Below are 57,671 nucleotides of genomic sequence, written 5' to 3' on the forward strand. Positions count from 1 at the left end.
AGTACTTCCGCGGCCGCAGGTCTCCAATGGCAACCCTACTGCGATTATGCCGGGTCTGTGATTATGCCGAACACGAACCCGCGGGAGTGGGTTCATACTGGTCGGAGGGAGATATTGTCAAGACCTGTGGATGAGGGTGTTTCAGGCGACCTCCGTTTCGCTTGATTCGTCGGGCTCAGCGGGTGAGATGTCGATGGGTCGTTCGAGCAGCTTGCCTTTGTGGAACACCGCGCCGGCACGGACCAGCGCGACCAGATGGGGGGCGTTGACCGCCCGCCAGCGGGCTTGTGCGGCGTCGATCAGCTTGTAGGCCATGGCAATCCCCGCTGCGCGTGACCCAGGGCCCTTGGTGACCTTGGTTCGCAACCGCACGGTCGCAAACGTCGATTCGATCGGATTCGTAGTGCGCAAGTGGATCCAGTGCTCGGCCGGGTACCGGTAGAACTCCAGGAGCACGTCGGCGTCGTCGACGATCTTGGCGACCGCCTTGGGGTACTTCGCGCCGTAATCTACCTCGAAGGCCTTGATCGCGACCTGGGCCTTGTCGATGTCCTCGGCGTTGTAGATTTCCCGCATCGCCGCGGTCGCACCTGGATGAGCCGACTTGGGCAGCGCAGCAAGCACATTGGCCTGCTTGTGAAACCAGCAGCGCTGTTCACGGGTATCCGGAAACACCTCCCGCAGTGCCTTCCAGAACCCCAGCGCCCCATCACCGACGGCCAGCACCGGGGCGGTCATCCCGCGGCGTCGGCATGAGCGCAGCAGATCAGCCCACGACTCTGTGGACTCCCGGAACCCATCGGTGAGCGCGACGAGCTCCTTGCGGCCGTCGGCGCGGACGCCGATCATCACGAGCAAGCACAGCTTCTCCTGCTCCAGGCGGACCTTGAGATGGATGCCGTCGACCCATAGGTACACGAAATCGGTGCCCGAGAGATCCCGGTCGGCGAAGGCCTTCGCCTCGTCCTGCCATTGCGCGGTCAGCCGGGTGATCGTCGAGGCCGACAGCCCGGCACCAGTGCCGAGGAACTGCTCCAACGCCGCACCGAAGTCGCCGCTGGACAGCCCGTGCAGGTACAGCAGCGGCAACACCTCGGTCATCTGCGGGGACTTGCGTGACCACGCCGGCAGGATCGCCGAGGAAAACCGTTGCCGTTCACCGGTCTCGGCGTCGACACGGCGGTCGTTGACCCGCGGTGCGGTCACCGTCACCGCCCCCGCCGCGGTGAGCACGTCACGCTCGTGGTGATAGCCGTTGCGGACCACCAGCCGCCGGCCGTGCTCATCGAGATGCTCGGCGAACTGCTCGATGTATGCGGCGACTTCGGCGGCCAACGCCGCCGCGAGCATCTGCCGGGCACCGTCGCGAACGATCTCGTCAAGCAACGACCGACCAACACCGCTGTCGTCGTTGGAGGATTGCTGATCCTGAACTACCGTGAGCATGGGCGTACCTTCCCGAACCAGCGCGCCAACGCCGGTCCTGATCAGAGCTGATGGAATTTCAGATCATTCCCGGGAAGGTGCGCCCACTCACGCCGCCTCGCCGAGAACCATCCACAGGTTCTGATCATTGCTCGGTCGGAGGACTGCCGCAGCCTGAACCGTTTGGCATAATCACGTAGCCGATTGATGCTTACTCTGTACAGATTTTTCGTTCAGAGGAGGCAGAGATGAAGAAGCGACGGTTGGTACGAGACTGGTCCACTTTCGTTGTACACAAAGGGGTTTGGGAAGAATCTCGAAAGAAGGGGCTATGCGCCGGACTCGGTCCAATCATGCTGTATCGCCACTCTTTCGTGCACGGCGCAATGCCACACACGGTTTCAGCGGTCAAGCAGACGAACCATCGGCATACCTTTTAGCGCAGCACGATGGCAACCTTCCTGATGAGTTGGTCCATCTGCCGTTTCTCTACCATCTCGAATTTCTCTGCACTTTGGACAACACTCGAACAAAGATCCAGAAACAGTGCCGACGCATCAATCAGCCTTAATCGTGGGGTCACTGATGTCAAGCAGCATTCTCGCCAGCCGGTTCGAAGAGTTCCTGGTCTACCGCAGTACAGCAAAACTGTCTTCGCATACGGTGAAAGCCTTCCGGCAGGATTTCGCGGGGATTGCTGAACGACTTGCGGCGTTGTCGGGGACCTCAATCGACGAACTCGGCTGCGACGTCATCGACAAAGCACAGATGCGTACGGTGTTCGCTGATTTCGCCGGCACCCATTCGGCTGCGTCGTCCGACGCTGTTGGTCGACGCCGGAACACCTTGTGTGACTACCTATTTACGTCGGACATCATCGAAGCTAACCCCATGGCTGCGGTGCTCCGACCGAAGGCTGAGAAGACAGTACCGAGGTCATTCGACGAGGATGCCGTTCAGCGACTGCTGGAGACATTGGCCGAACCCGACGATCAAAACTCCAGGGCCTGGCCCGAACGCGATCTCGCAATCATTTTCACCGCGCTACTCACGGGCTGCCGACTCTCGGAACTTGTCGTGCTGAACATCGGCGACTTACGTGATGTCGACAGCACCGGTCGAACCAAAGCGATCACGGTGCACGGCAAGGGAAACACGGAACGGGTACTCTCCGCGGAAGCTGGACTCGTGGACGTCCTCACCAACTACCTCGAGTCTCGACTGCGGCGATTCCCTGGTAGCGGGAAGGTCCGCTCCTCTCCCACTGATTCGCCGTGGCGGAAACTTCGCGCTGCGGACGCTCTGTTCGTGGGTGCCGACGGTGAGCGCATCACCGGCCCGACAATTCAATACCGTGTCGAACGCACCTACCGCCGCGCAGGAATCAATGGGCATCGCGCGAAAGGTGCTCTGGTGCACCAGCTCCGCCATACGTTCGCGACGTCACTCGCCGATGCTGACGTCAACGTCTACACATTGATGCGGTTACTTGGCCATGAAGCAATGACAACCACCCAGAGATACACCCAAGGCGCCGGAAAGGAGACTCGTGCCGCTTCCGCATTGAATCCGGTGTATCAGATGGTCGAGTCTGTGATCTCTACTCCGTCGTCTTAGCGGCGAGGGCGACTCACTTCGTAGGTGCCCTTGTCATCGACGATGGTAAGTGTCGCGGTGAGGCTGTCGCCCGCGATGGTCACCGCGCATTCAACCTTGTTCCCTGTGACAATCGGTATCTGTGCGGGGCAGTTGACCGATGAAAGATTCTTCACGCCGTAGCTTTCCGTCAAAATCTGGGAGACACCGGACTCCGCTGCATCGGTTTTCAACACCGGTGCAGTCGGGTCCGAACCTGTAGACCCGCCTGACGAATCGCAGTTCAGAATCGCGTCGTCCGCGATTGCACGAGCCTGAGGGAGCGGAACACCCACAGAAGCGGCGTATTCGATGTCGAGCGCCGGATCACCACCGTTGTCACCATCTGACAGATATCGGAGAACTTTTTCTCCGATATCTGCGCACGCTGGATATTGCGCCACCACTAGACCATTTTGCGTGGTCGATTCCTTCGGATCGCCAGCTTGCGGACTTGAACACGCCGCAACGCTCGATACCAGGCATAACGCTATGACAGTGAGACTGATCCGCTGAACCATCACTTCTCCGCCCTTCGCTTCTGAGTGCCTTCATGAATGTGCGATCAGCGCACAGATCCTCGAGAGCCTAAACCTCGGTCCTCGCCCTGCTCCCGTCGATGCTTGCACGCGGCTTCGGGCACGTCGTGAACATTTCATCGATCGGAGTTCAGACGAAGGCGCCGTTGTCCGCTCGAAGTCGTGCATGCGCTCGGTCGAGCTGACCACTGAGCGCCGGATCGAGCGCCCGGCGTTGTTCACCAGGTAGTCGACTTGGCCGTGGTCGTTCAGCAACGTTTACACCAGTACCGTCACCGCTTCGTTGTCGATGATGTCGCACACCGATGCCCGGTATCGGGACCACGATGCTCGGCGCTCCGGCCGCCGACGCCGCGCGGCGTAGATATCGTGCACCGGCTGCGGTTCCGGGTTGACGAGATGAAATGTTTGTCCACTGCGACCGTCGGCGCACGCAAGCGCGACGAGCGTATCGGCGACGTAGCCGACCGGGACGATGTTTGTCGATCCGATGTTCGGGAACGCGACCGGCATCGGAGACGGCAGTTGCGTCAGCCGCGAAATCGCGGCGAAGAAGTGGTACTGACCGTCGATCTTGTCGATCTGCCGGTGCGGGAATCGCCGACGACGACCGAGGGCCGGTACACCCGCCAGCGCAGACCGGAACTCTCGCGTACGAGCTTCTCTGCGGCGAAGGTGGTGCGTTGATAGGGCGAGGAAAAGCGTTGCCCGAGATCGAAATCTTCCTCGCCGTAATCGCCGCGATGATCGACTGCGACTGCGACTGCGACTGACGAGACGTGATGCAGCGCAGAGCCGCGTCGCGAGTTCGATCATGCGGGCGGCGCCCTCGACGTTGGTCGAGTAGACAGAGCTCTCGTCAGCCCCGATGTCGTCCTGGGTGCCGAGGTGGATGATGTCGCGAGCCGCGGGTGGTTCGCCGTCGATACCGAGATCGTCCGCCGTCAGATCGCCGATCAACGGGATGATGCGTTCGACGCCAATTCATTTCGCGACCATTGTCGCCAGCTTCCGACGTGATTGCTCACGAACGAGAACGTGCACGATAGCCTCGAGGTCCCGTTCCACCAAAGTGCGCAATACATTCCGGCCGATGAATCCGGTTCCGCCCGTAACGATATAGTTCTTCATCGATTCCCCTGCGTTCCTTGACCTCGATAACGTTCACCATGTGACGTGCGATATATCGGATATGATCGGAAACCTGCCTGACCTCGGCTACGGGATTGACGTGACGTGGACCAGCATCAATCTGTGGAACCTGTTCGTTGACTGGTGGAATCAGTTCTGATGCAGGCAAGCAGCTGGACAGCCGCACTCGTTGCGTGTCTGGTCGCTCACCAGCCTGAGGCTGCGTCGATATCACCAGACTAGGACGACCTAGGATTTCCAGATCATTAGGAGTAATCATGGGATTGATACGTAAGGTTATAAGCGCCAACACACTTGGTCTGGTTCACTGGCAGTCCAACGGTGACAAGCTGGTGAAGCAAGGAAAGCGCGAAGCCCGAGCGTCGAAGTCGGGAGTGAAGCAGAACCGGAATTTCGAGGAGAGGTTGCTGGCCGAACAGAAGCGCGCCAACGACTTGAAGGAGCTGGAGCTGATGCGTAGCGCAATGTCTGAGCCGGTAGAGCGACCACCCAGCCCGACACAGAATCCTGAAGGGGGTGGCTGGTGGGGATACTCCGATCCGAGTAAGAGGAAGCGCCGTGGATAACGTGCGTACTTGCTGGGGCGCTGCGACTGGTGCAGATCGAGTTCTAGGGTCGTCACTTTTTGTCTTGTCCTTCACGAGTGGTGTCAACCAAACCAGACAGTGTTATCCGAGGGTGCATGGCTTCCCGAACGGATCGGATGTGTACTCGCCTGCGCACGACACGAGATTCAGTGCGCGTGAGGGCGAGGCCGGTTATCGCAACGAGAGTCGGCTTGGCATCAGTTTCCGCCGGTGACGTTTCGGTTGATGACGCTAATCATGATGCAGTCAGATACGGCTGAGCCGTATTGATCGCCTGCGCTGATGTCGAGCAGTTGCCGTCCATCTGGGAAGGCGGTGCGTCGTCGAGCATCACTTGAGAGAGAGAAGATCATGCCGTCGCTCTGCGCCCAGACATCGGCGCTTGATACCCGGCCGCCGGCCGAGTCCATGATGTTCGCTCCGATGTACGCGACATCTTTGCGTCCGTAGACCATGAACACGTCTTCGAGGTGCTGATCGGCCTCGATGAATGATGCGTCGATCTGATCGATTACTGATTGTGCCGGCACCTTGCACGTGCTCGGAAGTGGTTTCGATGTCTGAGCGGCGACAGGCAAAGTGGTCGACGTCGTGATCGTCGTAGTTGGCGCAACGGTTGTGGTGACAGGTGCTACCTTCGATTCGGTGATCTGAGCGGTGAAAATGATGCCGGATCGTTTTGCGGTGCAAGTGAATTCGTACCGGACTTTGTCCGAACCTGATGACGTATCGATCGCTCCGGTCACTGTGACGTTGTCGCCAGACTGTAAAGACTGAAACGCGAATACGGATGGATCGATCGAAGGGTTCCACTTGTCAATGATGGCTTGGTCGCACGCTGCGCGGGCCGCCTTCTTGTCAGCGACAAAATCTGTTGGGGCAGTTGTTTGTGCCGCTTGTGATGTGGTGGTCTTGGCAGCCGCCGTTTCTTTGTCGTCACCACTGTTGCCGACGAAGGCATAGCCGAGGAATCCGACGATCACGGCGCCTGCGATTCCGGCTGCGATGAGGTTGGTTCGCTTCCGCTTCTGTGCAGCTTCGGGCGTCTCAGGTGATGGTGGCTCGGATTGTGGTGCAGCTTCGGGCATCGGCTGCGTCGCGGATGTCCACTGCTGTCCGTCCCAGTAGCGGAGTTGATTGTTGCCTGCGGGGTCCGGATGCCAGCCAGCAGGATTCGTCATGGGAAGCCTTTCAGTTGGTCCACGGCGAGCGTCGCCGCAGTTCTGTGTCAATGTTTAGCGGCGCGTGCTGCTTTGGGGTCGGTCTGTTGTGGTCCACGTTGTGAGTGCGGCCCGCTCGTCGACGGACAGGCGTCGCAGCGTGCCGGCTTCGGGATCGGCGAACGCGAGTTGGGTGGTGGCGGTGATCGCAGGCTTCGAGTCCGGGGAGGCGTGTGCGGAGCGCACCTCGTAGCGGAGGGTGACATCGACGACGCGGAGCTTCTCGATCCACATCGTGACCGCGATGTCGGACTACCGGACGACGACATTCGAGGTGTAGGTGCGGGCGGTGGTGGTCATCGGTGGAATCTCCTCGGCTGGTGGTGAGGTCGTCATTGTCGCAAGGCGAATCGACTTCTGGTGGGGTTGAAGCCCACTAGGTTGTGCCCTTCTAGCTGGCGGAGTCGGGGACGGCTTCGGTGTCGTCGATTCCGGTGGCGGGTTGGTTGTCGGAGTCTTCGTTGTCTGCGCTTCGGACCCTTCGTGGGGTTCGAAGACCTATGACGTCGGTGATGTCTTTGGCGCCGCTCACATCTACCGGGACCCCGAAGCCTCGCACTCCTGTGAAGTCTGTCCTGACCAGGGTGGCTTCGAGGAAGGTGACGCGTTGGTCGATGGTTGCGCCTTTCAGATTGGCGTCAGTGAGATCCGCGCCGTCAAATGTGGTGCCGATTAGTTTCGCGCCTGGCAATTGCGCTTTCTGCATCTTCGCGTCGTCTAGGCGGGTGCCCTGCATATCCGCGCCTGGCAGCATTGTGCCACGGAGGTCAGCGTTTTCCAGTCGGGCATAGGACAGGTCAGCGTGAAGTAGGTTCGCTCCGCTCAGATTCGCGCCCATGAGTCTGGTTCCATATAGATCGGCGTTTTCCATCGGTAGATGTACAAGACGGCTGAAGCGCATGTCCATCTTGCGGAGAGAGATTCCACGGAGGTCAATAGTGACCACGTTTAGGGGATTCAGGTCCGGGTGACCTGGCCAGGGGTAGTTTGCGGTGGCAACTCGGCTGAGCCATTCGAGCGCGGCTTTGCGGACATCGCGGTCTTTTTTCAGGAAGACGTCGTCGGCGTCCCAGCCCACCAGTTCCTGCGTACTGCTCTCGAACTCTTCGTTGATTCGGGGGACGCTACGAAGATAGGAGCACAAGAGGTCAACGCAGACCTGGCGCTGTTTGTAGATCCCAATGCTTGTCCAGTCGTCACCGAGCGCGGCGATGGCATGGACTCCACCCAGACGGATCGTAGGTTCTTCATTCGCCAGTTGTTCGACAGCTTTGGTGTAGCGGTCGTGCATGTCCGCAACTCGTTCTGCATCTTGTTTGGCGCGTTCGAGCTCGAGGTTCGTTTCGGTCGTGGCAACGAGGTGCTGATGCGTGGTCTCGGTCGATTTTTGGCGGCGGTAGCCGAGAACGATCGCCACGACGGCGCCGAGCGCACCGACAGCGAAGGCTGATGACCTGGATATCTGGAAGAGCTGTTCGCCGCCCACTGAAGTCACTGCTTCGCCCGGTGCCGTGAGCATTTCGGCTTGGGCGTAGTCAAGTGCAAACCAGATAAGACCAGCCGCGGCTATCGAAAGGAGGATCCCCCAGAAAAACCCGGAATTCTTCTCGCTAGTTGTGCAGGTGGTTCCGTGTGCAGTTTGTCCTGAGTTTTGGGTGGTCATGCGTGTCCTTCGGGTATCGGTGGGAAGGCAACCGTACAGAACAGACCTTTTGGTCGGATGGTCCGGCCCGCAGCAACCGGGCCGGACCTTTCCAGTTTGCGTGGCCCCTTTCGGGTTCTGTGGTCGACGATGTGCGCGAGGGGCGGGTGGTGTTCGACGGCGGGGCGTCGGTGTTCGCTGTCGTCGGGTGGGTGTTGATGGGTGCGGCGTTTTATTCGAGGAGGCGGCAACCGCCGTCTGAGCCCGAGTGGTCGATGCCGGTTGATCGGGGATAGTGGTGTGTTTTCGTCGGGTGCGAGGACGGTTGTGCTTGTTCGCCGATAGATTCGGACCATGACACTGACCGATGCATGGCAGGCTTATGTGGACGTTCTTCGCGACTGCGCACCGGTCACGGCCGCGGCGGTGCGTGCGCCTCGGGTTGTGGCGGAGCGGGAGGCCGCCGAAGGCGCGACCGCTTCGTGGACTGCGGAGCTGCGTGAGTTCTTCGCTCTGCACGATGGCCAGGCTTTCCGTTCGGAAGACGATCAGTTCGTCGGTGAAGTTCTGCCGGGGGTCGAACTGTTGTCGCTGGAACAGGTGGTCGCCACGCACAAGCTTGGTAGTGAAATTCTGCATCCGATCGATGATCTGGGGCCGGATTGGCCTGCCACGGTTCGGGCGCAGCATGCAGGGGAAACGGCTGAGATGTTTGTCCCTGAATACATTCCGTTCGCCCAGGACGGTGCGGGTGATTTTCTCTATGTCGACACCCGCGAGGGCGAACAGCATGGGTGCATCCGCTATTTCGCGGCGGAGGCAGCGGACGAGGGCGGCCCCCTGTTCGGCTCCCTGACCGAGTACGTGGATTCGGTTCGCCGAAGTGTCGAGTCCAGGTCCGAGCATTCGTACCTGGTCCCGTCGGTGACCGAGGGGGCGTTGGCGTGGGATGTCGACTTTTCCGATCAACCTCCGCTGCCGCAGCAGCCGGATCCGACGCCGCTGCATCTTCCGTTCCCACTCAATGACTTTCAGCCTTCACTTGTCACCGCCGATGACGACCTCGTCGACCTCGATGTGTCCGCGCGGTTGTCCTCGACACCGCGCGGTCGCGTCATCCTGGTGCGCAGGTGCAGGGCGGGGAAGTGGTTTTCCGGCGGGTCCCCCGCCAACGTGGGGTGACGATGAATTCGGTCGTCGAGATAGACGGTGAGCCCAAGTTTTATCTGACGATTGTCACCGGTGTCGGCAACGAGGTCCTCGTGCATGAGTTGCCGCCGGGTGGCTTTACATTCATCGTTGACCACTAATGTCACGCGGCCTGTCTTCTCACTCGGGAGGGTTGCGCGGGAGGTGGATCTCCGGCGTCAGCGGCGGAGGTCTTGTGTCTGCGGATTCGGCGCATCGGACATATCCACTGCAGATTTTGAATTGTATTGGTGCAGAATCGCATTCAAAGCTGCCGGCGCTCGTATCGGTCAGTAGAAGCAGCAGAAGAGCTGGAGATGAGCCGCCAGAGCATCCTGAAATCTATCAAAACGGCCAAGCTCCCCGCTATCCGCGTGGGCGACACCTGGGCCGTTCGGAAGTCGGTCGTACAGGTGCACGCACGCGGCAACGCCGAAAACGCATAGCGACCGACGAACGACCCGCTAAACGCAATTTCGTAGCCGTCTCATCGTCGCAGTGTCCGGGCTTGACGTCGAGGAAGCAGCCGTACTATGCGCGGCATGGAACTGATCTCGCTTGTCACCGTGGGTGTCGCGGTGGGTACGTTCATTGTCGGAGTGCCCGCCGCGTGGCAATACTGGACGTGGGAACGCCGCGCCCTATGGAGGGCCGAGCGTAACCAAAAAGGGTTGCAGTACGTCCCAACAGATTCCGACGCTGCATTGCTCCTAAACAAAGACAGCCACGCACTGACTTTGAGGATCGCGGCGACCAGGAGATTTCCGACGACAATGAGAGCCGTGGCCAGCTACCTGAGCGGTCGGATCGGAGCGGTCGGCGCTACCTCCGCAGCCACGCTGGGACTCATTTGGCCGCCAGCTCGTGCCGGATTCGCACCCGTCGATTGGGTCTTGCTGATCGGCGCTCCGATCATGGCGGCCTCGTACATGTTCGTTGAAGACGAGATGAAACGGATCTGGAGGGAGAGACGTGAATGGGTTCAGGCCCAACCCTCGTTCGACGCGGGAACACCCCTGCCTAGCCCGATCCCTCCACAACCTTGACGTTTTGAACCCTCCGGCGCCAGACAGAAGCCGTAAGCGTCTGCGCGCGGCCTACGGGCTGGCCTAGGCAATTCCTCAATCCGATAGCGCGACGCTTATCCCTTGCCGGGTAGGCACCGCTCGCGGTTGCACATGATGTAGCCGGGATGCAGAGTGTGACCACCCTACGAGAGGAACCCGAATGAGCGACGCTGAAGCTACGGTGCAACTGAGCGAGCTTGCCCGACAGGCTGCCTGGGGTCTGGTGAAGGGCGGCCACCTAGACGCGTTGGAGGATGGCAAAGCAACCTTGCTTCTCCGGTTGGACATCCTCGAGGCTGCTGCCAGTGCCGGCATCACCATCGGCCTTGAACATGAGGGGATTGGCGTGATCTACACACGCGATGAGCTGACGGGACTCGACTGATCTGGTCGGTGACCTGTATCTTTTGGCGGAGGCGCTGGGCGTGATGTGGCGCAGCGTGCTCGATCGTGCCGAGGATTGTCGAGGTGAGGAACGGTGCGGGGTGTAGTCCCGGACCGAAACAACGGCCCACACTCGCTGGCGTGTACCCGCGGGTGAGGGCCGTTGTGGTGTGTGTGATCGGGGTGGGGTGGCTGCGAGGCCGGGTTGTAGCTGTTTTGAATGTTGTTGTATTTCAGTGTGTTCAGGTCTTCGCTAGCGCGTCGTCGATGAGCTTTTGGAGAGCTTCCATAGCTGCGACCTTTGGCGTGTGTGCGAGGACCGCTGAAACGAAATCTCCGGAACTGTTGAGAACGGTGTGTTTGGAGACGAAGTCGGCGATGATGTACTTACCTCTCACCATTGTCCATGGATCGGGGAGTGCTTCGTTCCAGGCTATTTCCGCGGCAGCGATCGCGTTCTCGATCGCTGTTTCATCTATAGCGGTCCGCGATGGTGTCGCGATGCTTCGAAGCCGAGAGAGTGCGTCGTCGCCGCGGGGCGATGGCCAGGCGATGGACGACTCTTCGCGAAGGAGTCGCTGCGCGTATTCGGCAATTGCGTTTTCTCTATACGAGAGGAGTAGTTGGCGCAGCACTGTTCGGGTGGACACGAGTGACGGGCACGTCTGGGGGCGGAGAAGGTTGCCTTCTATTGCTTTGGTGATGAATGCATCGTCTTGGAGCAGTACGCCTTCGATGTCAGCGGCAGGCCAGACGTGAACGCGATCCTTTATCTCTCTGCTTGGGGCGGGCGCTCGTACGTCGGCATCGACGATGCCTATGATGGGTAGCTCGTATTTCGAGAGAGACTTCACCTGGTTGAGTACGGCTAGCCGGCCACCCGCGGATTGCATCGAGCTACTTGTAACTGTGGGTAGCAATTGCGGGATTACAGTCGCATCGAAGTCGCCTTCGGTGAGCACGAGGATCTCTGCCTGTGTGAGTGCGCTTGCCCGAAAGCCAGCCTCTCGGTATAGGTCAAGTCGGTCAGACTCATTTTTGACAAGTTGCGGGGGGTTGTCGTGACTGAGCCGCAAGATCGCGGACGGCGAGACGGCGTCGAGGATGGCTGGACTGTGAGTGGCGAGGAGCATGCGGCCGTGTTCTGCGAGGCCGGGCCGTAAGGCTTTCAATAGCCGTGTGCTCAGTGCGGGATGTAGGTAGGCGTCGGGTTCGTCGATCACGACGAAGCTCTGGCCTTCGCCGGCTCTAAAGACACGACTGATGATGATGAGTGCTTGCCGTTCTCCACTGGAAAGATCGTGAACTGGGTGTGTCGTACTGTCCGGCAGCCCTATACGTAGCCCTGTGCTGTGTTCGGCTGTAAGTGGAAGTAGGGTTTTTGGGTGAAGCAGTTCGTCCACCGCAGTTTTGAATGCATCCCATCGGCTCGCTTTAGACTCATCTGACGAAATCGGGTTCTCACGTGGAAGTGAGCCCTGCACGCAGAGAGCGGTAGCGTAACTCTCGAATTCCGCGTCATCGAGACGCCCGAAATTTTGGACAGTGCTCCGAGCTTCGGCGAGCTTAGCGATCGCAGCTTCTTCGCTGAGTTGTTTTAGGTCCACGCCGGCGTAATTCGGGGGTAGTAGGCGTCGTTCGGCAGGAAGAAAAACGAGGTCAAGGCTTGGCTGACGTTTGAGAACTTGGCTGCTTCTGAGCGCGTTCTGTAGCGTGTCGACGCTGGTACTCGGCATCACGGTGTACCCGGCGAGGGGTTGAGCCTTTGCCATATAGATCACCTGATCGGGAACGGGAGCGTCGTATGCCCACCCTGATTGGGTTGCGAATTCATTGAGAATTGCTCGTTCTGCCTCGGTGAAAGCAACAGTTACGTTGACCTCGACGTTGGATTCGGGGTCGCGCGCAGTAGGCATTTGCAGTGTCCACGGAATAAGCATGCACGCGAGCAGCTTCGATTTACCGGTGCCGTTGGCGCCGGCAACTGCGGTGACCTGCGCATCCGGTAGGTCTGTGTGTCCGTCGACGAGGCCTGCGACGTTGGTGGTCTCGATGCGGGTGATTTTCATGGCGAATTTTTGCACACTGCAATGGCGTGTGCGGGTAGGGGCTGGGCGTGTCTGATATTCAGTGTTTCGATTGTCTTGAATGTTGTGGCGTGGGAGTAGGTTTCGGCATCTATTTGGTGCGGAGTGGGCTTCACGGGTTGTGTACGGTGGTGTTTTCGTGAACGTTGAATGCAATTGAAGTAGCGAGCATTTCGGTGCTTTGAGTTTTGCGGTTGTTTTGCGGTTTGCTGGGTGACCCCTTCGGGTAGAAGCAGCTCATTGACACCGGAGGTGTAGACGCACGTCATCGGACCCGCCGGCTCGGCTTGGGTGCACCCGGAGGGGAGTGGATCCGCCGATGCGATACCAGGAACGGTCAACAGAGACGCACTGACAGCGGCTGCGGCTGCGGCCGCCCACGCTCGTGCCGAAGATTTACCGGTCATCGAATTACTCTCGACTTTGAACTGTGTGCGCTGCAGAAGATTGTGATGCTGGGTTGTGTTGCGCCACAGTGTTTGTGACTTCAACGCCGATACAGTCAACGCCTGAACGATCATCTGCTACCGAACAATCCAGCCGGAAGGCACGCAGATCCGGTGCACGTCGGTGGCTGCGGAGTCACAGGTGGTTGGTAGGTGATCGTCACCGACGGCGCAGCATCGGACAACGACAGTGTCGTGCGCGCAGGGGCCAGTGACGACCCACCCGCACCGCCGCTGTACAGGCCGCCGACGCCGCCCGCCGTCCCGGTCCCGGCCTGCGCGCCCAGGGCACACTCGACAACCACGACTTCACTCAGTTGGCCGTCCTGGCGTTGCGCGCTCTGGCCGATCTTCCGGTCACGGTCGTGGTCTCCACCGGCGGCGCCTCGGTGCACTCGATTTCCACTCCGGTCCCGGCGAACGCGGTGGTAGCGGAGGACGTGGACTACGGGTGGTTGTTGCCGCGCACAGCGTTGGTGATTACCAACGGGGGCTTCGGCAGAGTGCAGCAGGCGTTGGCTCATCGCGCGGCAGTGATCGTGGCCCCGGGCGGAGAAGACAAACGTGAGGTCGCTGCCCGTGTGGGGTTCTTCGGAGTCGGGGTGGACATGGGGGAGCGTCGACCCACACCGCACCAGATCCGCGGCGCCGTCGACACCGAGTGCGACTCGCACGCGTACGAGGTCGAGGTTCAGGCCACGGCGGGAGTCGAGTTCAAGGACGACCTCTTCACCGTGAACGTCGCCGCGCCGGAAGGCTTCGACCAGGCCGAACGCCGCGCGATCCGTAGGGCCGTGCAGCGAGCCGCTGAATGGAATGCAGAGAACGCCGGTGCGAACCTGCCGCATCGTCCGGAGAGCAAGAGCGACTACCGGGTTGTGTCGATCGGTTTGGCCGTCTGATCGAAATGGTGCGGCCCGCAGCAACCGGGCGGGACCTTTTCCAGTTTGTGTGGTCCAGAAAGGCTCCTCACCGTCCGGCGGATTCTAGGGATCGCCGCAACACTGTGAGCGTCTGAAGCATCGTAAGCGCCCTGGAGACGTTGCAGCTGTTTGGCTCCGGGAAACGATCAATGTAGCGTGCCGCGCCTTCGCGCCGCCGCGTTGCCGTGCTCGTGACTTCCTGGCGGATGTGCGCTATTCGGCCCAGTCCATGGCGTAGATCACCGGGGCGAGTGCCTCGCTGGCGGCGTTGACGGCTGCGAATTCGACCGGGATGACGTTGTTGTCGGCTGCGTATTGGTCCCACAGGTCGGACAGTCGTCGTACTTGATCGGGTTGTTCGCTGGCCAGGTCGGTGGTCTCGCCGGGGTCTTTACTCAGGTCGTATAGCGCGTATTGTCCGGTGCCGCTGTTGCCTGGTGTTGCAAAGACTAGTTTGAGGTCGCCGTCACGGAAGGCTCGTTCGCCGAATAGCTCCCAGCCGAACTGATCGTCGCCGATGGTGTTGGTCGTCCCGTCGAGCAGTGGTTTGGCGGAGTTGCCTGAAAGTTCATTGGGTTCGTGCAACGATGCGCCTGCATAGTCAGCGAAGGTGGGGTAAAGGTCGCTGATGTGAGCGAAGGTATCGACTATCCGGGGGCTGTCCTGGTCGTTCGCAGCGTTCGGGGTCTTGACTATCAGCGGTACCCGGATGCCGCCCTCGTAGAGGGTGTTTTTGGTGTGAAAATAGGGGCCTGAAGACACTTGAGCGTTGGAAAGGGAGGGCACGGGGAAGGAACCGGCTTTGCCGTACGCGTCGATGTCTCCGATGAGGTGGTAGTGCTCGGTGAGCCATTGGCGGGCGCCGGGCGCGCGGGCATACATCTCGGATGAGAGTCCGGATGCGCCGTTATCGCTGGCCACGACGATCAGAGTGTCATCGAAGTCGCCGGTGGCTTTCAGGTGTTCGACGATACGGCCGAGCTGGGTGTCGACGTGCTCGATCATGGCCGAGTACACAGCCATGCGGTAGGTCAGGTCACGTTGTTGTTCGGAGGTAAGTGTCGTGGCTTCGGGTGTCTGCACCGGCCAACGTGTAGCGATGTCACGGTTGATGAGTCCGTTGTCCGCCATGGCATCAATTCGGTTGGCCCGCAGTTGTTCAACACTTTTGCCGGAGTAGAGCTCGAAGTACTTTTGTATGAGCTCGGTGTCCGGGACATGCAGGGGATCGTGCGGGGCGGTATAGGCGAGGTAGCCGAAGAACGGGCGGCCCTCGTCCTGCCCATTGTCGATCATGGTGAGCATCTCATCGGTATAGGCATTGGTGGAGTAGAAGTCTGCGGGGAGCTGGTCGATGCGTTGGCCGTTGTGTTCGTAGGTGACTTGGTCAGCGGGGGGTTGTTGGCCGGCTACCAGGCGCAGCGCGTCGGCGTAATGTGATGCGCCGCCTTGATACATGGTGTAGTTCTGGTCGAATCCCAGGGCTTGTGGGGTCTGATTTGGCCCGGTTCCGAGGTGCCATTTTCCTGCTTGGTACGTGTTGTATCCGGCGTCGGAGAGTATTTGGGCGATGGAGGTGTAGCGGCCTTCGAGTGAACCTTTGTAACCCGGTGTGTTCAAGGGGATTCCGGGCGCGATGGCGCCCTCCATGGAACCGAGTCCGACGCGGTGTGGATCTTGTCCGGTCATCAGTGCTGCCCGTGAGGGTGCGCACACTGAATAGGCGTGGAAGTCGGTGAACTGGGTCCCTTGCCGTGCCAGTGCGTCGATGACGGGGGTGGAGATTTCGCTGCCGTAGGCGCCGATGTCGCTGTAGCCGAGATCGTCCATGAGGACCATCAGGATATTTGGCGGGTCACTTCGCGGCGTCGGAGATGTCTCATTGGTTGGCGATGCCGGTCCGGAGCAACCGATTGTGGCTGTGAGTAATGCTGATGTGCACAACGCCATCCCTATTGAGGGTTTCATACCTTGTCGGTCGCGCATTTTCCTGAACATGAACTCGTCCTTTCGCTTGAATGAATGACGAAGGAGCTGCGGAGAATTAGTACTGCAGGCTTCACGGCACCAGTTGTCGGCATGTGCAGCAAAATGACTCCCGCCGTACCCCCGTGCCGGCGCAGTATCGGTGTTCCTGAGCTGCCCGACGATGTCGCGGCGCCGAGCAGGACACTGGTGTCCAAAGACCGACACCGTGCCATGCCGGAAAGTCCGGGGACGAAACAATGTTGCGGCCGCGGCTCTCTCCGAGCATCGGCACGGCGTGATCGGTGGGGGTGGCTTTCGAATCCACGGTCGATGGCATGCTCATCGCCGATCTCGACGCCCGTACGGAAACATGCTGGCAGCGAGGTTGGCGGGTGTGTCTTGCGTGTGAACATCTCACCCGAGCGGCGCGGTCCTTACTGCTGTCTTTTACGTCGAGGTCCAGCTTGATTCGCGGCGACGTGACGACCGCCGAGCCGGTTGCGGGACTGTTCGAGCTGAGCAGTGGCTGCTACTACGCTGCTACACGGTCTTTATGAGAGCCGCTCAAGGACCATTGCCATGCCCTGGCCGCCGCCTACGCACATGGTCTCGACGCCGAACTGTTTGTCATGGTGCTGCAAGGAGTTGATGAGGGTACTGGTGATACGCGCCCCCGTCATTCCGAACGGATGCCCGATGGCGATCGCTCCGCCGTTGACATTGAGCTTGTCGATCGGGATGCCGAGCGCCTGCGCCGATCCGAGAGCCTGAACAGCAAACGCCTCGTTTATCTCCCATAGGTCGATGTCGTCGATGCCGAGCTTGGCGTGTCCGAGTGCCTGTTTGACCGCCTCGATCGGCCCGAGACCCATGATCTCCGGGGACAGGCCACTCACGCCGGTAGCAACGATGCGCGCGAGTGGTGTCAGGCCGAGTTGCTTGGCTTTGATGTCGCTCATGATGACCAACGCGGCAGCGCCGTCGTTGAGCGGGCAAGCGTTGGCTGCCGTAACGCTGCCGTCGGGCCGAAAAACAGGTTTGAGTTGCGAAACAGTGTCGTAGGTCACCCCTGCGCGTGGGCCGTCGTCTGCGCTCACGCATGTGCCGTCGGCGAGGGTAACTGGTGTGATGTCCTTGGCCCAGAAGCCGTTACCGATCGCTATCTCCGCCAGGTTATGGCTGCGGACGCTGAACTCGTCCTGTTCCTGACGGCTCATGCCGATGCGCTGCGCGACGTTTTCCGCAGTCTCACCCATGTCGATGTACACGTCTGGGAGCAGACCGTGTTCGCGCGGGTCCGTCCAACTGTCCGCACCACCCTGAGCACGGATGCGGTTGCGCTGAACGGCCTCGGCGAACCTGGGGTTTTGTGCCTTGGGATCGTCAGAGAACCCGTTCATGAACCGGCTGACCGTCTCGACACCGACTGAGAGGAACACGTCCCCCTCATCAGCTTTGATGCCGTGAAACGCCATACGGGTGGTTTGGAGGCTAGACGAGCAGTATCGGTTGACTGTGACGCCAGGCAGGTTGTCCATACCCGCAAGGACTGCCACTGCCCGGGCGAGGTTATTACCGCTCTCCCCAGCTGGTTGAGCAACACCGAGGTGGAGATCAGTGATGTCGGCCCGGTTCAACGCGGGCACCTTGGCCAGTGTGGCCTCAACCATCTGTACTGCTAGGTCATCCGGGCGAATGTTCTTGAGCGAGCCCTTGCGGGCGCGACCTATTGGCGAGCGTGCGACGGACACGATAACGGCTTCGGGCACAGCAGTATTCCTTCGTGACGTTGATGGGTATTGAGAGCGCAGTCAACGGCGCCATCAATATGACGAGACAGCCGGTGCAGTGGACTCAACTGGACCTTCTCGTCGTGTATTGGTCACCCCACCGTCCACGACGAGCGTTTGACCGACAACGTAATCACCGGCCCTAGCTGCGAGGTAGATGGCTGATGCGGCGATATCGGCCGGGGAACCGATTCGACGTGCGGGAATGATTCTCGAATGAGTCTCTTCGTCATCGCGTGCTTCTTTGTTCATCTGCGAGGCGAATGCGCCCGGAGCTATCGAATTCACCACGATCCCCTCGCCGACAAGTCGGGCCGCCATACGGCGTGTGAGATGGATCAGGCCAGCTTTGCTTGCGTGATACGAGTAAGTCTCGTGTTGTCCGAGCGTGAGACCATCGATCGAGGTGATGTTGATGACCTTCGCCGGTTGCTCGTCATCCGAGCGGCGAAGAGCCGGGAACAGTCGCTGAGTGAGGAAGAACGGTGTCTTGAGATTGAGATCGACCACTTTGTCCCAGCCTGATTCGGGGAAGGTCTCGAATGAGTCTCCCCAGGCAGCCCCGGCATTGTTGACGAGCACATCGATTCGAGACTCCATCTCGAGCAACCGCTTCGAAAAGTCGTCGATACCGCTGACGGTCGACAAATCTGCGGCGATAGCTCGACAGTCTCCCCATGAGCGCATTTGCGCGGCGGCCGCTTCACATTCGTTCGCCGAGCGAGCGGTTATTACAACGCGGGCCCCGGCGACGACGAAACCTTCCGCGATCATCCGACCGATCCCTCGGGAACCACCTGTCACCACAGTAACAACGTCTTCTAGTGAGAAGAGGTCGGCTAATGCCGCCCCACCCAAAGGTGTCGGAGTTATGTTTGGTCCTTTGCCGAGGTGACTTGGATTCCTGTTCTCTGTGCTGACAGGCACTGCACTCCTTCAGATGATCGGGGGTTGCATCAAAAATGGGCTCGCATTTATGCGTCGTCGACGCACGAGTTAGTGGGGACAGTTCCTGGTCTAGTCGTTCACAGGCAGTGTTGCGGACCAGGATGTCAAGATCTCCGCGTAACGAGCGGGGTCGAACAGATGCATCATGTGAAGCGCGTCGGGGTGCGACTGATAGTCCACCCGAACGCCCGCAGACCGAATGATGTCCTGCGCATGCTCTGCCTGAAGGTCGGAGAGCGCGCCCAACAGCTCGCCCGTCTCGGGGTCGATCGTCCGCGCGTGATGAGTGATGAGAATTGGTGTCTTGACTTGCGAGAGCATCCTGTCGTGTGGGCAGTGCAGTGCCACAGTCCCTTCGAAGAATGCGCGCCCCCATTCCGGGTCGTATTCCTTGAGATTCTGCGGCGCCTCATCCGGGGTCGGAAATAATTGCATAGCCTTTGCCGGCGACGCTTTGGCTGCCTCAACGAACCCTTTCCAGTCCCCAATCGACCACTGGTCCCCGAGGAAGTCCCGGTACAACTCGAATGCCGGACCCGCCGCCTGCAGAACCGAGTGACCGTATGCGGGGACCAACTCCGACGCAAAGAACGGTGCGTCCTCACACAATGCTGCACGGATCTGGCCTGGCATCGCGTACGCCGAAAGCCAGGCGGCCAGCAGCCCCCCCGAGGAGTTCCCTGCCACGACGACAGGGCGTTTGATGACCAGAGCGATGAAACGCACCAGATCATTGCCGAAGTTGTCCAGGCTGTATCGCCGTGGCGTCCAGGTGCTGCGACCTTGCCCACGAATATCGACGGCAAAGACATGAAAATTCTCTGCCAGAAGACCCATCACCGGCTCGTAACTCCACCACGATCCGGTCTGCTCGGGGAGGAGGAGCAGTGCCGGGTTGTCCGCAGAGCCCGCCTCCGCGAAGTTCATCACCACTTCACCAAGATCGACCTGACTTTCCGGGAATCGGTGCGAGACAAAGATGTTCCGCGAATCTGGTAACTGTCTCGCGTGTGTGGCAGCATTCGCTGCTTCGGACCTAGTTCCTTCTTCGGTCATGTCCTTCTCCATTGCGGTTGGGTTGCTATCAAGTCTGAGCTTCTTCGTCTGCCCAGCGTTGAGCGAGTTCTACGTAGTAAATGATGAGATCGGGCCGGTCGACTGCGCCCACACTCAGTACGTCGTCGACCGAAGCGCCCTGAAGAATTCGTTTGAGAGGCACTTCGAGCTTTTTACCGGTCTTGGTGTGCGGAATTGCCGAGACCACATGGAACTCGTCGGGAACATGTCTGGGCGAGCATTCGACACGGAGCTTGTTCCTGATTTCATCGATTGCCTCGTCGTCGACTGTGTGACCGGCTTTAGGCACGAGGAACATCGGCATCCGATACGATCCGTCGGCTCGCTCCACTCCGAGAACAAGTGCCTCATCTACGCCGCAGGCCCCTTCGACCACTTGATACAGATCTGCTGACCCGAGGCGCACGCCGTTGCGGTTGAGAGTGGCATCAGACCGTCCGTGCAGGATGAAGGAGCCGCGTGACGTGTGGGTCACCCAGTCCCCGTGGCGCCACACACCCGGGAACACGTCAAAATAGGCGTCGCGATATCGCTGGTCACCAGGATCGTGCCAGAAGCCGATTGGCATCGAGGGCATGGGCAGTGTGACGACGAGTTCACCCACAGTATCGCGCACTGCATGCCCGGCGTCGTCGAACGCCGCGATAGCGACTCCCAAAATGGGACCGGAGATCTCCCCGAGGTAGGAAGGCAGACAGGGTGCGCCACCGACGAAAGAACTGACGACGTCGGTACCGCCGCTGGTCGAGATCAACGGTATCTGGGGCGACACTGCATCGGCTGTCCATCGATGGAGCGCCTCCGACACCGGAGCGCCGGTTGCCATGATCTGGACAAGTTCTGAGAGATCGTGGTCGACCCCGGGCCGTAGCCCGGCGGACGATGCGAGCTGCAATAGGCCAGGGCTCGTGCCCATTTGGGTGACATGTTCCTGTTCTACGATCTTCCAGAGGCGGTCGACGCTGGGATGGGTTGGACTCCCCTCGTAGGCAATAGTGGTGACTCCTGCAAGAAGCGCTGAGACGACGACGTTCCACAACATCCAGTTCGTCGTCGTGTACCAGAACAGTGTGTCGCCCTCGGACAGGTCCTGGTGAAGTCCGAGCGTCATCAGGTGTGTCACGACGACACCGGCATGCCCGTGCACAATCCCCTTGGGGACACCTGTCGTTCCCGACGAGAAGAGGACCCACAGGGGGTGGTCGGCCGAGACTTGAGCAGTCTGCAAGGGGAGCTTTACCCCTCCGCCGTCTCCGTTCACTGCAGCGTCCCACGTGATCCACCTGGTCCCGTGCGACTCGATTACGTCGGTGATTTCGATGCCGCCACGTGGAACTGTGACCACAAGTCGAGGGCCCAGTCGATCGACCAGTTCTGCCAAGACATCACGTCGGTCGCGTACCGTTCCCGCAAATTCGTATGCCGTTGCACCCACGAGCACGGTCGGCTCGAGCTGAGCAAGCCGATCCGCAGCTGCTGATGTGCCGTAGTCGGGAGCACAACATGCCCAGACGGCACCGACTGCCGCCGCGCCGAGAAAAGCGATGATCGCTTCATCGGCGTTGGGGAGGTACCCCACCACACGATCGCCAACTTCGACCTGGTTTACGCGGAGTGTGTGGGCGAACCCCGCAACGCGGCGGTGCAGTTCGCGCCAGCTAATCTCGCGACGCGTGCCGTCCTCGAGGATCGCCACCATGGCAGGGGTCTGTAACCGTCCGTCATATCGAAGTATCTGATCGACATAGTTCAGACGCGCGCCCTCGAACCATCTCGCGCCCGGCATACGTCGGCTGTCAAGCACTTGATGATATTGCTGCGACGACACGACGCCGAAGAACTCCCACACTTCGGCCCAGAATGCCTCGGGGTCTGACACTGACCAGGCATGCAGCAGACCGTAATCGGAGATGTCGATGTCGTACTTCCGGCTCACCTTGCCAACGAAGCGCGCGATGATGGAGTCGCCGGTGATGGCCGCTTCGGGTCGGGACAATTGGACGCAATTTGTCTTGATCGTCATTCGGAGTGCGCCCCCGTCATGAGGGCTGCCAAGTCTTCGGGTGCCAGAAAGGAAGGCGGTGGTGGTGGACCCCAGTCGTACAGAGCGCGCGCGCCTTCCCACACTCCCGGCTTCCACAGGGCATCGTCGACGATGCAGTCGATGTCGGAGTAGTACTCGGAGAAGTTTCCTGCTGGGTCTTTCAAATACCAGAAGAAGTTGGAGCCGATGGCATGCCGTCCTAGCCCCCACACGTGTCTGTCCGGATCTGTTTCGAGCATCGCGGTTGCGCCGCGGCCGATCTCGTCTACATCATCGACCTGCCACGACGTGTGGTGAAGGAGCTCGGTGGGTGCGCTCTGGACCAGGATGTTGTGATGATCGGTAGAGCAGCGCATGAACGCGGCCACTCCGTCGACCGTGTCGCTGACTTTGAACCCGATGCCTTCGGTGAAAAAATGTTGCGAGGCTTCTTGATTCGTCGATCCGAGTACGACATGGCCCAGCTTTCGTGGTCGGACCTTCCCTTGCCTCTGCACACTCGATGCGCGTTCGTTCTTCCGAGTGATCACACCTGGCGTGTTGTAATGTGGCGCCGGCGTCGGCTCAGATTCGATTCGTGCCGCAATCTCGACGCGGACACGTACTCGTGTTCCTGGATCGACCGCTTCGACGGATGACGGCGTGCGGGTTATCTCGAGCCCTAGCCCTTGCAGTGAACTTGTCACGCGTGCAAGGTCGTCGGGATCGTCGACACCTACTCCGAGATCGACCAAACGGCGACGCGTCGACCGCGTGATGGAGAGTTGTTCACCGCCGTCAACAGTGCTGAGGTTGAACACGTTTCGGTTTCTTTGATCTACTGCCGGCAGCAATCCGAAGTCGATGTAGTAAGCAGCAGTCGCGATGACGTCGGGGACGCCCATGGTAATGCGAGTAAGGCGATGCAGCGGCATGGATTTTCCCTTCTCATTCTCGGCAAGCTAGTGCGCTGGGTCGCACGTTTGGCGAAGACCGCCGATGCCCTCGATCGTCGTCTCGATCACGTCGCCAGATTTCAAGAACCGAGGTGGCTTTCGGGCCCCACCGACGCCTGCCGGTGTGCCGGTGAAAATGACATCGCCCGGCATCAAGGGCACGACGGACGACAGGGTTTCGATCAAGTTCGGCACGGAAAAGATCAGTCTGTCCGTCGAACTCTTCTGCACAGTCTCGCCGTTGATTTTGCATTCGATTCCGAGATTGTTCGGTTCCGCGACCTCGTCGATGGTGACCAGCCATGGGCCCTGCGGCGCGAATCCTGGGTAGGATTTTCCCAGCGAGAATTGGGGTGCAGGCCCTGTTAGTTGTAGAGCCCGCTCGGAAAAGTCCTGGCCAACGGTCAGTCCGGCCACGTACGACCACGCATCCTGTGCCGCGACCTGACGTGCGTGCCGACCGATCACGACAACGAGTTCAGCTTCCCAATCGACAGTCGCCGCTGGGAGAATCAGGTTTCCCACTGGTCCTGTAAAGCTACCGACCCACTTGGTGAAAGTCGGGGGCGACGTCGGATACTCCAATTTTGCTTCATCTGCATGGTCGCGGTAGTTCAGACCGATCGCGAACACTTGTCGAGGCTCGGGCGACGGCGGCCCGAGTTCCTCATGGATCAAAGGTTCGCCGATCGAGTCGAAGTCGATGGACGCGCTGGCGAACCAGGTCGAGAAGTCGTCCCACGCGTCAAAGACGCGCCGAGGTTCGGGACCGAATTTCCCGTTACTGACTTCGGCCACATCGACGAGCGAGGAGAGGTCGGGGGAGACCAACATCGCTCTCCCTGTTCGTGTTGCGATGCGCACTCGTTCACCTTTCCTTTGGCTGATTTCGTCGCGTTGAACCACCTCGACTAGGAGAGTGGCCTCACTCACACAATCAGCCTAACCTCGAAAAGTCAACATAATTTCGAAATAATGCATATTCGGAGAAACTGCCAATTCAGATCTATTTTCGACACTTCGATACAATGCCGTCATGCCTCGGAGCCGCTCGTCCAGTTCACCCACCAGGTCGGACGTTGTCCTCGACCAGATCAGGTCTGACGTGCTCAACGGTCGTCTGGATCCAGGATCACGCCTCGGGTTCGTCGATCTGGGCGAGCGCTACAAGGTCAGCACCGGCGTTCTACGCGAAGTGCTCCCCCGACTCGTCGAGCAAGGACTGGCAACCTCCGAACCCCAGCTCGGCTTTCGCGTCATCGATGTCTCCCCCATCCGCTTGTCTCGCCTGACCGACGCACGAGTTGCGATCGAAACACTGGTTACGCGCGAAGCCGTCACGCACGGTGACATCGCGTGGGAAGCCGACGTCGTGGGAACACACCACGCCTTGGTTCGAATCGGCGCCTCTCTCCCCGACGGCAACATCCACGAAGAATGGCTGGTCGCGCACGAGGCGTTCCACGGTGCAATTCTTCGAGGATGCGACAATGGCTACCTCGTCGACATAGCTTCACGGTTGCGATCGATCTCGGAGGTATATCGGTGCTGGTCACGTTCTGAACTCGCCAGCACTACACGCGATCTCGCCCACGAACATCGTCAGATCATGGAGGCGGCAATCGCACGTGATGCCGACCGCGCCGTCGAATTGACAGAAACGCACATCCGTCGCACCACTGAATTGTTGCTGCTCTCGGCTGGTGCCGCCAACGATGTATCGGCAGCACAATCGATTTAGATTCCTTGTCGCCCACCCCCGGCAGCCCGTGCGATTGCCAGGCTGGCGGTGCGGAGAGCAATACGATGACCGAGAAGAGCCGTGTTCCGCCCAGGCGAGACGATCGAGATCGCACCCACCACATCGCCACAGATGTCAAAGACTGGTGCAGCGATAGTCGTGATCTCTTCAGGTCCTCCGGGCACAGGGTTCGGGCCCGTCAGCGTGACGACTCCTTGTTTTCGGGCCGATGCAATGAGTTGGCGTAGACGGCGTCGCGACAGCAGGTCACCTGAGTGTGAAGCTGCATCGTCGAGAACGGCTGACCGGATATCGCTGGGGGAATGGGCGAGCAGAGCGATCCCGACGCCAGTCGTATCCAGCGGAAGCCTGCCCCCGATGCGATGCGCGACCGGAGTGGCGGTTCGCGACGACAGCCGCTCGACGAGGACCGCTTCTTTTCCGTCACGCACAGCGAGAAGCACGTGCTGCTCGGTCACCCGATGAAGGTCCTGCATGTACGGCAAGGCCGCAGCACGCAAGCCGTGCCCGCGAGGCGCGAGCGCCGCTATTTCCAACAGTCGGAGACCGACCACGAAATTGCCATTACTCAACCGCTCCAATGCTCCGACATCCACGAGCTGCGCAGTGATCCGGAATGCAGTGCTCTTCGGTAAGCCCGCACGAGTTGAGAGTGCAGCCAGGCTGAGTGCTTGCCCCGAAGACGAAAAGGCGCCAAGTACGCGGAAAGCGCGAGCCAGCATCGCTTCCCCGAGGGGTGGTCGACCGGGACGCCCGGAAACTGGCGTGCCGCTCATCGAAATCCGCATAGTGTGTCTGCAGTCACATGACGAACCATACAACCATGACATTTTTCAACGCTCAGTCGACTCTCCCGCCTGTAATTATCATGGGAGCGGGACCAGCTGGTCTCGCCGCCGCTGCGGAGCTCGCCTTCCACAACGTCCGCTCAGTGATCATCGAGCCGCGGGGCGAGGTGTCGCACGCACGACCCCGAGCAAAAACCACAAGCCCCCGCACCATGGAGCACTTTCGCCGTTGGGGAGTCGCGGACGCCATTCGAGCTCGAGCTCCTCTGTCCCCTCAGTGGAATCGCCGTGTCGTCTTTTGCGACACCCTGAAAGGCTCGGTGATCACCGAATTCGACAATGTATTCGGACTCAGCGCCGAACCACATGAACTGTTCGCGGAATCAGGTCAGCAAGTTCCGCAGCCCGTCGTCGAGGAGGTGCTGCGTGAACACGTAGTTTCCACCGGGTTGGTCGACCTCCGGCTCGGTGAACGAGCTGTCAAAGTTCACGAAGCCGTCGACAACGTGACTGTCACAATCGAGCGCCCAGATGGTTCGTCGTACGACCTTGTCGCCGAGTACGTACTCGGGTGCGACGGCTGTTGGAGCATCGCGCGAGAGAGCATCGGAGCAACTCTTCAAGGATCGTCCGCGCCGACATCAAACCTGAACGTGGTGTTCAAGTCGACAACCTTGCGACCTTCGATGGGAGATGCAGTCCAGTATTGGGTCCTCGGCCCCGAAGTGAAAGGTGCTATTGGTCCGCTCGATCGCGAGGGGACTTGGTGGGCAGGCCTTTCCGGTGCCGGAGATTGGTGCGATGCACGGCAAGCTGTGAGGCTTATCGCAGCCCTTGCCGGCCGTTCGGAAAGCGAAATCGACATCGAGGTGTTGTCTACCGATCGGTGGACCCCACGCATGCTACTCGCCGACCGTTTCGCTTCCGACCGCGTATTTCTGGTGGGAGAGAGTGCTCATCTGAACCCTCCGTTCGGCGGCCATGGTTTCAATACCTGCGTCGGCGATGCGGTCAACATCGGATGGAAGATCGCGGCCGTCCTCGACGGGTGGGGCGATCGTCACCTCCTCGGTACATACGAGAACGAGCGTCGCACAGTGGCGCAAGAGACCATCGAGGCTGCCGCCAAGAACCTTCGCGCATCGGGCCCAGGCATTCCGCGTTCACCGGAACTACTGCAAGCAACCAAAACAGAAGAGTTTCACTCGCTCGGGCTCGTACTCGGATACAGCTACAGAGATTCACCCATCATTGCGTCGACGACCGCCGCCACACCGACCAACGTCCAGACCTACAGGCCATCCACCGAACCTGGGGGACGACTTCCCCATGTTTGGATCAGTCCGGGACACGCACTGTACGACGATCTCGGCAGCGGGTTTACCCTGCTCGCACCAGCGCATGCCGATTCGGTCGTAGTGGCTCGCTTCGTTGATCAAGCCGTCGCACAACGGATTCCACTCAGCGTCGCACCGACACCGCCTGGGGGGCCTTGGACGCCCGACGAATTCCTGCTGATTCGACCGGACCAGCACATCGCGTGGTCTGGCGAACAACTCGACGATGCCGATCTCGAACGTGCCGTTGGTCGGGTACAGACCGGCGACCGTACCCGCGCCTGACTGGACCTATCCGTAGCGGTTCGGCGCCTCCATAATTGCGATAGGCGCCGAACCGATGCACGTGAAGAAACCTCACTCGTGTTGGCGCTGTAAGAACAACGGTGTAACTCTGAAAGGAGATACGCCACTATGACTGACGTGATTGAACGTGAGACAGAGACGAACTCGGCTCAGCCGGGTATCAGCGATGCGCGGCTCAAAGAGCTGGTCGAGCAGGCGCGAGCCGAAGGGCTGCAGTTGACCGGAGATGGTGGATTGCTGTCGAAGCTGACCAAGCTAGTCGTGGAGTCCGCGCTCGAAGGCGAGATGGACGACCACCTCGGATACGGCAAGAGCGACCCGGCAGGGAGGGGCAGCGGCAACTCCCGCAACGGCAGACGAGCCAAGAACGTGTTGACCGAGGCCGGCCCGGTCGAACTCGAGGTGCCCCGTGACCGGGATTCCTCCTTCGAGCCGAAGATCGTGGCCAAGCGGCAGCGTCGGCTGTCGGGCGTGGAGGACATGGTGATCTCATTGTCGGCCAAGGGTTTGACGACCGGTGAGATCGCTGCACACCTGGCCGAGGTGTACGGAGCTGATGTGTCCAAGCAGACGATCTCGACGATCACCGAGCGGGTGATGGAAGGCATGGCCGAGTGGCAGAACCGGCCGTTGGATCCTGTGTACCCGGTGTTGTTCATCGACTGCATCCACGTCAAGATCCGCGAGGGCAACGTCGCTAACCGGCCGATCTACGTCGCGATGGGGGTGACTGTCGACGGCACCCGCGACATCCTCGGATTGTGGGTCGGTGAGCACGGCGACGGGGAGGGAGCGAAGTACTGGCTTCGGGTGTTGTCCGAGCTGAAAAACCGTGGTGTGCAGGATGTTCTGATCGTCGTGTGCGATGGTCTCAAGCATCTACCCGACTCGATCGAGCAAGTGTGGCCACAGACCATCGTGCAGACTTGTGTGGTCCATCTTCTCCGTAACACCTACGCCTATGCCTCCCGCAAGGACTGGTTCGAGATCGCCAAGGACCTCAAACCCGTCTACACGGCTCCGTCGGAGCAGGCCGCGCTCGACCGATTCGCAGAGTTCAGTGACAAATGGGAGAAACGCTATCCCGCGATCATCAGGCTCTGGACTAACGCCTGGGCTGAGTTCGTGCCGTTCCTACAATTCGACAACGCCATCCGGCAGGTCATTTACACGACCAACGCCATCGAGAGTGTCAACGCTCGAATCCGCAGGGCTGTCAAGGCCCGTGGACACTTTCCGACCGAGGCCGCGGCCTTGAAATGCGTGTATCTGGCCATCATGAGCCTCGATCCCAAAAGGCACCGCCCGCCAACGCTGGTCCAACCGATGGAAGGCAGCACTGAATGCCTTCGAAATAACGTTCGACGGACGGCTGTCTGCCGGACGAAAGTAGTTAGAAACCAATCAATTACACCGTTTTCTGGACAGACCCTGCGAATACCCGTGTTGGCTATTTGCTGGATCAGTGTGAGCCGATGCTCCGAGAAGCGGCGGATTGCGTCCTTGTCGCCTGCCGGATACGCTCGCGCCAGCAGGTCCTGACAATTGCGTAGTTGTTCGGTGAGAGTCACGTGACGGTGCTTCCAATTCTGGGTTGGGTACATCCGGTACATCTACGACCCTCTCATCTTCTTCGCGGGTCGGGAAGTCTGGTGCGAAGGGTGTGAACGATGTCATCGGATGACGTTCGGGCGCACTACCGGTCCAGCGGCGTGAATCGGCTGGAGTGGTGCACGCTGGGTGAGCTTTTGACTGGCCTACGGCAGCGTTGTCGAGTGGGGTAGACGGTATGTAGGTCGGCCCGTTGTGGGCCGGGACCTCCCTTGCAAGTTTGCCGTGGGTTGCCGCGTAGGCGAAGCCTGGATCGGTCGTGCCTACATTTGCAGGAGGCCCCGGTGATGTTTCAGCGTACGAGTGTCGGCTTTGACGTGCATGCACTCTCGGTAGTGGCATGCGCGATTGACGGTCAGTCGGGTCAAAAGTTCAAACAACGATTGTGCCCGGGTCACGGCAAAATTCTCGGCTCGTTGCGTTTTCTGCCGGGTCCGGTGAAGGTCGTGTACGAGGCCGGACCGACCGAATTCGGTTTATGCCGATTCCTAAATCGTGCAGGTACGGAGTGCGTGGTGGTCGCGCCGTCAAAAATTGCAGAGATCTGCTGGTAGTTCTGATCGATTTTGAAGACTGGTGTTTCTGAGTCGCAGATTTCGATCGTAGATCCTTGCATCGGAATCTGTTGTCGTGCAGAGTGTTTCGAATGCACTTGCTGAGAATTCTGCGTCGTGATTGTGGTGAACGGATTCGGCGCACTCGGCTGAGCGGCGTTGGCCGGATACTCCTTGTTGTGGGGGATGTGGTGCTCGTGTCGATTCCAGGGAGAATATTGTGCAGGAACGTCTTCGTCTCAGATGTGGAGCCTCACTACGCAACGAGGACCGAAGGCTGATCATCGGGTTTGTCGATGCGGCGCTTTCATGGTTAACGCTTCAGTTTCAGGCGGAGTCACCTCGGGCGTAGTTTCTCAGGGGAGAGCTATCGTCCTTCGGTTCTGCGGCCGATTTCTTCGAGCATTTGACCGATGGTGAAGTGCCGCACTGATGCTGGAATTGTGTCTACGAGGCCGGATTCCTCCTCGGTCATGTAGTCGGCGGCGACGAGGACCTCCTGGATGTGGACGTCGAAGGCTGCGGCCGCGCGGCGTACGACGCCGTGTGATGGTCGTCGAACTATGGACATCCACTGGCGTAGCACCGATGGGTAGACGTCGAGGGCGTGGGCAGCTTCGGTGACGCTGCCGTATCCGCGCAGGTCTATTTGTGCTTGCACCCATGAACCGAATGGACTCATACGGAACATGGTTTCAGGTGATTGACGCTGAACCGAATCGGGTGATCCGATTCGGTTCGGGGCGAACACGGGCGCCTGGTCCTCTGGTTCTTTGCCTTCCACCTTGGTGCTGTCGGGTTCTCCTCTGTTCGGTTGTGATGGCTGCTGTGCGCGAAGACCGTGACATCAGGCAATCGTTGGGGGTTGAGGTCGTCGATCGGGCGCGGGTGCGAGGAAGCGCTGGACGAGCAGGAATGCGGCGGTAGCAGATTCGTCGTCGGTAGCGTGGGTGAGCACCCACCGGTCGATTTCCAGGATGATTGCCACAAGTATGCGTTGTTGGAGGCCGACGGGTGTGTCGCTGTCGATCTGTCCTAGTTCTCGCCCGCGTTCGAGGGCATGTTCGAGCCAGTTCGTTGCCGATCGACGCAGGATATCGATTGCCGAGGAGCGGGGTGTATCGGCGGAGTGGAACAGTCGCCCGATCATCAGGGTGAGTGGCTCGGCCCGAGCAGTTTCCAGGAGTTGGCGCGCGAAGGCGCGCATTTGTGGCCAGAAGGTGTTCTCGTCGAGTAGATCGATGTTCGGCGGTGTCACAGAGATGCGTAGCGTTTCGATCCCGGATTCCACTACGCGGTCGAACAGCCCTGCTTTGTCGCCGAAGAAGTGGTAAAAGGAGCTCTTCGGAAAGCGGGCACGGGTCAAGATCATGTTCAGTGACGCACGTTCGAAGCCGTGAGTAGCGAATGCTGAGCCGGCGGCCTCGAGGAGCGCGCGAGTGCGTGCGGGGTCGGGTGGGTGAGCGGGGCGTGCCATCGAATCCTCCGTTGTCGTCCTCTCGATTATCCGAGGTCCGCTTGTATCGCCGCGCGGCAGTGGTGGGCGGTGGCGGCTTTACGCGACGGCAGTATAGAACTACCATTCTTGTACTAGCTGGTACAAGAATGGAGGATGAGGGGCGAAATGGAGACTGTTCTGGTCGCAGGGGCGACGGGGTATATGGGCCGATATCTGGTCAGTGAACTGCATAGACGCGGTTATCGGGTGAGGGTGCTCGTACGCTCGCGGGAGCGCGCAGAACAATCTGGTGAATTCGGGGCGCCGTCTTTGCGGGGGTTGGTTGACGAGTGGGTCGTTGCGGACGTCGGGGATGCGAGTGAGATTGACGGCGATCTGTGTCACGGAGTCGATCGAGTGGTGTCGGCGTTGGGAGTGACCCGGCAACGGGCGGATCCGTGGGATATCGATTTCCGTGGGAACTTGCGGTTGCTGTCTCTGGCTGAAGAGGGGGCCGTAGCGTCGTTTTTGTATGTCAACGTCATGCATGTTCACGAGGGGACCTCGATGGTGATGCGGTCGAAGGCAGCGTTCGTGGTAGCGCTCAGACGCAGCGCGGTAACGTCACAGATCGTCAATCCGTCCGGTTATTTCTCCGACGCCTCCGAGTTCGTCCACATGGCGCATCGCGGCATTGCATTCGAGTTGGGTGCCGGTGCGCAGCGACTGAACCCGATTCACGGTGCCGATCTTGCGGAATTCTGCATCGATCGCCTTGGCCGCGAGTCCGGTGAATGGAATGTCGGGGGCCCTGATGTGTACACCTTTCACGAGATTGTGGACCTGGCATTTGTTGCGGTGGGCAAACGTCCTCGGGTACTGCGCGTCCCGGTGCGAGTTGTTCGCCCCGTTGTGTGGGCGGCCGATCGATTGGGCCCGCGGGCTTCGTCGTTGACCAGATTTTTCGTCGACGGTCTGCAATGTGACTCGATCGGCGAACGGACTGGGGCGCATCACCTCGACGAACACTTCGACGAAGTGGCTCTATCTCGCCGGAAGGCGTGAATTTTCCACCTTGTCTGAGAACGGACACTCGATGAGGAAATTCTCCTACATCTGCTGGATGTTCTTCTGCTTGATCCGGGGCGTTGGAGCGATAGCGAGGACGTTTGCCATTGGAGTCTTCGGGTACGCGAGTGTTGTCGGCGCCATGCGTCGCGAGCGTCGGCTGCGTCTGAGTGGATCGAGGTCGTCGTGAATCCCTACTACCCGCTGGCGATTGCCTTGTACGTTGTCTCCGTGCTGTGGCTGGGAAATCTCGGAGGCTGGTGATGTGGCATTAGCGGAGGGGTGAGAGTCGATCGGCGTCGCCACGCACCCACACGGCTTCTGCTCACCCGGCTTCTGGCTGGCGGGCCGCCTCCGGTCAGGGAGGTCCGGCGTTTCGCCATGATTACGCTGGCTCGGTCGTTGTGCCTGCGCCCGAGGTTTCGAGAACCTGCTGTGCTGCGTTGATCTCGACGGAGCGTGCTTCGATATCCTGTGGGTTGGCACCCGAGGAGGAATAGGCATCTCGGAGAAGCGTCAGTTGGCGCAGTAGCGCATCGCGAGTGTGTTGATATCGGGCGGCCGTGCCGATCCGCCGAGCCAGATCGATTGTTGCGGTGACAGCGATTGGACTCGGTAGGGCATAGGTCCGCATTGCATCGAACACGGTATCGACTATCGCGGTAGGTGCGGTCCGATAGACGAGGAGTCGCAGGCTTCCTTGCTCGTCGACTCGTCCTTCGGGAATGATGTTCCGCTGGACCAGAGGAACCAGGCCCACGGCCAGTTCTGCTAGCGCGTTCTTTGCCGTATAGGGATCGTTGGTGCTCGGTGACAGTGCGCGCACGGCCATTTCGGTAAGTTGTTGTACGGCAAAATCTATGTCTTGGTGAGGGTTTCGTGCATCGCCGAGGGAAAAGCATTTGCGAACCGCGGCGATCAGTTCAGAGGTAGCGTCTCCTGAGTGGACGCGTGCGAGTTCGTCGCCCGTTAGAACATGTCTACCTCCGGCGGTCGTAATCTCCACTGTGCAACTGTGATGCACAGCGTGCCGGAGGATCGATTGTTCGTCGATCGTGACAATGAACCCGCTGGTGTCGGCGGATATGACGGCATCGCCTGACAAGGCCGGATCACTGCGGTCTACCGCAATGGCATTGTCGGGAGGCGACGCGGGATACATCTCGTCGACGCAAGCGATGAGTTCGGATCGGACTCTCGCTGACAATGTCGATACTTGGATGGAATCGGCGATGTGGTGGATGAAATACACCAACACGGCTACGCAGATCACTGCCAGAATGACGGCAACATTGACTGCGATGTCCGGAACGAACGCCACATTGTCCGAAGACTGAGAACGGATCGAGCGAAGGACCGTCAACGAGTATAGAAAGGTTGCGCTGAAGACCCCGAGGACGACTTGGTTCCCACGATCGGCCATGAAGTTCCGCACGAGGCGGGGCCCGTACGTTGAACTGGCGGTAGCGAGCACTGAAATCGTGATGGAAAACGAGGTTGCCGCGACAGCGAGCATCGATCCGCCGATCGCGCCGAGAATGCTGCGGCTTCCACTGACACCGACCTCGTAGAAGAAGTACCCGAGGGTATGCAATTGTCCTTCTTCGATCCTGTGGTCGAGCGAAATCAATGCCTGCGCCAGCAGGATCGCCAGAACGCCGAGGACTGCCGGGATGAACCAAAAAGATTCGCGGATCTGGAGCATTCTGTTGCGCAACGCAATTGCTCCTTTGTCAATGGTTTTCGGTTGACGATGGCGGTCGGTGGAATGTCTCTGGGTTGGGCTAGGGCTTCATTCGAGTGTGCGGTCTCGAGGGCTGCGGCGAACTGCTCGGGCACTTCCAGCATCGGAAAACGGCCCACTCCGATCATAGGGATCGTGTGTACACCGGACCGCAGGTCGACGAATTTGTCCACCGCACGCTGCGGCACTACACGAACCTCTCTTCCCCGTCATTGTCATCGCTCGCGACGCGCAGGCCTCGTCCCATCGGTCCGACGAAGGTCGGAGGCTGCGCGGGCGGGACGCAGTACACGGTCACTTTGGCGAACCAGGTCGATATGGACGGGTCCGGAACGTATTCGGCGCCTGTTGTCGCATCGAGGTATCGGGCGGTGTCCCTGACATCAGTGCTGCTAGGCCATCGGCGCCGGCGGATGCCGGCGACGGTCACACGTAAGGGCGGAAGGATGCTCTCGGGACTGACGAGAAGCAGATGTTCGATGCGATCGCAAACGGACTCGACGGCGATGGAAGCGCCGAGACCATGACCCATCACGTCGACGGTTTGTGCCGTCAGTTCAGCAGGAGTGCCCGGAGCCAGAGTCCGGACGCTTCGATGTTTCCCCCGACTGGCCGGCCCGGCGAACTGAGGCCGGGTTCCCCGGGGGGGTATCGACGACGAAGACTTCACGTGTTCGAGCAATCGCGGCGACACATGATTCGATCGTCGCGGCAGCGAGTGCACCGCCGAGCATCATCACCACCGGGGCCGTTCGGAGCGAGCGCCGGCGACGAGGACGGTCGTCGTCCCAACACTGTGGGGAAGGTGCGCAGTTCATACCCAAGGCGCCATGTAGAGAGAAGTGCTCGGGCTGCGCTCTGGATGTGCTGTTCGTCGCCGGGACACCGGTAGCCCGACCTGAGCAGGATCGTCGACGTCACTATCGTTTAGCTGACGCTGGCCGGGTACAGGGTCGGCTTCGAATGGGGTGAGGCATCGCATTCTCCTGGGGTGTTCTGGCAGCACTGACCGACGTGCCGACCGGACTTCCCGGTTCATCTCCATGAACCCTAGGCGATCCGCGAGCGCAGTCGAGACTGGGGCTGACACGACGGTCGCTCTGCAATGGCAGAGAAACTCGTTGGTGTCCAAGCGTTTTGAGTACTGGTGAGGAGAAGTGTTATAAACGATGAGGCATTACGTGAATCGATAATCCGGTCGGTGTTCGCGCCGTGGGTATCACCTACAGTGTCGGTGTCCGCCGATGCCGGAGATGGGATTCGAGCAACGCGAGAAGGGGAGTTCGTACTGATGGCTGTCACCACCGACCGGTACCACACGCGGGTGATGGCGTCGCCGATTGCGTATCAACGCCCCGACCCTGTTCTCTGGGATCCGAAGATGCGTACTCGGTACGCAGACTTCGAGGCCAACGGGTTCACACATCTCGACCGAGTGCTCGACGACCGCCAGGTGCGGGGATGTCTGAGCGAGGTCGCGCGTCTCGGTGAAGAACCGGAGTTGCGCGGGGACGAGCGGATCGTTCGCGAAAAGGGTTCGTCAGCAGTGCGGTCCATCTTCGACATCGCGAATCTGAGTTTGGTGGTCTCCGACGCGATCGAGGAGTCCGGGGCCGCCGGCATCGCAGCAGAGATTCTGGGATCGCAGGTGTACGTTCACCAGAGTCGCCTGAACTACAAGCCGGGTTTTCGAGGTGGGGCCTTTTACTGGCACGCCGACTTCGAAACCTGGCATGCCGAGGACGGGATGCCGGCGCCGCGAGCTGTCAGCGCCTCGATCGCCTTGACCGACAACCACCATTTCAACGGGCCCTTGATGGTCATGCCCGGCTCGCACCGCACCTTCCTACAGTGCGTCGGTGCCACCCCGCCACGGTATTTCGAAGAATCCTTGGTCGACGAGATTCCCCGGGTCGGTGTCCCGAACGAGCAGATGATCTCCGAGCAGTACGATCAGCACGGCATCGAGGTCGTCACCGGCGCTGCCGGTTCGATGACACTGTTCGACAGCAATCTCCTCCACGCGTCCGCAGGAAATATTTCGCCCGTACCTCGTGCGAACATCTTCGTCGTCTTCAACAGCGTCGACAATGCGCTCGAGCCGCCCTACTGCGGTGCTGCACCGAGACCGGAGTTTCTCGCCGCCCGCAGGTAGTCGATACTGCCCGGCGATGTCACCTCACATCGGTCGCATCACGGTGCGCGAGGTCCGAACCCGGGCCGGGTGTGTCGACCAACAGGTGAGATCGGCTCTTGCTTGTGCCCGTGTGGATCAGATATCCGTAGCGGATGATCTCGTGGTGGCTCTCACTCAATGCAACCCAGCGGGCGTCGTCTGCGAGGGGGTAGACCTGCCAGCGAGAGCCGACCGAAAACTGGCCGATCGAGCTCGGCGACACGGCATCCGCGATCGAGGCGACCGAGCGGCCGCTGTCGTTGTCCAGTGCGACGTCAATGTGAAACACCTCGACTGCGGCTCCTTGCCTGGCCGCCGGCGGACGTGTCACCACCGCATGCAGCGGCGTGTGCACCAATGTCGGGACTGGGCGTAAGCGCAAAAGAAGATACCGCAAGCTTGCACCCAGCAATACCGTGGCGAGGACTCCCACGATGATCGTTGCCGGCCAGCGCAGCCATGGCTGCGCACCGGTCGTGTCCTGAACGGGTTCGCCGACGTCGAGCGCGAGTACAACAGCCAGACCGGCCATGACGACGCCGGCGATCACGAGGAAACCTGCGATCGTACGGGTCTCTACGTGGTCTGCACGTGCTCGTTGCGCTGGTGTGGCGAGAGCGAGAGACATGGGTGTTTCCTCCTCGAGATCGCCTCGGGGCCCGCAGCGTACGACCTTGCAGGGCAGCCCATTGCAGAATGCGTCACTTCGAGAACTCACTCGTGGTGTGCTCCCCGTCCGGGTGTGTCACTCTTAGGGGTGGTCAATGGCGTGAGATTCTCTATGAATGCGGAAGCCTGCGATCCAGGGCGAGGAAGAGATCAACGGCATGCCGCGGACTATTTTCCCTTCTGCCCCTGACTGATTCAACTCGACGGAAGGGAATCGCACGCATGATCAGCACGTCGTCAATGTCGAATCGTGCGATGAGCGAGTGGATCAACGCGCATCCCGCCGAAACAACAACGGTGATTTTCCTTGTCGTGGTGGCTCTGGTGGTTCTTGCGGTCTGGATGATATCGAGATGACCCGCCCACGACCGGACTCGTAGATTGCGGTTGCGGCATACCGGGCGATCAATGCTTGAGGACCGCTTTGAGGAAAGTGCGCGTCCTGTCCTGAGTGGGGGAGTCGAAAATCTGTTCGGGAGGACCCTCCTCGACGATCTTTCCGGCATCGAAGACCAGTACTCGATCAGCGACATCGCGCGCGAACCCCATTTCGTGGGTGACGATGAGCATAGTGATGTCCGTGGTGGCCGCGATTGTTCGCAGTACGTCGAGGACATCGGAGACCAATTCCGGATCGAGAGCCGAAGTAATTTCGTCGAGCAACAGGATCTCAGGGTCCATGGCCAACGCTCGTGCTATGGCCACGCGCTGTTGTTGACCTCCCGACAGCGTGTTCGGGTGTGCGATTTCCTTGTCCGCGAGCCCGACGAGGGCGAGCAAATCGCGGGCGCGGGCATCTGCTTCGGCCTTGCTTCGGCGCAGAACGTGTATTTGCGCCTCGGTGATGTTCTCCAGCACAGTCATGTTCGGAAACAAGTTGAACTGTTGGAACACCATCCCGATCTTGGACCGAGCGGCGCGTAGGTGTCGTTCACCGGCTGGGACCAACTGCCCATTTTTGATTTCGTGGGAGAACGGTTGTCCGTTGACACGTACGAGTCCGGAATCGATCTTCTCGAGTGTCATCAGGATCCGCAGTATGGTGGTCTTCCCCGATCCACTCGGCCCGATCAACGCGACACGTTCCCCGCGCTCGATCGCGATATCGAGGTGATCGAGCACGGTGTGCGTGCCGAATCGTTTGACCACGTGCTCGAACGAAATCGCCGAGCGGGTGTTCTCGTCAGTAGGCAAGACGTTTCTCCACTTGTCGGATGAGCACGGACGTGGGGTAGCTGGCGAGGAGGAAGATCACTCCTGCCATCGTGATCGGCTCCAGATATTGAAAGGTGCGAGCTCCGTATTGCTGTGCAGCGGTGACCAATTCGACCACCGTGATGGCGAAGAGGAACGGTGTGTCCTTGAACATGGAAATCGCGTAGTTTCCCAGCGCCGGCAGGGTGGCGCGTACAGCCTGCGGAAGAACCACAGCTCGCCACGTTCTCGTCGTCGGAAGAGACAGGGCTCGCGCAGCCTCCCATTGTCCGGCGGGAACCGCTTCGATTCCTGCGCGGTACACCTCGGCCATATACGTCGAATAGTGGACACCCAGAACAGCGATACCGATCTGCAGCGCGGAAAATTGCGGAAGCAAGTAGTACACGAACAGGAGTTGGACGACGAGCGGGGTCAGCCGGATGAACTCGGTGATCCAGCGCAGGGGAACTCGCACGTACGCAGGGCAGGTGCGGCGAGCGATCGCAATCACCAAACCAAGAACCGATGCGATTGCCATTCCGAGCACTGTCGCCAGCAAAGTGATCTTGAAGCCGTCGATCAGGATCGGGAGTGAGTCAGCGGCGCGTTGCCAACTCCATTCGACGCTCATCGCCCCACTCCTACGAGTTCATCGCCTCGATCGGGCTTGATGCTGAGTACTTCTCGCAGCGACGGCCCGAGACCGAGACGGCGTTTGGCACGGATCTCGACCACGTTCATCACCAACGTCAACGCATACGCAATAACGAAGTAGACGATCAGCCCCACGCCGAACGCGAAGATCGTGTCGCCGGTCCCGCGGCGCAGCTGCTCGATCTGATAAGTCAGGTCCTGAAGCAGGATGAAACTGGCCAGGGCGCTTCCTTTGAGGAGCTGTATCAGCAGGTTCGTCAGCGGAGGGACCATCTGTACCCAAGCCTGAGGGAAGAGGACCTTGCGTACCTGCAGCCACGGTGAGAAACCCAGGGCGATGCATGCTTCCTTCTGCGCGATCGGTACAGCCGCCATAGCTCCCCGAACCACCTCGGCGCCGTACGCGCCGTAGTTCAGACCGAGCGCCAGAACTCCGCACAACATCGGTTCGAGTTGATACCCGAACAACGGAAGTACGTAGAAAAGCCAGAACAGTTGCACGAGAAGGGAAGTTCCTCGAAAGAACTCGATCACCACCCGCGCCGGATACCTCATCCAACGGTTGCGCACACCGACCGCATAACCGAGGACGAGCGAGAGTACAAAGGCCAATGCCGCTCCGCCGATTGTCAATTCAGCGGTGACCGCGACACCGCCGGTGATGCGTGGCCACGCCTCGAAGAGAGCATCCATATTCGTACTCACCGGGAGCGACCAGCTACCTCAAGCGGCTCCCGAGCACAACTTGTCAGTGGTCAGTTCCGGGTCCGGCAGTTCCTTTTCCGTAAACCCGAAGGGGCCGACGATCTCGAGATATTTCTGCGGGTCCGAGGTGATTTTCGCAAGTTCCGCGTTGTAGGCCTCACGAAGTTCGGTGTCATCGGTGCGGAAGACCGTCGCACCCGCCCCGACCTGTGGCTTTCCGTTGATCGTGGCGACGAAGGAATCAGTGACGTCGACAGCAGCGCCGGGGTTGTTGTTCTTCATCCAGTTCAGTGAGATGGCGGTCAATGCGAACACGTCAGCGCGACCGGAGGTAACGGCGTCCATCCCGTCTTGCGGTGAAGCCACTTGGACAGCAGGAACGGCCAGTGCATCAGCGTAGTCGGATTCGATCGCACCTGTCATGGTGGCCAGTTTCGCGCCGGAGGCCGCGATGGACTCCATGTCCGTGAGGTTCTGCGGGTTGCCGGCCGGAACCATCAGGGCCGTCGTGTAGTTGAATTCGGGGTCACCGAACGCGGCCTGCTCACATCGCTTGGGGAGGATGGACATACCCGCACTGACGGCGTCGAAGCGGTTCGCCTGCAGTCCAGGGATCAGAGAGCCGAAGTCGGCATTGACCCCTTCGACCGTGTCGATACCCAACCGGGAGAATATTTCGCGGTGCAACGCCACGGTTGCGCCGGTGAGTTGACCGTTCTCCTCGAAGCTGTACGGCGCTTCGCCGGCAAACCCGACCGTGATCGCGCCTTTGTCCTGAAGGGACTGCAGGTGATCGGCGCTGTCGGTGTTGCTCGTCGATGTACACCCCGTGACGGCAGTCAGGAGCATCGCACCACTTGCCAGTGCGATCGACGATCGTCGCAGATAGGTACCGCGAAAGTGCATGCCTGTCATGAATCGAGCCTTCCCGTTGTACCGAGGTCAACTGTGCCCAGGTCGGTGTTTCTCGTGGCGCCGTTACCTCCGATCGAGCGTGTGCGCTGCGCTGCGCTGCGCTCGACCGGGATCGGCGATCTTCGGTTCGAACCTAACACGAGTCGTGATCGAGGTAGCAACACCGCCGTCTTTCACGCGGGTTCTGTCCAAATGTTGTTCCAGACAACGATGTTGAACACGCAGACGCACACAACGGGCACAATGTCACAGTCGGATATCAATTTCGGGCGTGCGGAAACACCGTATACCTGCGCAAACAACAGCCAGGCGTGGCTCAAGACGTGTTTCGTCAGTTCACACCACTCGTCAAACGTGGTTGCATGATCGCCAGTCCGAGGGACGCAGAACCCCCATTCTGCGCCACCCAAGCACCTGCATGAGCGCAAGGAAACGATGAGAGCGAATGCTATCGACATGTCCACACCGCACAGGCGAACCGAACCCGACCCCGTGATCGACTGGGTGTGGGAGGACGGGCAGTTGCACGGTCGAACCGCCGACGGCACCATCAGTGTGAGTGCGAATCTTCAACGTGCTCAATGGTCCTGGGGTGCTTACACCCTCTTTGCCGAACAGCTCGACGATCAGGTGTGGCTGACCTTCGACAAGGTCGTCGACGAAGTGGGGCGTCTCGGCGTTCCCCACACGAGCGCAGTGGAGGTCTTCGGGCCTTGGATGGGCCGAGCAGCGACACCATTGCGAGCGTTGAACTCGGCACTGACCAAGGAAAAGTTGTCGGCTCTGCCGCCTGATGCTCAGGTTCCCTCTGTTGCTTATGCTGTTGTCGCGCAAGCTGTTCGAATCTTCGAGAACCCTCAGGGCGGGGTTCCGGCAGTGCGAGAATAGCCGCGCACTGAGGGGAATTGTGAAACCTCCACCGCTGACCGCTCGTCAACGTCGCCTCGGGGTCGTCAACGCTCAACGTGCCCGCGTATCCCGTGCGCGAATACTCCAGCAAGTCAAGGACAGTGAGATTGAAGTGTGCGGCGTTCTCGACGCGGCAGATCGGGACGAGATCATCGCCCGCATCAAAGTCGTGGACCTGGTGAAATCGCTCCCTGGCGTGGGACCTGTTGGCGCACAACATATACTGGATGGTATCGGAATTGACACTGCACGCCGCCTCGGAGGTCTTCGCGTGCGGCAGCGTCAGCAACTGATCGATGCTACCGCTTACCCGATCCAGTGGCGCAAGAAATTTCGGTCGTGAACCGCTTATTCCGCGATGCCGTTGAGCTAGTCTTCCCCGATACCGTTTGAGCTAGTCGAATTCAATCGGTCGACTGATACACATCGGGGATACCGTCACCGTCGTCGTCTCGGGTCTCGTTCTCGGCGATGATCCGGTACGCGCGGTTACGTAGACGAAGCACGATCGACGCCAACAGAGCAGCCAATACAGAACCGGCGAGAACACCGATCTTGACATGGTCATCACGCAAGGAGCCTGCACCGAAGGCGAGATCGCCGATCAGCAGAGAGACCGTAAAGCCGATTCCCGCTAGGATCGCCACCCCGAAGACGTCGATCCAGGACAAACCTTCATCGAGTACGGCCCGGGTAAATCTGGCGAGAATATAGGTCGTGCCGAAGATTCCGACAGTTTTGCCGACCACCAATCCTGCAATGATGCCCAGCGCAACGGAATCGGTCAGGGCATTCGTCAGTCCTGATATTCCTCCGACGGTGACTCCTGCTGCGAAGAACGCGAACACCGGTACCGCGAAACCCGCTGAGACAGGTCTGATACGGCGTTCGAAATGTTCCGCCAAGCCCGGTCCCGCGTCCGGGCCCCCGGCAGCCCTGCTACGAACGACAGGGACTGCGAACCCGAGGAGTACTCCGGCGACGGTGGCATGGATACCGGATTCGTGTACTAATACCCAGGTCGCGGCAGCGAGCGGTAGGAGAACCCACCACGATCTCACCTTCTTCTGTACCGCCAGAGTGAAAAAGGCCAGCGGAATCACCACTGCCCCCAACATAGCGACATCGAGATCGTCGGTATAGAAGATCGCGATGACCGTGATGGCGAGAAGATCGTCCACCACCGCCAAGGTCAACAGAAATGTTCTCAAGGACGAAGGGAGGTGAGTGCTCACCACTGCCAACACGGCGACGGCGAACGCGATGTCGGTCGCTGTCGGAATTGCCCAGCCGGACAGCGCCCCGTCCCCAGTCCGAAGATTGACCAGAACAAAGATGAGAGCCGGCATGAGCATGCCGCCGACCGCGGCCGCGATGGGAAGCGCCGCGCGGGCGGGATCACGCAGATCGCCCGCAACGAACTCTCGTTTCAGTTCGAGCCCGACCACGAAGAAGAAGATCGCCAGTAGCCCATCCGCTGCCCACGTCTCCAGCGGCAAATTCAACCCCAATGCGCTGGGCCCGATCCGGAATTCGGAGAGCGCATCGTAGGCATTCGACCACGGCGAATTCGCCCAGACGAGCGCAACCACAGTCGCCACCAGCAACAGGCCACCACCGACGGTTTCTCCGCGCAACAGGGCGGCGATGCGCGTCGCTTCGGTCCACGAGCCACGAGCGAAGAGCGCCCGCTTGCCGACAGGAGGATGGGACGGCGGCAGTTCAGCCATGGAGCAGCCTGCTTTCAATGGACACTGGCAAGAACCCTCCTACCGTTCGCGAGCGGAGAGCTAGACTGTGTCGTCGCGGCCGCTCGCTTGGGCGTGCCCCTCTGCTGACTGTGCAAATTCGGGGGTATCGAATGTTTCACCGGCGAGCGGATCATCGAGTATTCCGTCACCGGAGTATGCGATCGCACCGGTCGCCGGATCCACGTCGATGGAGTGCGACGACACCTCGTGCACTGCGAGCACGAGATGCTCGGCGGACTCCTGTTTCGGAAGTTCCCGAGTCGACGGAGCAAGGCCGGCAAAGGTGGCCGAGATGCCACTGGGGTGACGTTTTCCGCGGGCTTTCTCAGTAGGCAGTAATTCCTTTCGGGTTGTAGCGCCCGAACCGTGCGAGGAGACGCGTACGTACCGCGGAGTGGTGGCCACGTCGTAACGGAATGCCTTGAGCATGGACACGCATGCGAGCACCAAGACGACCGAGAAGGGCACCGCGGTCGCTATCGACGCGGTCTGCAGCGCAGTCAACGAGCCACTTCCACCGACGAGGAGGAGCACCGCTGCGGCCACTCCCTCGAGTGCCGACCAATAGACTCGTGTGATCTTCGGTGTCTCCAAATCGCCGCCAGTGGAAAGGATGTCGATGACCAGAGATCCGGAGTCCGAGGAGGTCACGAAGAAGAACACCACCACTGCAATGGCGAGGACACTGGTCACCGTGGACAACGGAAGGCCGTCCAGAAGATGGAACAAGGTCGTGTTGGTGTCGACTGCCCCGTCCGCTGTGAGCATGTCACCGTCGTTGCGCTGACGCAGGATGCCGGAGTCCCCGAAGATCGTGAACCACAGAGAGCCGATGACTGTGGGAGCGAGAAGTACTCCGAAGACGAATTCGCGGATGGTGCGCCCGCGCGAGATACGCGCGATGAACATACCGACGAACGGTGCCCAACTCATCCACCAACCCCAGTAGAAGATCGTCCACGCTCCAGCCCAACCGTCTTCGGCGAACGGAGACGTGCGCAGCATCAGTTCAGGCAGAGCTTGGACGTACCCGCCGAGGTTCTGCACCCAGGACTGCATCAGAAACAGAGTGGGGCCGAGCACGAGGACGAAGATCGCGAGACTCGCTGCGAGAACCATATTGATGTTCGAGAGCCACTTGAGACCCTTGGAAACTCCGGACACGACAGAGAACGTTGCCAGCCCAGTGACACAGGTGATCAGAACGACCGTCAGCCAGTTGCCGGTCTCCACCCAGCCGAGGTAATCCAGGCCCGCCGAAATCTGCTGCACACCGAAACCGAGCGAGGTCGCGACACCGAACAATGTGCCGATGATCGCAATCGCGTCGATGGTATGCCCGACGCCGCCTTCGATGCGAGCGCGTCCGAGGAGTGGTTCGAGTAGCCACCGGATCGAGAGCGGGCGGCCTTTGCGGTACGTCATGTATGCCAGACCCAGACCGACGACGACGTAGATCGCCCAGGCATGCAGGCCCCAGTGGAACAGGGTCAGCTCCATTGCTTGATTGGCCGCCGCATCCGTGGATCCCGCAACCCCGCCCGCGACAGGCGGATTCACGTAATGCGAAAGAGGCTCTGCAACTCCGTAGAACACGAGACCGATGCCCATACCGGCGCTGAAGAGCATCGCGAACCACGAGAGCATCCCGAACTCGGGTTGCTCGTCGTCTCGCCCCAGTCGGATGTTGCCGACACGACTGACACCGCAGTACAGAGCAAAAATCACGAAACCGGTCGCGGTAAGGATGTACCACCAGCCGACGCCGTCGCTGATCGCTGAGTTAAGAGATCCGAACGCATCTTCCGCTGTACCTGCATAGACCACGGAGAACACGATCATGGCTAGGATGACGATCGATGCGGGAACGAAAACCGGTTTTCGGATTCCCTGCCAAGCTTCTTTCAATGCGCTCACGTGTCCTCCTCAGGAAGCCACCACGTCGGACGATCACGGCACGAACACACTTCCCGGGCGTGTGTCGCGCTCGCCCGGCATAGTGACGGATGTCGGCTAGTAGGCGTGCTCGAGCTTGTCCGACCGTAGAGGCCGGTGGGGCGATTGCTCAAATCGCAAGGGTGGATTCGCTGGGGGATAGCCTTCGCTGCGATACGAGAGTTAGATGCCGGGAGAGATATTTCTGATTCCTCATCGTTATCTCGTCTGACGCCCGCAACCGGAATATGTTGCCCGGCACTCTCCTGTCGGGGTAGTGTTCCGGCCCTGACGAGTCAACAACCGACGGCATGCGAATAGCCTCGACACCGCCCCGATCCTGGTGCCGATGGCACCAGCATTGTCGTGCGTTGTCCTGATGGCCATGTTGCTTCTCAACCAGTACCCGAGTCGCTCGCTCCCGCGGTAATTCGCGTGCCCGCTCCGTTCTGATCGTCGATATCTTGATTACCGGACGCGTCGACCGAGTGCATTCCGGGACTCGGCGCGAAATTGTGATGCAACGCAGCCACTTCCATCCCTTTTGACAGGCTAAGACATAGCGGAGGACCGATGATGATCAGAGCGCTCGATCGAATACTCACTCCAGCCCACCACATCACGCGGCGCCGCCTAGCCAGACTGATCAGCGTGCTTCTGATTCCGGCAGCCTGGACGATGTCATGATCGACGAGCGGTGATCCCAACATCGTGGTCAATGGCGCAGGCACCGCTCGGATAATTGGAAGCCGCCCCGCCGTGGTGGCCCCAACACAACCCGCTACCGCTGCACTACATCCGCGAAGCGCTCACCCGTGTGTAAGTCCGCAAACCTACGAAGTCACCCCCGAAGGGTTGACGACCGCAGTCAATGTTCCGCTCGAGATTTCGGAAACAGAACTCGGCCAGAGTTGCATCGATGTCCGACCCACATTGATGACGTTCGGCGGCGATGTCGACGCGGTCCTGGCCATGATCCAGGCAACTGCCGTCAGATCGTGGAAGAACGCCACACCACAGGAACAGGCAGCAATTATCGCGGCTCTGCACGCGGCAGCCGACGGTGAATGCTGAGGGCGGTGTCCCGAGAGTGAGAGTACAATGAGCGGCCAGTAAGCGGCACCTGTTCGGCGGACTGGATCCCGAGGACCGCAGCAGCCCTCCTGATGGCGCGGACACACCTGTCCTCCTCAGCGTTGGGGATGATCCTCTCAGAACGGGTGCGAGGTTGGGTCGGTCCTCCGTCGCCCGTGCTGCTGGGTATCTACATGAATTCTGCAATCTTGAGTCGGCTATCCGCAGATTTTGGTTCATCGGAGGGTGCTTACTCGTCATTTGTGGGGTCTGCAGCACCGACGACACTCGACGAAAACTTGGCCAAATACTAGTCAGCGGGGTTCGACTTCCGGCTTCCGGCTACCCATCTGTGCGGCAAGACAGTCACTTCGAGTTCGGGGCTGCCGCACACGGCCTGCCTACCGCCTCTCGTTCCACGGGGGTGGGCCACTTTCGTGGTGGCCGTTGACTCCCACCGAACTCTCTTACTTGCGCCCTAAACACGCCGTTGCGTGGAAATGAACGAAGCGCCGGCTGATGTACATCGGGCCCGCAACCATGCTCGCGTCAGCCATCGTCCTCATCGCCCGGACGACGACGTCGAGCCATCCATCCGGCGCGCCGATGGGACATGGAAAAGTTCACAGAACGCCGAAATTTCCTGACCAGGAACGATAAAGGAAAAGTCGGAGGAGCGAAGCCACCTAACCTTTGGATTGCCTGTATCCCGGCGGAGATGGCACGTTAGGCTGCCCACGATCCGCGATGAGTGCACCCCCGCAGTTGTGTGCTTGCAGCGGATCACCTCGACTGCACCCGATGCCTGTTCAGCTCGGGTGTGTATCGGCTCGTCGGAGTCTCGTCACCTGTAGGCCCCGGCGAGCCGTTTGAACTGCGCGTCCGTCTCCTCGGACTGCGGCGCGCATCCGTCCACTCGGCGTCCCCGACGGCACGCCGAGTGGACACTCCCAAACGCATGTCGCTATCGGTGTCCGCCGGCCACATGCGCAATCACATGCGCAATCTGCCGGGTGAAGTACATCGCTATCCATTGCCTGTCTTCGGAAGATGGATCGAATCTGCTACGACCCCCTTCGTGCGGAATTCTTCGGAAACGGAATTTCCGAGTGAAGGGGCTGGATGCTAGTTCGGGCGTTCGGGGGTGACGATGGCGAAGTTCTTGTCGCCGGGTTCGAGCACCGCGGCCAAACGTGCGAGAACCGATCCGTCGCCGCTGAGTTCGATGCCGGCCTCCGCGAGACCGTCTGCGGACAGGTCGCCGAGAGCGAGGGCAGGGAGCGCCCGTTTGGTGGTGGTCAGAGTGGCATCGGCGGCGTCCTTCTGGCTGTGGGTGCTGTAGGTGAGGACACCGTTGGCCAGTCGCAGGCGGTAGCGCTCGTCGACGTCGGTGAGGACGATGTCGATCGTCAGGCGTTCGTCCCACGCGCGTGGGCCGTTGACCTGAATGGCGATGGCGTCGAAGAGCATCCCGGGTGTCAGCTGACCGATGACGTCGGGCGCGGTGGTCTCGGTCGGCGTCCCGAACTGACCTTGGCGAAGTTCGGTGGTGCCGGAGAGATACCAGCTGCGCGAGGTGCCGTTCTCGGATCCGTAGCCGAGTTGCTCGTAGGTGTCAGCAAGCAACTCTTTGGCTTCGGTATGGTCCGGCTGAGCGAAGACGACGTGATTGAGCACTTGCGCGACCCACCGGAAGTCTCCCTCGTCGAACGATGCACGAGCCTTGCTGACCACTGCGTCCGCGCCGCCCATGAAGTCGACGTACCGTTTCGACTGATCGACCGGGGTGTGCTCCCAGAGGCTTGCCGGGTTGCCGTCGAACCATCCGAGGTAGCGCTGGTAGATCGCTTTGACGTTATGGCTGACTGATCCGTAGTAGCCGCGTGCGCTCCACGCGTTCTCGAGTGATGGAGGGAGTTTAATCTCTTCGGCGATTTCGGGTCCGGTGAGGCCGTTGTTCATCATGCGCAATGTCTGGTCGTGGACGTAGCCGTACAGGTCGCGTTGGGTGGACAGGAACTCCACGACACGCTTCTTGCCCCACATCGGCCAGTGGTGGGAGGCGAAGACGACCTCGACGTCGTCGCCGAACATGTCGATCGTTTCGGTGAGGTACTGCGACCAGCCGTGGGGATCGCGTACGACGGCGCCGCGCAGTGTCAGCAGATTGTGGAAGGTGTGCGTGGCGTCTTCGGCGGCGCACAGCGCTTTGAAATCGGGGAGGTAGATCAGCATCTCGGAGGGCGCTTCGGTGTCCGGCGCCATTTGGTAGACGAGTCGGACGCCGTCGATGGTCTCCTCGTGTCCGGTGGTGGTGATGATGTCGGTGGGGGCGATGAGGGTGACGGTCCCGGTGGACACCGTCTGTCCCAGTCCGGCGCCGACCTGCCCCTGTGGACTGCGGGCCAAGGCAGCGCCGTACATGTAGCCGGCGCGACGTCCCATGGCGGTTCCCGCGTACACGTTCTCGGAGACGGCGTGTTCGACGAATCCCTCCGGCGCAATGATTTTCACTGACCCGGAGTCCACCTCTTCTTGTGAGACGAAACCTTTGACACCGCCGAAGTGATCAGCATGTGAATGGGTGTAGATGATCGCCTTGATCGGGCGGTCGCCGCGATGCTCGCGATAAAGTTCGAGGGCAGCTTTGCCTGTTTCGGCGGAGAGCAGGGTGTCGATGACGATGACCCCGTCGTCGCCTTCGATGAAGGACGTGTTCGACAGATCCATTCCGCGCACCTGGTAGATGCCGGGGACCACTTCGAACAATCCGTCGATCGCCGCAAGTTGGGATTGGCGCCACAAACTCGGATTGACTGTCTCAGGTGCCTCACCTTGGAGGAAGGAGTAGGTGTCGTTGTCCCACAAAACGGTTCCGTCCTCGGCGGTGACCGCGTTCGGCACCCGGCGGCCGACGAGACCGCGGTTGGCGTCGTCGAAATCCTGGTTGTCGGAGAAAGGCAAACTTTCCAACAGTGTGGTTGGGCCCCCGTTAGCAGTCCAGCACCTATGCGATAGCTAGTTGGTTTTCTTGAGTCCAGTTTTCCCAGTAGCGGTTTGGCGTCATGCCATCGAGGGATCCGTGGGGCCGTTCATGATTGTAGATAGCTTTCCATTCATCGGCCAGATAGGTCGCTTCACCCATGGTGTCCATGATTTCTCCCGAGAGTTGTTCCCTTCTGAACTGGGCGTTGAACGATTCGACGAAACCGTTCTGCCACGGTGAACCCGGGTCGATGAAGGCGGTGCCCACGCCGACGGTGTTGCACCAGTTGATCAGTGCGGCGGCGGTGAATTCGGGACCGTTGTCGCAGCGGACGTAGGTCGGGGCGGTGCCGGTTTCGGCGATGATGTTCTCCAATGCTGCGACTACGTCGGAGGCTGTGAACGACCGGCGCGCGATGATGGCCAGCGCGGTGCTGGTGTATTCGTCGATGACATTGAAGAAGCGGATGTGCCGCCCGCAGGAAGTCACGTCGGATTGGAAGTCGAAACTGACCACGTGCATCGGGCATTCGGCAGCCGCTTCTGCTCCCCGGCGCCGGGACCGGCCCGGCGTTTCTTCCGCGCCTTTGGGTTTACAGACGAGGCCTTCCTCGCGCCAGAGCCGGCGTACGCGCTTGTTGTTGAGCGCCATTCCAGCCCACTCCTGGGCGAGCAGGCACCAGCGGGCTTTCCTCCATCCCCATGTCGGGTGCTTGATCGCGATGGCGCGTAGGGCGCCGCGAAGCCGTGTTTCCTCGAAGCTCGTATCGGGTTTCTTCTTCCGGAAGGCAGACCGGTTTTGGCCGAGGATCTTGCAGGCGAAACGCTCGGAGGCCCCGAAGTTCTCCACCGCCATGCGCACGGCACGGCGGCGGGGTTCGGGGCTCAGAATTTTCCAGTAATAATGAAATCAACCCACCGGCGGGGAGGCCTGACCCGGAATTTTCCTGGCCACCAAGTGTGCCTTTCTAAGGACCCGTCGACCTATCCGTTGGTGGGCTACCAGCACCGAATGTGGAGTACGCGATGTTTGTGACCTCATAGGAGCCTGCCGCCACGCCGGCCCGTTACTGGCCTGTCCGAACCTCGCACGCGCCACTCGAGCGGAAGGCAGCGCACGTGAACACAACGCCGACAAACCCGAACATTTACTGCGGAGTTGATACTCACGCCGACACCCACCACGCGGCAATCGTCACAGAACACGGCGTCTTCATCGAGGACCGCCAATTCCCCACAACTCGAACGGGATACGACGAACTTGCTGAGTGGATGAACAACCTCGGACACGTCATCGCCGTCGGAATCGAAGGCACTAGCTCCTACGGCGCCGGCCTCGCCCGACACCTCCGCAACATTGATACCGCGGTAGTCGAGGTTCCCCGCCCCAACCGCCGCCTGCGGCACGATCACGGCAAAAGCGATCCCATCGACGCCGAAGCTGCAGCCCGCACCGTCCTCGCCCGCCACCAACTTTCCGAACCCAAATACGGCACTGGCGTGATCGAATCCATTCGAGCACTCCGCATCGCACGAAACAGTGCAGTGAAAGCGGCTACCGCCGCGATCAACGCCCTCCGGTCGATGATCGTCACCGCACCCGAACAACTTCGCACCCAACTACGAGGACACTCGCAGGGAAAATTGCTCGACGCATGCGCGGCGCTCACCCCCAACCTCGCCGATCTCGCTGACCCCGCCGAGGCGACGATGGTCGCATTACGGTCCCTGGCACGTCGCGTCGGCGAACTCCGCAAGGAAGCACGTGATCTGAAAAAGCAACTGACACAACTGATCAACGATTCCGCACCACGCACGGCCGGGGTCTTCGGGCTCGGACCGGACACCGCGGCTGCCCTGTTGATCACTGTGGGCGACAATCCTGAGCGCCTCCGAAGCGAAGCCTCGTTCGCTCACCTGTGCGGGGTGGCACCGATACCGGCCTCGTCGGGGAAGACGAACCGGCATCGGCTTCATCGCGGTGGTGACAGGCGCGCCAACCAGGCGCTGCACACTGCGGTCGTCGTTCGCCTCAGGTACCGCGACACCGCTCGCGAATACGCGAAACGTCGCACGTCAGAGGGCAAATCGATGCCCGAGATCATCCGGTGCCAGAAACGGGGGCTGTAAGAACAACGGTGTAACTCTGAAAGGAGATACGCCACTATGACTGACGTGATTGAACGTGAGACAGAGACGAACTCGGCTCAGCCGGGTATCAGCGATGCGCGGCTCAAAGAGCTGGTCGAGCAGGCGCGAGCCGAAGGGCTGCAGTTGACCGGAGATGGTGGATTGCTGTCGAAGCTGACCAAGCTAGTCGTGGAGTCCGCGCTCGAAGGCGAGATGGACGACCACCTCGGATACGGCAAGAGCGACCCGGCAGGGAGGGGCAGCGGCAACTCCCGCAACGGCAGACGAGCCAAGAACGTGTTGACCGAGGCCGGCCCGGTCGAACTCGAGGTGCCCCGTGACCGGGATTCCTCCTTCGAGCCGAAGATCGTGGCCAAGCGGCAGCGTCGGCTGTCGGGCGTGGAGGACATGGTGATCTCATTGTCGGCCAAGGGTTTGACGACCGGTGAGATCGCTGCACACCTGGCCGAGGTGTACGGAGCTGATGTGTCCAAGCAGACGATCTCGACGATCACCGAGCGGGTGATGGAAGGCATGGCCGAGTGGCAGAACCGGCCGTTGGATCCTGTGTACCCGGTGTTGTTCATCGACTGCATCCACGTCAAGATCCGCGAGGGCAACGTCGCTAACCGGCCGATCTACGTCGCGATGGGGGTGACTGTCGACGGCACCCGCGACATCCTCGGATTGTGGGTCGGTGAGCACGGCGACGGGGAGGGAGCGAAGTACTGGCTTCGGGTGTTGTCCGAGCTGAAAAACCGTGGTGTGCAGGATGTTCTGATCGTCGTGTGCGATGGTCTCAAGCATCTACCCGACTCGATCGAGCAAGTGTGGCCACAGACCATCGTGCAGACTTGTGTGGTCCATCTTCTCCGTAACACCTACGCCTATGCCTCCCGCAAGGACTGGTTCGAGATCGCCAAGGACCTCAAACCCGTCTACACGGCTCCGTCGGAGCAGGCCGCGCTCGACCGATTCGCAGAGTTCAGTGACAAATGGGAGAAACGCTATCCCGCGATCATCAGGCTCTGGACTAACGCCTGGGCTGAGTTCGTGCCGTTCCTACAATTCGACAACGCCATCCGGCAGGTCATTTACACGACCAACGCCATCGAGAGTGTCAACGCTCGAATCCGCAGGGCTGTCAAGGCCCGTGGACACTTTCCGACCGAGGCCGCGGCCTTGAAATGCGTGTATCTGGCCATCATGAGCCTCGATCCCAAAGGCACCGCCCGCCAACGCTGGTCCAACCGATGGAAGGCAGCACTGAATGCCTTCGAAATAACGTTCGACGGACGGCTGTCTGCCGGACGAAAGTAGTTAGAAACCAATCAATTACACCGTTTTCTGGACAGACCCGGCGGGCGCGATGAGTTCTCCAACGAGATTCGACACTGTCGTTCGCTACGGGATAGTCGCGTCGACCGTCGCGGCATTGATAGCAGGTGCAGCGAACGACTGGTCGAGTGCCAACTGACCTATCAACGTGGGGAGGATGACGGGTTCGGTTCCAAGCGCAAGGCTGACGGCGCGGTTGTCGATGCGTTGAGTGATGGCATCGGTGCGCAGTGTGACTATGCGCCTTGATGGTTGAGCGAAAAGCAAAAGTAGCAGCCCTGCGAACCGGTCGCAGCGGTCGATGCTGGTGTCGTGCAGTAGCCGGCGAGCGTGCGTCCAGCGTTCGTCGTCGGTGATGGTGCCGGAGCCGTGGTGGCGAGGACGAGGTGCGAGGAGCAGGTCGCGTCGAAAGTGTCGGCGTGCGGTAGCCCACTGAAGGAAATCACGAGCACGATGCGCCTGAGTGTTCGACATTTGCCAGAGGTCGAGGTCGTGCTGGTCCGCTTCCTCGGGTTGTCGGCCGTGTCGGCGAGCTCTCCGATGCCGAGCGGGATCTGAGGTCGCAGATCAAGGCCACCGACGGGGAAAGGTTGGCGGCGATCGAGGTGCGTCGTATGCGTCCCGACTGCACACCGCGAGAAGCTCTCATCACCGTTCTCACACTTCGCGGGGAAGACGTGTTCCGAACCCCTGCCGGCCACGCTGTCGGTGAGAACGCAGCTCGCGCTGACGGGACACCGCAGGCGCTGTGACCGACGAGCACACCATGCCCGCACGCTCCAGATTCCGCGCAGCCGGAGACCGGGCAGCAGCGCGTCTGCGGAAACGAGCCGAGTGGGCTGCCGTCGCGGCGCAGCGCCGAGCCGCCCATGACCGGGCCTACGAACAGTGGGCCACCGGCGCGTTGGCCCCGTACCGGATCACCCGCGCCCTCGACGCCGCCGAGCTGTACGGCCGTGGGCGTCGACATCGCATGCGGGGCACAAGAGCCGGCAGTCGACGAATGGGAGGCCGGCACCCGCTACCCCTCGTTCGAGCAACTCCTCGCCCTGGCCGCGCTGACCCACCAATCCCCGGACTCGTTCACCGCACGCGACGGCGACGAGGACCTCGACCTCTTCAGACACCACGATGTGGTGTCACATCAGCAAAGCCGAGCGCGCCCGATGGCGACCCCCGATCACCGAATTCACCGCCGCGGCCGTCGAGGAATGTCCCGGCACCAACGATTACCGCGCCACCCACCTGTTCTGACATGTCCACACGAAACGGAGAAGAACCATGAAGCAACTGGCACTCGACGAAATCCAGATCACCCCTCAGGCCGAACCGGCACCAGCGAGCAGCGAGGTTTATGCATTCATTGCCCGCGAAGGACGCAAACTTCAGGTCAACCTTTTGGTCGGTGCGGAAGATTCTCGCAGCACTCCGAGGGCTCGGCGGGCACGATGAGTTCTCCGACGACGTTCGACACTGTCGTTCACTACGGGGTAATCGCGTCGACCGTCGCGGCATTCAAGGGGAAAAGGACATGGCCGACGGTATAGCCCCTATGTCCCATATGGGGTCCGTCGATGCAGTACGGGCAAGACGGAACCGCGAGTGACGACGCATGACCGAGGCAAGATGTGCTACAGGTATAGTGAAAATTCATGGCTCACAGGGGGTTTGATGATGACAAGTGATGAAAATGAATTCGACGCAGCGCTCAACCGGGGACGCGTCTACGACAATGCGGCGCAGTTGCGCGCTATCGCAGAGGGAACGCCGATCACTGATTCTGAAGGTCGGCACTGGATCCGCGGATTCAACGATCCGGCGGAACGGCGGTGGCGTCGCCGACAGGCTCCGAGGCTGATCTGGGTGGAAATCGGGGGCGGTCACGACCGGCGCCCGTCGTCGGAGATCCCTCTCCCCGCCAGGCGTGCAGTGATCGAAGATTTCTGGCCCACGACCCTTGTGGAGGGCTCCGGGATACCCATGTCGATCGGGGCGATTGCCGGAGGCTGTGTCGGTGGTGACCCCGGCCTCGCGCTCTGGACTGCGGTAGAGAACGGAATCAGCGCACTGACCCCCAGGTCGATCGAATCGATCCCCGCAGGATACGTCGGTGGTGACCCCGAACTCGCGTTCTGGGCTGCGTCGGAAAACTGAATCAGCGCAGCGGATGGAGCAACCCCGTGTCAGCTGAGTGCTCACACGCACTGGGGTTCCTCCTCCACGGCACCCGACATCGCGGGCAATGCATAACGCCCAATTCGCGGACTACCTGTCGACGCCGATTCGCCGCGATACCAGCGAATCTCGCGGACCCCTTCACCTCGACGTCGTGGAATGAAACAGGGGGAACTTCGCCGGTGACCAGCTGAGAAGATAGACAGTCATCGGCATCTCGACAGAGGAGAATTTCGTGCAGCAGGGCGACCAAGTGAGAATCGGGACCGCAGGCGTCTCGGTGTTCACGATCGTTAGCGTCGACGAGGACGCTCATTCCGCAATTGTCGAATCCAGCGTGGATGCCCCCGGCAAGTATCCGTTTCCGGTGAAGCTGGCCAATCTTGTGCCGGCTACCTGACGGCACCGCCGGGCGCACTACGTCTTCGTAAGACGCCTACGTCTTGTCAATCCGGCCACCGCTGGTTACTCTACGTCTTGCGAAGACGTTGGCGACTTGCGAAAGGCTTGATATGGCTGTGTTGGTGAACATTCGGAGGTCGGGTGCATCGACGGCGGATGCAACCGAAATCATGGAGGCGGCAAGCGGAGATTGGGTTCTCAGCGAGTCCGCCCTCGACGAATTCGGAGACGTCGTGTTCGCGATCCTGCACAACCGAGTCGTCGGTGCTTTCGATCTGCTGTCCTGGGAAGAAGTCGAAGGCCGGCGTTTCAGATTCGAGTTACGTCCATCCGAGGACTACGCCGCTTTTGTCGGTCAAGACAGTCCTCGTCCGTGGAAAAAGGGCCAAGCCAATCCCGTCGCATTCTGGGAGCTCGCAGACCTGGCCGATGGGCCGAAGGCTGACGAGAACCCCGCTCCGAAGCCGCGCCGCGGTGTCCATCGGATCACCATCGAGACCAAGGGACTGTCTGACGCCGAAGCTGCGCGGCTTCATCATGCTCTGATCATCGTTGCTCAGTCATCCGGCGCGCTTCACGATTATCGGACTACTTCACTGGTTCGGGAGATGAAGAAAGCTCAGGAAGATGCCCAATTTTCTTATCGCTCAGCGGCCTCTCCGCGAGCGCAGAAAGATTGATTGAGCCTCGCATCCTGTCTGGCTGATGGAAGATGGCCCGCCAAAGTGTGAACTGCATCACACCATTGTCGTTTGACGCCGATTGCACGGCTTAGAGGTAGGAGCAACTTCTACAACCGGCACAGGAGCCACCATGAACAGCAGCGATATCCCAGGTCTGACACCCGCACAGGCCCGTGAACTTCGAGCACGCATCGCGGAGGCATCCGCGAAGGCGGATGAGCATGCAGCAGAGATCGACGCGGCAAGGGAGGTCCTCGATCTCGCCGATGAGCATGCGGAGGAAATCGACGCGGCGAGGGAGGTCCTCGATCTCGCCGATGAGCATGCGGAGGAAATCGACGCGGCGAGGGATTCCGTGAAGCGGTTCACGGTGCCGAGGGGTACCTACGCCTCGTCCGCCGAGATGGATGCAGCCAACGAGCAAATCACTCAGGCTGCTGCCCGGGCGGCTGATGCTTTCAGGTCGCCTGCACTGGATGCCGTGACGGCCGACATCACCGAGGCGATCGCTCCGGCATTCGATGGGATTCGAGAGTCGATGCTTCAAAGCGTGCGGCCTGGACTCGACAGTCTGGTTCAACCACACGTATTCGGGGCCTTCAAACCGGATCTGCTCGGTCTGGCGAAACCGAAGCTTTTCGAGATGCCGAATCTGGTGGGTCCGCTCAAGTTGGACCTTTTCGGCTCCCAAGGACTGGTTTCTTCGGTGATTCGGAGGCCGGAAGCGTTCACGTTCGGGCCGGAAATCGTGGGGCATCGGTTCGAGGGACTGAACCTGGGTCTGACCGACCACCTGATGCCGAATTTGGCGAATCTGGGATGGAACGCATCTGATCTGGCATTGCGTCCGCCCCTATTCGATACGGCGAGCATGCTCGGGAACTGGGAGACCGTTCTGCCGCGGATCGACCTCGGCGCCTTCAACCAGGTGAACCAAGCCGCATCCATGCTCACCGGCGTGTGGCCGCTGATCGGCAACGACGCCTTCAGCGGGCTTTTCCCCGACATGCCATCTTGGAATGTTCTCGGGGACTTGCAGGAGAGCATTCGTTCTCTGTTCGGCAACTGGCGAACTCTCGCGGGCTTCGGACACGAACTCGCAGAGACAGGGCTTCTCGTCGCACTCGCAGCGCGACAAGCGGTTCTGAACGGAGACGATGAAACGGTCGAGGCGTTCGCACAGCATTGGCTCGGAATCAAGAGGCTGACAAAGGTAGCGCTCGACGCAGTCAAGTCGGCGTTGCTTGATGACAGTTGGTTGGAGAAGGCAGCCGACACGGTCACAAAAACCATCCGTAAGCTCTATAAACGCGTGTACCGACCAACCCATCGGCCAGTTTGGAAAACACAACTGGCAGGGCAGAAAGTCGGGATACTCAGCGATGGTGTGGTCGAGCACGGCGACCTGGTTCCGGCTCCCGAACCCGGCGCAGCGGGGTGGCAGGTTTCCGATCCCCGCGCCGTGATGGTGTTGGACAGGTTCTCGCCGGCAGAACTCGAAGTTATTCAGGCGAAGTTCAGCACCAGCGAGCGTGGGATGACTTGGGCGATGGCAGCAGACGACTGCGGGCAGCCTGTCGCGATGGGCGAGACAGTTCGCCGCAAGCTCAAGAGGGAAGCGGCACGTGTCGAGCAGGTCAGCCAGTGAGGGGCTGGAGTCCGGCCGACCAAGACTCAGATCCGGCTACGGATCGTCCCAGGTCAGATGCTCCTATAAAAGAAGTCGTTCTGCGGGACCTCGTAGATGACTTCTGGATGAAGAGAAAGAGTGACGCCTCGTGCACATGCCGTGGCGAAACTTTCCAGGAAAGGCCCACCCGTGGATACAAATAACTCGCGGCCCGCCAACTCGAGACCCGCAAACTCGGGACACGCCATCACGATCGCAGGATCGACGCTCGTCGCGATCGCTTCAGGTAGCCCTATCGCCGCTGTGATCCTCGCCGTCGCAGTCGTTCTCGCGATCCTCGCAGTGAGCCTGTTCCTCTTCCTGGGCGACCGGCCCTGAGAACCCGTGTTGCGGGCGGCGGTCGAGACGGCGCCGGCAGGTCTAGGCGGAGCCACATGCGCTAGCTGGAAAGGCCCCTGTCGCGAGACGGGGGCCTTCCTGCTGTCCAGCGCGTCCGTTTCTGCGATCGTGGTCTGCATGACAGATGCGACGAACGATGACTGGGATGAACGCGACCGCGCAGCAAGATCCGAACTCGATGTAGAGGTCGACCCGTTCGGATCCTCGACGCCGATGAAGAACGGACGGCTCAATCGCCCGGGGATGATGGTGAAGGTCTCGCGTGACGGATCTCCGGTG

General features: G+C 60.3%; 52 protein-coding genes and 3 pseudogenes (1 of these 55 running past the window's edge). 23 read left to right on the forward strand and 32 right to left on the reverse strand.

The window, feature by feature from the left end; translation table 11 throughout:
• Window positions 1-141: 141 nt before the first annotated feature.
• A complete protein-coding gene (locus tag A0W34_RS32330; RefSeq protein WP_042927240.1) occupies window positions 142-1,446 on the reverse strand; it encodes an IS256-like element ISRer3 family transposase in 1,305 nt (434 codons plus the stop codon).
• 564 nt (window positions 1,447-2,010) lie between these two features.
• On the opposite strand from A0W34_RS32330, the gene A0W34_RS32335 reads away from it, so the two are divergent.
• Window positions 2,011-3,042 carry a tyrosine-type recombinase/integrase gene (locus A0W34_RS32335; RefSeq protein ID WP_081559553.1) on the forward strand — a complete coding sequence of 344 codons (1,032 nt, stop codon included), beginning with the start codon at window positions 2,011-2,013 and terminating at the stop codon, window positions 3,040-3,042.
• On the opposite strand, the gene A0W34_RS32340 is transcribed toward A0W34_RS32335, so the two are convergent.
• Window positions 3,039-3,581: a DUF4333 domain-containing protein gene (locus A0W34_RS32340; RefSeq protein WP_081559555.1), complete on the reverse strand. Its 543-nt coding sequence runs from the start codon at window positions 3,579-3,581 to the stop codon at window positions 3,039-3,041. The genes A0W34_RS32335 and A0W34_RS32340 overlap by 4 nt on opposite strands.
• A gap of 276 nt (window positions 3,582-3,857) precedes the next feature.
• Window positions 3,858-4,730: pseudogene (locus A0W34_RS33595) on the reverse strand (SDR family oxidoreductase).
• Between the two features lie 278 nt (window positions 4,731-5,008).
• On the opposite strand from A0W34_RS33595, the gene A0W34_RS32355 reads away from it, so the two are divergent.
• The gene (locus A0W34_RS32355) at window positions 5,009-5,317 is read left to right on the forward strand and encodes a hypothetical protein (RefSeq protein ID WP_081559561.1); all 309 of its coding nucleotides are present in this window, start codon (window positions 5,009-5,011) and stop codon (window positions 5,315-5,317) included.
• 218 nt (window positions 5,318-5,535) lie between these two features.
• On the opposite strand, the gene A0W34_RS32360 is transcribed toward A0W34_RS32355, so the two are convergent.
• From A0W34_RS32360 to A0W34_RS32370, 4 genes and pseudogenes are all read right to left on the reverse strand, one after another.
• A complete protein-coding gene (locus tag A0W34_RS32360) occupies window positions 5,536-6,321 on the reverse strand; it encodes a hypothetical protein (RefSeq protein ID WP_232330123.1) in 786 nt (261 codons plus the stop codon).
• Window positions 6,322-6,420: 99 nt separating this feature from the next.
• Window positions 6,421-6,519, reverse strand: a pseudogene (locus A0W34_RS33905) (DUF2510 domain-containing protein); the annotation flags it as partial.
• Window positions 6,520-6,573: 54 nt separating this feature from the next.
• Window positions 6,574-6,792, reverse strand: coding sequence for a hypothetical protein (locus tag A0W34_RS32365; protein ID WP_081559565.1), 219 nt, complete (start codon window positions 6,790-6,792; stop codon window positions 6,574-6,576).
• 157 nt (window positions 6,793-6,949) lie between these two features.
• Window positions 6,950-8,221: a pentapeptide repeat-containing protein gene (locus tag A0W34_RS32370; protein ID WP_081559567.1), complete on the reverse strand. Its 1,272-nt coding sequence runs from the start codon at window positions 8,219-8,221 to the stop codon at window positions 6,950-6,952.
• A gap of 333 nt (window positions 8,222-8,554) precedes the next feature.
• On the opposite strand from A0W34_RS32370, the gene A0W34_RS32380 reads away from it, so the two are divergent.
• Window positions 8,555-9,382, forward strand: a complete 828-nt coding sequence (locus A0W34_RS32380; protein ID WP_081559571.1) for an SMI1/KNR4 family protein — start codon at window positions 8,555-8,557, stop codon at window positions 9,380-9,382.
• Between the two features lie 1,233 nt (window positions 9,383-10,615).
• A complete protein-coding gene (locus A0W34_RS32390) occupies window positions 10,616-10,840 on the forward strand; it encodes a hypothetical protein (protein WP_081559573.1) in 225 nt (74 codons plus the stop codon).
• A gap of 241 nt (window positions 10,841-11,081) precedes the next feature.
• Here A0W34_RS32390 and A0W34_RS32395 read toward each other — a convergent pair whose 3' ends face one another.
• Together A0W34_RS32395 and A0W34_RS32405 are read right to left on the reverse strand one after the other, a co-directional pair.
• Window positions 11,082-12,908 (reverse strand): AAA family ATPase, encoded by a 1,827-nt coding sequence (locus A0W34_RS32395; RefSeq protein WP_081559574.1) that lies wholly within the window; start codon window positions 12,906-12,908, stop codon window positions 11,082-11,084.
• A gap of 535 nt (window positions 12,909-13,443) precedes the next feature.
• Window positions 13,444-13,767 carry a hypothetical protein gene (locus A0W34_RS32405; protein ID WP_156888998.1) on the reverse strand — a complete coding sequence of 108 codons (324 nt, stop codon included), beginning with the start codon at window positions 13,765-13,767 and terminating at the stop codon, window positions 13,444-13,446.
• Between A0W34_RS32405 and A0W34_RS32410 the strand changes: the two genes are divergently transcribed.
• Complete coding sequence (locus tag A0W34_RS32410; protein WP_156888999.1) at window positions 13,762-14,274, forward strand: glycosyltransferase; 513 nt, start codon at window positions 13,762-13,764, stop codon at window positions 14,272-14,274. The two genes, A0W34_RS32405 and A0W34_RS32410, sit on opposite strands and share 6 nt — an antisense overlap.
• Window positions 14,275-14,508: 234 nt before the next feature.
• Here the strand turns inward: A0W34_RS32410 and A0W34_RS32415 are convergent, their stop codons facing one another.
• The 7 genes from A0W34_RS32415 to A0W34_RS32445 form a co-directional block, all read right to left on the reverse strand.
• A complete protein-coding gene (locus A0W34_RS32415) occupies window positions 14,509-16,488 on the reverse strand; it encodes a sulfatase-like hydrolase/transferase (protein WP_232330124.1) in 1,980 nt (659 codons plus the stop codon).
• A gap of 326 nt (window positions 16,489-16,814) precedes the next feature.
• Window positions 16,815-18,032, reverse strand: coding sequence for an acetyl-CoA C-acetyltransferase (locus tag A0W34_RS32420; protein WP_081559582.1), 1,218 nt, complete (start codon window positions 18,030-18,032; stop codon window positions 16,815-16,817).
• Between the two features lie 54 nt (window positions 18,033-18,086).
• Window positions 18,087-18,911, reverse strand: a complete 825-nt coding sequence (locus A0W34_RS32425; RefSeq protein ID WP_269750137.1) for an SDR family oxidoreductase — start codon at window positions 18,909-18,911, stop codon at window positions 18,087-18,089.
• Window positions 18,912-19,070: 159 nt separating this feature from the next.
• A complete protein-coding gene (locus A0W34_RS32430) occupies window positions 19,071-19,928 on the reverse strand; it encodes an alpha/beta hydrolase (RefSeq protein ID WP_232330140.1) in 858 nt (285 codons plus the stop codon).
• 157 nt (window positions 19,929-20,085) lie between these two features.
• Window positions 20,086-22,101, reverse strand: a complete 2,016-nt coding sequence (locus A0W34_RS32435; RefSeq protein ID WP_081559586.1) for an acetoacetate--CoA ligase — start codon at window positions 22,099-22,101, stop codon at window positions 20,086-20,088.
• Window positions 22,098-23,036, reverse strand: coding sequence for a VOC family protein (locus tag A0W34_RS32440; protein ID WP_081559588.1), 939 nt, complete (start codon window positions 23,034-23,036; stop codon window positions 22,098-22,100). Before A0W34_RS32440 ends, A0W34_RS32435 begins: the two co-directional genes overlap by 4 nt.
• A gap of 27 nt (window positions 23,037-23,063) precedes the next feature.
• Entirely contained in the window at window positions 23,064-23,921 is an 858-nt protein-coding gene (locus A0W34_RS32445) for a fumarylacetoacetate hydrolase family protein (RefSeq protein WP_081559692.1), read from the reverse strand.
• A gap of 172 nt (window positions 23,922-24,093) precedes the next feature.
• On the opposite strand from A0W34_RS32445, the gene A0W34_RS32450 reads away from it, so the two are divergent.
• The gene (locus tag A0W34_RS32450) at window positions 24,094-24,798 is read left to right on the forward strand and encodes a GntR family transcriptional regulator (protein ID WP_081559590.1); all 705 of its coding nucleotides are present in this window, start codon (window positions 24,094-24,096) and stop codon (window positions 24,796-24,798) included.
• Here A0W34_RS32450 and A0W34_RS32455 read toward each other — a convergent pair.
• Window positions 24,795-25,595 (reverse strand): IclR family transcriptional regulator, encoded by an 801-nt coding sequence (locus tag A0W34_RS32455; protein ID WP_081559694.1) that lies wholly within the window; start codon window positions 25,593-25,595, stop codon window positions 24,795-24,797. The two genes, A0W34_RS32450 and A0W34_RS32455, sit on opposite strands and share 4 nt — an antisense overlap.
• Before the next feature lie 47 nt (window positions 25,596-25,642).
• Here A0W34_RS32455 and A0W34_RS32460 point away from each other — a divergent pair, with 47 nt between their 5' ends.
• On the forward strand, window positions 25,643-27,229 hold the full coding sequence (locus A0W34_RS32460) for an FAD-dependent monooxygenase (protein WP_081559696.1): 1,587 nt from the start codon (window positions 25,643-25,645) through the stop codon (window positions 27,227-27,229).
• 129 nt (window positions 27,230-27,358) lie between these two features.
• Window positions 27,359-28,643: pseudogene (locus tag A0W34_RS32465) on the forward strand (IS256 family transposase).
• 1,139 nt (window positions 28,644-29,782) lie between these two features.
• On the opposite strand, the gene A0W34_RS32475 reads toward A0W34_RS32465, so the two are convergent.
• Both A0W34_RS32475 and A0W34_RS32480 read right to left on the reverse strand, forming a co-directional pair.
• Window positions 29,783-30,097 (reverse strand): hypothetical protein, encoded by a 315-nt coding sequence (locus tag A0W34_RS32475; RefSeq protein WP_081559698.1) that lies wholly within the window; start codon window positions 30,095-30,097, stop codon window positions 29,783-29,785.
• A gap of 165 nt (window positions 30,098-30,262) precedes the next feature.
• A complete protein-coding gene (locus A0W34_RS32480; protein WP_076949245.1) occupies window positions 30,263-30,892 on the reverse strand; it encodes a TetR/AcrR family transcriptional regulator in 630 nt (209 codons plus the stop codon).
• Between the two features lie 147 nt (window positions 30,893-31,039).
• On the opposite strand from A0W34_RS32480, the gene A0W34_RS32485 reads away from it, so the two are divergent.
• Complete coding sequence (locus A0W34_RS32485) at window positions 31,040-31,918, forward strand: NAD(P)H-binding protein (RefSeq protein ID WP_198035753.1); 879 nt, start codon at window positions 31,040-31,042, stop codon at window positions 31,916-31,918.
• A 388-nt stretch (window positions 31,919-32,306) separates the two neighbouring features.
• On the opposite strand, the gene A0W34_RS32490 is transcribed toward A0W34_RS32485, so the two are convergent.
• Window positions 32,307-33,638 carry a DUF2254 domain-containing protein gene (locus tag A0W34_RS32490; protein ID WP_232330126.1) on the reverse strand — a complete coding sequence of 444 codons (1,332 nt, stop codon included), beginning with the start codon at window positions 33,636-33,638 and terminating at the stop codon, window positions 32,307-32,309.
• A 214-nt stretch (window positions 33,639-33,852) separates the two neighbouring features.
• A complete protein-coding gene (locus A0W34_RS32495; RefSeq protein ID WP_081559594.1) occupies window positions 33,853-34,197 on the reverse strand; it encodes a hypothetical protein in 345 nt (114 codons plus the stop codon).
• Window positions 34,198-34,956: 759 nt separating this feature from the next.
• Between A0W34_RS32495 and A0W34_RS32505 the strand changes: the two genes are divergently transcribed.
• Complete coding sequence (locus tag A0W34_RS32505) at window positions 34,957-35,820, forward strand: phytanoyl-CoA dioxygenase family protein (RefSeq protein ID WP_029537681.1); 864 nt, start codon at window positions 34,957-34,959, stop codon at window positions 35,818-35,820.
• 19 nt (window positions 35,821-35,839) lie between these two features.
• Here the strand turns inward: A0W34_RS32505 and A0W34_RS32510 are convergent, their stop codons facing one another.
• The 5 genes from A0W34_RS32510 to ehuB all read right to left on the reverse strand — a co-directional run bounded on the left by A0W34_RS32510 (window position 35,840) and on the right by ehuB (window position 39,981).
• Complete coding sequence (locus A0W34_RS32510; RefSeq protein ID WP_076949249.1) at window positions 35,840-36,469, reverse strand: hypothetical protein; 630 nt, start codon at window positions 36,467-36,469, stop codon at window positions 35,840-35,842.
• A gap of 446 nt (window positions 36,470-36,915) precedes the next feature.
• A complete protein-coding gene (gene ehuA / locus A0W34_RS32515) occupies window positions 36,916-37,704 on the reverse strand; it encodes an ectoine/hydroxyectoine ABC transporter ATP-binding protein EhuA (RefSeq protein ID WP_081559600.1) in 789 nt (262 codons plus the stop codon).
• Window positions 37,694-38,338 carry an ectoine/hydroxyectoine ABC transporter permease subunit EhuD gene (ehuD, locus tag A0W34_RS32520; RefSeq protein ID WP_076949251.1) on the reverse strand — a complete coding sequence of 215 codons (645 nt, stop codon included), beginning with the start codon at window positions 38,336-38,338 and terminating at the stop codon, window positions 37,694-37,696. The genes ehuA and ehuD overlap by 11 nt, the downstream gene beginning before the upstream one ends.
• Window positions 38,335-39,066, reverse strand: coding sequence for an ectoine/hydroxyectoine ABC transporter permease subunit EhuC (gene ehuC / locus A0W34_RS32525; protein WP_143541295.1), 732 nt, complete (start codon window positions 39,064-39,066; stop codon window positions 38,335-38,337). Before ehuC ends, ehuD begins: the two co-directional genes overlap by 4 nt.
• Window positions 39,067-39,084: 18 nt before the next feature.
• On the reverse strand, window positions 39,085-39,981 hold the full coding sequence (gene ehuB / locus A0W34_RS32530) for an ectoine/hydroxyectoine ABC transporter substrate-binding protein EhuB (RefSeq protein WP_076949253.1): 897 nt from the start codon (window positions 39,979-39,981) through the stop codon (window positions 39,085-39,087).
• Window positions 39,982-40,437: 456 nt separating this feature from the next.
• Between ehuB and A0W34_RS32540 the strand changes: the two genes are divergently transcribed.
• Together A0W34_RS32540 and mihF are read left to right on the forward strand one after the other, a co-directional pair.
• On the forward strand, window positions 40,438-40,869 hold the full coding sequence (locus A0W34_RS32540; protein ID WP_076949255.1) for a hypothetical protein: 432 nt from the start codon (window positions 40,438-40,440) through the stop codon (window positions 40,867-40,869).
• A gap of 19 nt (window positions 40,870-40,888) precedes the next feature.
• Window positions 40,889-41,233 (forward strand): integration host factor, actinobacterial type, encoded by a 345-nt coding sequence (gene mihF / locus A0W34_RS32545; RefSeq protein ID WP_076949256.1) that lies wholly within the window; start codon window positions 40,889-40,891, stop codon window positions 41,231-41,233.
• Window positions 41,234-41,294: 61 nt separating this feature from the next.
• Here mihF and nhaA read toward each other — a convergent pair whose 3' ends face one another.
• Together nhaA and A0W34_RS32555 are read right to left on the reverse strand one after the other, a co-directional pair.
• Entirely contained in the window at window positions 41,295-42,620 is a 1,326-nt protein-coding gene (gene nhaA, locus A0W34_RS32550) for a Na+/H+ antiporter NhaA (RefSeq protein WP_081559602.1), read from the reverse strand.
• A 60-nt stretch (window positions 42,621-42,680) separates the two neighbouring features.
• Complete coding sequence (locus tag A0W34_RS32555) at window positions 42,681-44,558, reverse strand: BCCT family transporter (RefSeq protein ID WP_179090829.1); 1,878 nt, start codon at window positions 44,556-44,558, stop codon at window positions 42,681-42,683.
• A gap of 780 nt (window positions 44,559-45,338) precedes the next feature.
• Here A0W34_RS32555 and lpqV point away from each other — a divergent pair.
• Window positions 45,339-45,650, forward strand: coding sequence for a lipoprotein LpqV (lpqV, locus tag A0W34_RS32560; RefSeq protein ID WP_179090830.1), 312 nt, complete (start codon window positions 45,339-45,341; stop codon window positions 45,648-45,650).
• A gap of 1,125 nt (window positions 45,651-46,775) precedes the next feature.
• Here the strand turns inward: lpqV and A0W34_RS32565 are convergent.
• Window positions 46,776-48,626, reverse strand: coding sequence for an alkyl/aryl-sulfatase (locus A0W34_RS32565; protein ID WP_081559603.1), 1,851 nt, complete (start codon window positions 48,624-48,626; stop codon window positions 46,776-46,778).
• A 31-nt stretch (window positions 48,627-48,657) separates the two neighbouring features.
• A complete protein-coding gene (locus tag A0W34_RS32570) occupies window positions 48,658-49,497 on the reverse strand; it encodes an IS3 family transposase (RefSeq protein ID WP_257233671.1) in 840 nt (279 codons plus the stop codon).
• 257 nt (window positions 49,498-49,754) lie between these two features.
• On the opposite strand from A0W34_RS32570, the gene A0W34_RS32575 reads away from it, so the two are divergent.
• Window positions 49,755-50,765 (forward strand): IS110 family transposase, encoded by a 1,011-nt coding sequence (locus tag A0W34_RS32575; RefSeq protein ID WP_081559604.1) that lies wholly within the window; start codon window positions 49,755-49,757, stop codon window positions 50,763-50,765.
• 36 nt (window positions 50,766-50,801) lie between these two features.
• Window positions 50,802-52,085, forward strand: a complete 1,284-nt coding sequence (locus tag A0W34_RS32580; protein ID WP_081559605.1) for an IS256 family transposase — start codon at window positions 50,802-50,804, stop codon at window positions 52,083-52,085.
• Between the two features lie 84 nt (window positions 52,086-52,169).
• Here the strand turns inward: A0W34_RS32580 and A0W34_RS32585 are convergent, their stop codons facing one another.
• A complete protein-coding gene (locus tag A0W34_RS32585) occupies window positions 52,170-52,577 on the reverse strand; it encodes a hypothetical protein (RefSeq protein ID WP_081559606.1) in 408 nt (135 codons plus the stop codon).
• A gap of 140 nt (window positions 52,578-52,717) precedes the next feature.
• On the opposite strand from A0W34_RS32585, the gene A0W34_RS33010 reads away from it, so the two are divergent.
• The gene (locus tag A0W34_RS33010; protein WP_156889000.1) at window positions 52,718-52,855 is read left to right on the forward strand and encodes a hypothetical protein; all 138 of its coding nucleotides are present in this window, start codon (window positions 52,718-52,720) and stop codon (window positions 52,853-52,855) included.
• Between the two features lie 367 nt (window positions 52,856-53,222).
• Here the strand turns inward: A0W34_RS33010 and A0W34_RS33015 are convergent, their stop codons facing one another.
• The gene (locus tag A0W34_RS33015) at window positions 53,223-53,360 is read right to left on the reverse strand and encodes a hypothetical protein (RefSeq protein WP_156889001.1); all 138 of its coding nucleotides are present in this window, start codon (window positions 53,358-53,360) and stop codon (window positions 53,223-53,225) included.
• A gap of 24 nt (window positions 53,361-53,384) precedes the next feature.
• Between A0W34_RS33015 and A0W34_RS33020 the strand changes: the two genes are divergently transcribed.
• The 7 genes from A0W34_RS33020 to A0W34_RS32610 all read left to right on the forward strand — a co-directional run.
• Entirely contained in the window at window positions 53,385-53,555 is a 171-nt protein-coding gene (locus tag A0W34_RS33020) for a hypothetical protein (RefSeq protein WP_156889002.1), read from the forward strand.
• Window positions 53,556-53,774: 219 nt separating this feature from the next.
• Window positions 53,775-54,257 (forward strand): hypothetical protein, encoded by a 483-nt coding sequence (locus A0W34_RS32590; RefSeq protein ID WP_156889003.1) that lies wholly within the window; start codon window positions 53,775-53,777, stop codon window positions 54,255-54,257.
• A 256-nt stretch (window positions 54,258-54,513) separates the two neighbouring features.
• The gene (locus A0W34_RS33315) at window positions 54,514-54,678 is read left to right on the forward strand and encodes a hypothetical protein (RefSeq protein ID WP_198035754.1); all 165 of its coding nucleotides are present in this window, start codon (window positions 54,514-54,516) and stop codon (window positions 54,676-54,678) included.
• Between the two features lie 112 nt (window positions 54,679-54,790).
• On the forward strand, window positions 54,791-55,360 hold the full coding sequence (locus A0W34_RS32595) for a hypothetical protein (RefSeq protein WP_081559608.1): 570 nt from the start codon (window positions 54,791-54,793) through the stop codon (window positions 55,358-55,360).
• 133 nt (window positions 55,361-55,493) lie between these two features.
• The gene (locus A0W34_RS32600; RefSeq protein ID WP_081559609.1) at window positions 55,494-57,011 is read left to right on the forward strand and encodes a hypothetical protein; all 1,518 of its coding nucleotides are present in this window, start codon (window positions 55,494-55,496) and stop codon (window positions 57,009-57,011) included.
• A gap of 171 nt (window positions 57,012-57,182) precedes the next feature.
• Window positions 57,183-57,371 carry a hypothetical protein gene (locus tag A0W34_RS33025; protein ID WP_156889004.1) on the forward strand — a complete coding sequence of 63 codons (189 nt, stop codon included), beginning with the start codon at window positions 57,183-57,185 and terminating at the stop codon, window positions 57,369-57,371.
• 138 nt (window positions 57,372-57,509) lie between these two features.
• Window positions 57,510-57,671, forward strand: the start of a protein-coding gene (locus tag A0W34_RS32610; protein ID WP_081559611.1) for a hypothetical protein. It continues 333 nt past the right edge of the window; only the first 162 of its 495 coding nucleotides appear in the window; it begins with the start codon at window positions 57,510-57,512; the stop codon falls past the right edge of the window.

The organism is Rhodococcus sp. BH4 (genome assembly GCF_002079265.1).
Classification (GTDB): Bacteria; Actinomycetota; Actinomycetes; order Mycobacteriales; family Mycobacteriaceae; genus Rhodococcus_F; species Rhodococcus_F qingshengii.

Coding starts and splice junctions, on each gene's coding strand:
- A0W34_RS32330 (WP_042927240.1), bottom strand. CDS start 1,446: ATGCTCACGGTAGTTCAGGATCAGCAATCCTCCAACGACGACAGCGGT.
- A0W34_RS32335 (WP_081559553.1), top strand. CDS start 2,011: ATGTCAAGCAGCATTCTCGCCAGCCGGTTCGAAGAGTTCCTGGTCTAC.
- A0W34_RS32340 (WP_081559555.1), bottom strand. CDS start 3,581: ATGGTTCAGCGGATCAGTCTCACTGTCATAGCGTTATGCCTGGTATCG.
- A0W34_RS32355 (WP_081559561.1), top strand. CDS start 5,009: ATGGGATTGATACGTAAGGTTATAAGCGCCAACACACTTGGTCTGGTT.
- A0W34_RS32365 (WP_081559565.1), bottom strand. CDS start 6,792: ATGTGGATCGAGAAGCTCCGCGTCGTCGATGTCACCCTCCGCTACGAG.
- A0W34_RS32370 (WP_081559567.1), bottom strand. CDS start 8,221: ATGACCACCCAAAACTCAGGACAAACTGCACACGGAACCACCTGCACA.
- A0W34_RS32380 (WP_081559571.1), top strand. CDS start 8,555: ATGACACTGACCGATGCATGGCAGGCTTATGTGGACGTTCTTCGCGAC.
- A0W34_RS32390 (WP_081559573.1), top strand. CDS start 10,616: ATGAGCGACGCTGAAGCTACGGTGCAACTGAGCGAGCTTGCCCGACAG.
- A0W34_RS32395 (WP_081559574.1), bottom strand. CDS start 12,908: ATGAAAATCACCCGCATCGAGACCACCAACGTCGCAGGCCTCGTCGAC.
- A0W34_RS32430 (WP_232330140.1), bottom strand. CDS start 19,928: ATGAACTTCGCGGAGGCGGGCTCTGCGGACAACCCGGCACTGCTCCTC.
- A0W34_RS32435 (WP_081559586.1), bottom strand. CDS start 22,101: ATGACGATCAAGACAAATTGCGTCCAATTGTCCCGACCCGAAGCGGCC.
- A0W34_RS32440 (WP_081559588.1), bottom strand. CDS start 23,036: ATGCCGCTGCATCGCCTTACTCGCATTACCATGGGCGTCCCCGACGTC.
- A0W34_RS32450 (WP_081559590.1), top strand. CDS start 24,094: ATGCCTCGGAGCCGCTCGTCCAGTTCACCCACCAGGTCGGACGTTGTC.
- A0W34_RS32455 (WP_081559694.1), bottom strand. CDS start 25,595: ATGAGCGGCACGCCAGTTTCCGGGCGTCCCGGTCGACCACCCCTCGGG.
- A0W34_RS32460 (WP_081559696.1), top strand. CDS start 25,643: ATGACATTTTTCAACGCTCAGTCGACTCTCCCGCCTGTAATTATCATG.
- A0W34_RS32475 (WP_081559698.1), bottom strand. CDS start 30,097: ATGAGTCCATTCGGTTCATGGGTGCAAGCACAAATAGACCTGCGCGGA.
- A0W34_RS32480 (WP_076949245.1), bottom strand. CDS start 30,892: ATGGCACGCCCCGCTCACCCACCCGACCCCGCACGCACTCGCGCGCTC.
- A0W34_RS32485 (WP_198035753.1), top strand. CDS start 31,040: ATGGAGACTGTTCTGGTCGCAGGGGCGACGGGGTATATGGGCCGATAT.
- A0W34_RS32495 (WP_081559594.1), bottom strand. CDS start 34,197: ATGGGTCATGGTCTCGGCGCTTCCATCGCCGTCGAGTCCGTTTGCGAT.
- A0W34_RS32505 (WP_029537681.1), top strand. CDS start 34,957: ATGGCTGTCACCACCGACCGGTACCACACGCGGGTGATGGCGTCGCCG.
- A0W34_RS32510 (WP_076949249.1), bottom strand. CDS start 36,469: ATGTCTCTCGCTCTCGCCACACCAGCGCAACGAGCACGTGCAGACCAC.
- ehuD (WP_076949251.1), bottom strand. CDS start 38,338: ATGAGCGTCGAATGGAGTTGGCAACGCGCCGCTGACTCACTCCCGATC.
- ehuB (WP_076949253.1), bottom strand. CDS start 39,981: ATGACAGGCATGCACTTTCGCGGTACCTATCTGCGACGATCGTCGATC.
- A0W34_RS32540 (WP_076949255.1), top strand. CDS start 40,438: ATGTCCACACCGCACAGGCGAACCGAACCCGACCCCGTGATCGACTGG.
- nhaA (WP_081559602.1), bottom strand. CDS start 42,620: ATGGCTGAACTGCCGCCGTCCCATCCTCCTGTCGGCAAGCGGGCGCTC.
- A0W34_RS32580 (WP_081559605.1), top strand. CDS start 50,802: ATGACTGACGTGATTGAACGTGAGACAGAGACGAACTCGGCTCAGCCG.
- A0W34_RS32585 (WP_081559606.1), bottom strand. CDS start 52,577: ATGTCGAACACTCAGGCGCATCGTGCTCGTGATTTCCTTCAGTGGGCT.
- A0W34_RS33010 (WP_156889000.1), top strand. CDS start 52,718: ATGCGTCCCGACTGCACACCGCGAGAAGCTCTCATCACCGTTCTCACA.
- A0W34_RS33015 (WP_156889001.1), bottom strand. CDS start 53,360: ATGTCAGAACAGGTGGGTGGCGCGGTAATCGTTGGTGCCGGGACATTC.
- A0W34_RS33020 (WP_156889002.1), top strand. CDS start 53,385: ATGAAGCAACTGGCACTCGACGAAATCCAGATCACCCCTCAGGCCGAA.
- A0W34_RS32590 (WP_156889003.1), top strand. CDS start 53,775: ATGATGACAAGTGATGAAAATGAATTCGACGCAGCGCTCAACCGGGGA.
- A0W34_RS32595 (WP_081559608.1), top strand. CDS start 54,791: ATGGCTGTGTTGGTGAACATTCGGAGGTCGGGTGCATCGACGGCGGAT.
- A0W34_RS32600 (WP_081559609.1), top strand. CDS start 55,494: ATGAACAGCAGCGATATCCCAGGTCTGACACCCGCACAGGCCCGTGAA.